The organism is Hymenobacter persicinus (genome assembly GCF_004167665.1).
Classification (GTDB): domain Bacteria; phylum Bacteroidota; class Bacteroidia; order Cytophagales; family Hymenobacteraceae; genus Hymenobacter; species Hymenobacter persicinus.
The window spans coordinates 1-44,428 of the sequence record NZ_SEWE01000041.1; the positions used below are offsets into that span (position 1 = coordinate 1).

Genomic DNA, 44,428 nt, shown 5'->3' on the forward strand with positions numbered 1-44,428 from the left:
GAGCTGGCCCGCGTGCTCCAGCTCAAGGGCTACGAGCACCTGCCCACCCTGGAAAAAGATGTGGCCGACCTCACCGCCCGCCTCGACGCCATGAGCCCCGCCGAGCGCAAGCAGGAGCACGCCTGGCTGGCCTACTCGGTCTACAACAAGATTATCAAGAAGCTGGAGCGCGAGGCCGTGGAAGACTTCCGCATCGACTTTGAGGATGGCTTCGGCAACCGCCCCAACGACGAAGAGGACGCCACCGCCGTGCAGGCCGCCGGCGAGCTGGCCAAGGGCATGCAGAACGGCACGATTTCGCCCTTCATCGGCATCCGCATCAAGCCCTTCACCGAGGATTTGAAAGCCCGCGGCGTGCGCACCCTCGACATTTTCCTGACGGCCCTGCTGGAGCAAACCGGCGGCAAGCTGCCCGACAACTTCGTGGTGATGCTGCCCAAAGTGACCATTCCTGAGCAGATGACTACCCTGGTGCGCCTGTTTGAGAAGCTGGAGCAGGCCAATGGCCTGGCCCCCGGCACGCTCAAGATGGAGACGATGGTGGAAGCCACCCAGATCATCATGGACGAGGAAGGCCGCAACCCGCTCATGCGCATCATCCGCGCCAGCGAGGGCCGCTGCGTGGCCGCCCACTTCGGCACCTACGACTACACGGCCTCCGCCGGCATCACGGCCAAGTACCAGACCATGGCCCACCCCGTCTGCGACTTTGCCCACCACATGACCAAGGTGGCGCTGGGCGGTACCGGCATCTTCCTCTCCGACGGGGCCACCAACGTGATGCCCATCGGCCCCCACCGCGGCGACAACCTCACGTATGAGCAGCTGCGCGAAAACCGGGAGTCGGTGCACAACGCCTGGCGCCAGGGCTTCCACCACACCACTCATTCGCTCATCAACGGCCTCTACCAGGGCTGGGACCTGAACCCGGCCCAGCTGCCGATGCGCTACGCGGCCACCTACAGCTTCTTTTTGAGCTCCTACGACGACGCGCTGTTCCGCCTCAAGACCTTCGTGGAGCGGGCCGCCATCAGCACCCTCACCGGCGACATCTTCGACGACGCGGCCACCGGCCAGGGCCTGCTTAACTTCTTCCTGAAGGCCCTGAACTGCGGCGCCATCACCGAGGAAGAAGTCTTGGCCACCGGTCTCACCCAGGAGGAAATCCAGAGCCGCTCGTTCTTCCGCATTCTGGAAGGCCGCCGCAAGCAGCAGGCGTAACGCGCGTCGGCTCCCTACCCCAAAGCGCCCCCGAATAGTCCGGCCCGGACTATTCGGGGGCGCTTTGGCGTGGTATGATTTCCCGCAATTCGGCGGTGAAACCCCGCCAAAGGGCCATATTGCGCCTGATTAGTTGCGTCAAATACTACCTTTAGGCCATGAACCGCAAACCGCATATCGCGCTTACTGCCTTGCAGCTTTTTGCTGAAAAAGGCTTTGAAAATACGTCTACTCAACTTATTGCCAAGGAAGCCGAGGTTTCCGAAGCCCTGATTTTCAAATACTTCGGCAGCAAGGAGCGCCTGCTCGACTACATCATCAAGAGCGGCTACAAGCGCGTCATCGAGCAGAACCGCGGCCGGCTGATGAACAACTCCCCGCTGGAGCTGGTCTACAAAATCATCGACCTGCCCTACGAGCTGGTGCGCGAGGAGCCCTACTTCTGGAAGCTCCAGTCGCGCCTGATCGATGTGGAGACGGCCCGCAAGCAGCACGAGCAGTTTCTGCAGCCCATGCCCGGCCTGCTCATCGACGCCTTCCGCAAGCTTGGCTACGCGCAGCCCGAACTCGAAACCCGCTTTCTGCTCGGCCTCGTGGACGCGCTCTGGAAAGGCCTGGCCAACCAGCGCCCCGAATACACGCCCGAGATGCGCGAGTTTATCAAAACCAAGTACGCTGCCCAGGCTTAGCGCAACTGCGGCTCACTGCCCCTGCCGAAAAGCCCAAAAGCCAGCCGAATCGAGCAAATCGATTTGGCTGGCTTTTGATTTCGAACGCCGCTCGGGGTTCTACTGACATTTCCTGGTGGGGGGGGAGACACCGGGAAACAGGGCGTGGGAATTGGGAGTCTGGCAGACCGGGGGGATTCTGCCGACAACGATACAAACGTAAGCAAAGAATAAATAGTCCTGGTAAGTGTTAGCTAACTTTTAGTGAGTATACACTCACCACCTATGGTTAAACCACAGCTTATCAAAATATTACCGCGCAAAAAGGCCGAATAACAAAATCTTGTCATTTGGCCGACGCAGGCCGATAAGGCCGTTTCACGCTGCTCAGAAGCGCGGTGGACCAGGAACACATAATGCCGAGAAGTATGCCTGGCTAAGCTCGGCTTCCCGGGTTACCGGCAAAAAATTAACAAACATTTGTTAGTTTATCGGCAAGCGGCTACCTTCCAGCAGGAATACCGGCTTTTTCTCAGCGTAAACGCGGAATCAGATGCTCTTTAACCCCGAAATAGAACGGATGCCCCTCCCCCAGCTGCGGGCGTTGCAGAATGCCCGGCTCCAGGAGCAGGTGGCTTACGTGTACGGCCGGGTGCCGTTTTACCAGCAGAAGTTTGATGCGCTGGGCGTGCATCCGTCCACGTTCCGGGGGCTGGAAGATTTGCCCAAGCTGGGCTTCACGAAAAAGACCGACTTCCGCGACAATTACCCCTTCGGCCTGTTTGCCGTGCCCCAAACCGAAGTAGCCCGTCTGCACTGCTCCAGCGGCACCACCGGCAAGGCCACCGTGGTGGGCTACACGGCCCACGACCTGGACATTTTTGCCGAAGTAGTGGCCCGCTCCTTAGCCGCGGCGGGCTGCCGGCCGGGCATGAAAATGCAGAATGCCTACGGCTACGGCCTGTTTACTGGCGGCCTGGGCATCCATTACGGGGCCGAGAAGCTGGGCATGACGGTGATTCCCGTGTCGGGCGGCGGCACCGACCGGCAGCTGCAGCTGCTCCAGGATTTTCAGCCCGAGGTACTCTGCGCCACGCCTTCCTACGCCCAGGTGCTGGCCGAGGAAATCCGGCGCCGCGGCATCAGCCACGACGCGCTCAACCTGCAGTACGCCGTGCTGGGCGCAGAGCCCTGGACGGAAGCCATCCGGGAGCAGGTGGAAAGCGGGCTGCGCGTACGGGCCTCAAACATCTACGGGCTGAGTGAAATCATGGGCCCGGGCGTGTCGCAGGAGGCCGTGGATGAGCGGGGCACGGGCAGCTACCTCTGGGAAGACCATTTCTACCCCGAAGTGGTGGACAAGGATACCGGCGAGCCGGTGGCCGAGGGCGAGTTGGGCGTGCTGGTACTGACCACGCTCACCAAAAAGGCCATGCCCATTCTGCGCTACTGGACCAACGACATCACCAACATCTACTACGACCACTCGGTAAGCCGCACCCACGTGAAGATGGGCCCGATTCGGGGCCGCTCCGACGACATGCTCATCATCCGCGGGGTCAACTTCTTTCACACCCAGGTCGAGGACATTCTGCAGGGCCTGGCCCACGTGAGCCCCTACTACCAGGTGGTGGCCTCGCGCCGGGGCGCCATGGATGAAGTAGAAGTGCGCGTGGAGCTGGCCGAGGAGCTGATGCGGGAGCTGGGCCTGGCCACGGTCACGGCCGACGCCATCCGCCAGCACGACTGCCTGCAGACCCTGCAGGGCACGTTTGCCAAGAAAATCAAGGACAACATCGGGCTCAGCATGAAGGTCACGCTGCTGGGCTTCGGGGAGCTGCCCCGCAGTGAGGGCGGCAAACTCAACCGGGTGCAGGACCTGCGCAAGCTGAAATAAGGACGCTCGTGACGGCAAGTGGTAACGATTCGCCCATATTGCGTAAAAACTAACGGCTGCTAGTCAACCAGCCGGCATTTATGGCGAAGAAAGTAAAGAACAACAAGCGGCAGCTTATCCTCGACGAAGCGGCCAAGCTCTTCAAGGCCAAGGGGTTCGGTGGCACTTCCATGCGCGACTTAGGCGCGCAGGTGGGCATGGAGGCGGCCAGCATGTACAACCACATCAACTCCAAGGACGAAATCCTGGAAATCATCTGCTTCCACGTCTCGGACACCTACATTTCCCAGCTGGCCCAGATTGAGCAGACCCAGGCCAGCTACGTCGACAAGATCAAGGCCCTGATTCATCTGCACATCCGCCTCATGATTGAGGACGGCGCGGCCGTGTCGGTGGCCAACAACGACTGGAAATACCTGACCGCCGACAAGCTCGAAGCCTTCAAGCAGGCCCGCAAAAATTACGAAAAGGGCTTCGCGGCCCTGATTGAGCAGGGCATAGCGGCCGGGGAGCTTCAGCCAGTAAACACCTCGGTGGCGTTGTTCACGATTCTGTCGGCCGTGCGCTGGGTGGAGCTCTGGTACCGGCCCGGCCGGGGCATCACGGCCGAGGAGCTCGAAGAAAACATTATGACCCTGCTGCTAAACGGGCTGGCAAAATGAGTTGCCGGTCGTGAGTTGCCAGTTCGTTCAACGAGCAGTAACTGGCAACTCACAACTGGCAACTGGCAACTGAAAAAACCAATGAGTCGATTTCACAAAGTTAAAATCAAGCGCATTCAGCGGGAGACGCCCGACGCGGTGGTAGTGTCCTTGGACGTGCCGGCGGAATTGCGCGACACGTTCCGCTTCACCCAGGGCCAGTACCTGACCTTCCGGCGCGAGCACAACGGCGAGGAGCTGCGCCGCTCCTACTCCATCTGCAGCAGTCCGCTGGAAAACGAGTGGCAGGTGGCCATCAAGAAGGTGCCCGAGGGTCGGTTTTCGTCCTTGGCGGTGGATTCGCTCCAGGTTGGTGAGGAGCTGGACGTGATGCCCCCGGCGGGCCACTTCCACACCCCGCTGCACCCCGAGCAGGCCAAGCACTACGTGCTGTTTGCGGCCGGCAGCGGCATCACGCCCGTGTTCAGCATCCTCAAAACGGTGCTGCTGACCGAGCCCAACAGCCGCGTGACGCTGATCTACGGCAACCGGGGGCGCAATTCCATCATCTTCAAGGAAGGCATTGAGGCGTTCAAGAACAAGTTTCTGAACCGCCTGAGCGTCTACCACATCCTGAGCCGGGAGCAGGGCGCCGCCGATCTGCTGTTCGGCCGCATCGACCAAGCCAAAACCGAGCGGTTCCTCGATAAGATCGTGCCTGCCGACCAGATTGACGAATGCTTTATCTGCGGGCCGGAGGAAATGATTCTGGGCGTGAAAGCGGCCCTGACCGCCGCGGGCGTGGCCCCCGAAAAGATTCACTTCGAGATGTTCGGCTCGGCCGGCGGCGCCAAGAAAGCCGCCGGCCCCACCCGCGCCCACGTGGCAGGCCAGGACGACAAGCACAGCCAGGTAACGGTGAAGCTCGACGGCACGACGCGCGTGCTGGACATGTCGTATTACGGCAACACGGTGCTGGACGCCCTGCTCGATACTGGCGTGGATGCGCCCTACTCCTGCAAAAACGGCATGTGCAGCACCTGCCGCTGCCGTGTGACGGAAGGAACGGTGGAAATGGACGTCAACTATTCCCTCTCCGAGACGGAAGTTGCCAAAGGCTACGTGCTTTCCTGCCAGGCCCGCCCCACCTCGGAAAAGGTGACGGTGGATTTTGACCAGTAGGCTGCTCCGGATTTGTCGACCGTCATGCAGAGCGTAGCGAAGCATCTCGCGTGCTGACGTAAAATTAGTACCCAGACGTCAGCAAGCGAGATGCTTCGGCTGCGCCTCTGCATGACGGTCAGGTAGAATTTTCCGTAAACGAACCAAAGCCCGATATTTTTCCTACTTTTAACTAACGAATGTTAGTTAAACTTTGTTGAAAGCGCATGGAAACGGTAGAAATCAACCTCGAAGATCAGTTTCAGGCCCGCATCGACGCGGACATCAGCATTGAGCCCAAGGACTGGATGCCCGATGCGTACCGCAAGACGCTGATCCGGCAGATTTCCCAGCACGCCCACTCCGAGTTGGTCGGGATGCTGCCCGAGGGCAACTGGATTACCCGCGCCCCCTCGCTGAAGCGCAAGTCCATCCTGCTTTCGAAGGTGCAGGACGAGGCCGGCCACGGCTTGTACCTGTACTCTGCCGCCGAAACCCTGGGTGCCTCCCGGGACCAGATGCTGGCCGACCTGCACTCGGGCAAGGCCAAGTACTCGAGCATTTTCAACTACCCGACCCTCTCGTGGGCCGATATGGGCTGCGTAGGCTGGCTCGTGGATGGCGCCGCCATTCTGAACCAGGTGCCGCTGTGCCGCACGTCGTACGGCCCCTACGCCCGGGCCATGGTGCGCGTGTGCAAGGAAGAAAGCTTCCACCAGCGCCAGGGCTTCGAGATTATGCAGACCCTGTGCGAGGGCGCGCCCGAGCAGAAAGCCATGGCCCAGGAAGCCCTGAACCGCTGGTGGTGGCCCACGCTGATGATGTTCGGCCCCAAGGACGCTGATTCGCCCAACACGGCCCAGAGCATGAACTGGCGCATCAAGCGCTTCACCAACGACGAGCTGCGCCAGAAATTTGTGGACATGATGGTGCCCCAGGCCGAGTTCCTGGGCCTCACCGTGCCCGACCCGGCCGTGAAGTGGAACGAGGCCCGCCAGGCCTACGACTTCGGCGAAGTAAACTGGGAGGAATTCTGGAACGTGGTGAAGGGCAACGGCATGTGCAACCAGGACCGCCTCGGCGCCCGCGTCAAGGCCCACGAGGAGGGCGCCTGGGTGCGCGAGGCCGCCCTGGCCCACGCCAAAAAGCGCGCCGAGCGGGCTGAAACGCAGGCCGCTTAAAGTTGAACGATGTAGAGACGCATATTTGCGTCTCCCGTTGAACAACTCGTCCTCATCGGCGTGAACAAACAACGATTGAGACGCAAATAGGCGTCGCTACAACGCAACCAAACATGACTCAATCCGAATGGCCGCTGTGGGAAGTTTTTATCCGCAGCAAGCAGGGCCTCGACCATAAGCACGTGGGCAGCCTGCACGCCGCCGACGCCACCATGGCCATCCAGAATGCCCGCGACGTGTACACCCGTCGCCTCGAAGGCGTCAGTATCTGGGTGGTGGAAAGCAAGCACGTGCACGCCTCGAACCCCGACGACGCGGCCGCCTTCTTCGACCCGGCCAACGACAAAGTGTACCGGCACCCGACCTTCTACGAAGTACCGGACTCCATCAAGCACATGTAATGCTGCGCCCTATGCAAGTTGCCCCGTCCGAAACCCCGGCCCTGAACAACTACTCGCCCGAAGTGCGGCAGCAGCTGTTTGCCTACGTGCTCCAGCTAGCCGACACGAGCCTGATTCTGGGCCACCGCCTGTCGGAATGGTGCGGGCACGGGCCGATTCTGGAGCAGGACCTGGCCATGGCCAACATTGCCCTGGACTTGCTCGGCGAAACCCGCAGCCTGTTTCAGTACGCCGCGGAGCTCGAAGGCCAGGGCCGCACCGAGGACGACTTGGCCTTTCTGCGCCTGGCCACCGAGTACCGCAACCCCTTGCTGGTGGAGCAGCCTAACGGCGACTTTGCGGCCACCATCGTCCGGCAGTTTCTCTTCGACACGTTCCACTACCACTGCTTGGTAGAACTGCACAAGAGCCCCGACGCCCAGCTGGCCGCCATTGCCGAAAAGGCCGTGAAGGAAGCCGCCTACCACCTGAAGTGGAGCTCGGAGTGGATGATTCGCCTCGGTGACGGCACCGCCGAAAGCCGGCAGCGCCTCGATAAGGCCCTGGCTACGCTCTGGCGCTACTCCGGGGAGCTGACCACACCCACGGCCACCGAACAGGCCCTGCAAGCCGCCGGCATTATCCCCGACTACGCCGCGCTGCGGCCCGCCATGGACGCCCACGTGGCCCACGTTTTCGGCGAGGCCACGGTACCGGTGCCCCAGGGTGTATTTATGATGACCGGCGGCAAGGAAGGCCGCCATTCGGAGCACCTGGGTTACATCTTGGCCGAGCTGCAGTACATGCAACGCACGTATCCGGGTCTGAAATGGTAGCCACGGCCCCCACCGAGGAACGCATCTGGCAGCTGCTGGAGGAGGTCACCGACCCCGAGGTGCCGGTGCTCAGCATCCTGGACCTGGGCATCGTGCGCAGCGTGCGGGTGGAGGGCGAGCAGGTTACAGTCAGCATTACCCCGACCTACTCGGGCTGCCCGGCCATGAACGTCATTGCCACCGAAATCCGCCTGCGCCTGCTGGCCGAGGGCATCACCAAGGTCACGATTCACAACCAGCTCAGCCCGGCCTGGACCACCGACTGGATGAGTGCCGCCGGCCGCCGCAAGCTCGAAGCCTACGGCATTGCGCCGCCCGTCGACGGCACGGCTACGGGCCACGTGCTCAACCTGTTCGGCAAGGACACGGCCGTGCGCTGCCCGCTCTGCAAATCCGAGCACACTCACTTGGTCAGCCAGTTCGGCTCCACGGCCTGCAAAGCCCACTACCAGTGCGACGACTGCCTCGAACCCTTCGACTACTTCAAATGCCACGCTTAGCGGTGAACTAGTGAGATGGTGAAACGGTGAGTTGTTCTGTTTGCGCCAGGGGCGCGGAACTGTACCGCCAAAACATCAAACTCACTAGTCCACCACCTCACCAGTTCACCAACTTATGACAATCGGAATTATCGGCAGCGGGGCTATGGGGGCGGGACTTGCGCAGGTGGTGGCTACGGCCGGCCATACCGTGCGTTTGCTCGACCAGAACGCCGAGGCCTTGCAGCGGGCCGGCGCCGGCATTCAAAGCAGTTTGAATAAGCTGGCCGAGAAGGGCAAAATCACGGCTGACGCAGCCGCCGAAACCTTTGGCCGCCTGCGGCTGACCCAGGATGTGGGCACCTTCAACGACTGTGAGTTGGTGCTCGAAGCCATTGTGGAAGACCTTTCAGTGAAGCAGCAGCTGTTTCGGGAAGTGGAAATGCTGGTGCCCGACACCTGCATTCTGGCCTCGAATACCTCGTCGTTGTCCATTGCCTCCATTGCTGCGGCGTGTAAGAAACCCGAGCGGTTTATCGGCATTCACTTCTTCAACCCCGCACCCGTCATGCAGCTGGTGGAAGTTATTCCGGCGGTGCAGACCCGGGCCGGACTGGCCGAAGAGGTGCGCGACTTGGTGCACAGCTGGGGCAAGCGGCCGGTGCTGGCCAAGGACACCCCGGGCTTTATCGTCAACCGCGTGGCCCGACCCTTCTACGGCGAGGCCATCCGCATCCTGGAAGAGGGCCTGGCCGACATGGCCACCATCGACTGGGCCCTGACTGAGCTGGGCGGCTTCCGCATGGGGCCGTTTGCCCTGATGGATTTTATCGGTCACGACGTAAACTACCGGGTCACCGAGTCAGTGTTTGCCTCCTTCTTCTACGACCCGCGCTTCAAGCCTTCCTTCACCCAAAAGCGCCTGTTTGAGGCCGGCTACTACGGGCGCAAATCGGGCCGGGGCTTCTACAGCTACGCTGCCGACGCCATCCAGCCCGAGCCGAACCGGGACGAGCAGCTGGGTCGCCTGATTCTGAACCGGGTGCTGGCCATGCTCATCAACGAAGCCGTGGACGCGCTGGCCCTGAACGTGGCTTCGCGCGAAGACCTGGAGCTGGCCATGACCAAGGGCGTGAATTACCCCAAGGGCCTGCTGGCCTGGGCCGACGAGCTGGGCCCTGCAACCGTGCTCAAAACCCTCGACGACCTCTACGACGAGTACCACGAGGACCGGTATCGCGCCAGTGCCCTGCTGCGCCGGGTGGTGCGGGCCAATCAGCATCTTTCGCAGCCCGAGCCGGCAGCCCACGCTTAATGCTGCGTTATGACCTTGCCTCTGCTACTGCTGCTGTTGTTTTATCAGGCCCCGCAAAAGCCCGTCTATGACCGCCAGGAATACGCGGCGAAGCTGACCAAAGAGTTCTTCCGGGGCGACTTCTGGGACTTTATCACGTATCCGGATCCGGTTAACGATAAGGTGTCCTGGGGATATTTCGCCACGAAAGGGGAAGCCCGCAAGACCGCCACGATTCTGCCCATTCCCGTGGTAGAATACGACGCTGCCAAAGCCGGCTACCGCCTGAAAAAAGACTTGATGAAGGCTTTTGTCCTGAAGAGCGGGCAGCTCATTGCCATTGCGAACTTCCACAAAGGCGAATCGGAATGGTACGGGGGCTACGACAACGACTTGCCGACGAGCCGCAAGCTGTATGCGGCCTACCTGCTCGGTCCCGACGAATTTTATCTGAGCTGCTCTACCTCGTCCGCCCTGTGCGGCTATATTCTCCTGAAGAACGACCGGGAGTACCGCTGGAACCATGGCACAAAGTCCTTCGAGTAACCACCCGGTACAGGCCGTCAAGGAACGAATGCTGCGCCACGACACGTTCAGCCGGCTGCTGGGCCTGGCAGTGGACGAGGTAGGGCCCGGCTACTGCCGCCTGCACTTCACCGTGCGCCCCGACATGCTCAACGGCTTCGGGGCCCTGCACGGGGGCGTAACGTTTTCTGCGGCCGATTCGGCCTTTGCCTTCGCCTGCAACAGCCACGGCCGCCAGAGCGTGGGCCTAAGCGTCACTGTCGACTACCTCGCGGCCGGTAAGCTCGGTGACGTCATCATGGTGGAAGCCCGGGAAGAAGACCTCAAGTACAAAATCGGCGTGTACCAGGTGCGCGCCACCACCCAGGACGGCACCGTGCTGGCTTTGTTTAAAGGCACCGCCTACCGCACCAGCAACGAGTTCCTGTCCGCCGACGGCCAGAGTTGACGCTCCGAAAGCGCAGTAGGCGCCGCCAGAACGACCAACTCACCATTTCACAACTTCACAATTTCACCACCTCCCCCCGTGAAACAAGCCTATATAGTTGACGGCATCCGCACCCCGATTGGCAACTTCGGCGGCACTCTGTCCGCCGTCCGGCCCGACGATATGGCCGCGCTGGTCATTCGGGAATTGCTGCGTCGCAACGCCTCCGCCGACCCCGCCGCCATTGCCGACGTGCTGCTCGGCTGCGCCAACCAGGCCGGCGAAGACAACCGCAACGTGGCCCGCATGGCGTTGCTACTGGCCGGCCTGCCCACCTCCGTGCCCGGCGAAACCGTGAACCGTCTCTGCGCCTCGGGCCTCTCGGCCAGCATTGCCGCCGCCCGCGCCATCCAGTGCGGCGACGGGGACCTGTTCGTGTCCGGGGGCGTGGAAAGCATGACCCGGGCGCCCTACGTGACCTCGAAGCCGACCAAAGCGTTTGGCACCGACGCCAAAATGTACGATTCCAGCTTCGGCTGGCGCTTCGTGAACCCGCGGATGGAGGAGCTTTACGGCACCGACGCCATGGGGGAAACTGCCGAGAACCTGGCCGAGCGCGACAACATCAGCCGGGAAGACCAAGACCAGTTCGCCTACGACTCCCACCAGCGCGCCGCCCGGGCCCGGGACTCCGGCCGTTTCGCCGAGGAAATCGTGGCCGTGCCCATTCCCCAGCGCAAGGGTGAGCCGGTGCTGTTCAGCCAGGACGAGTTCATCAAGGCCGACACGACCCTGGAGGTGCTGGCCCAGCTGCGCCCCGCCTTCCGCAAAACCGGCTCCGTCACGGCCGGCAACTCCTCGGGCCTCAACGACGGCGCGGCGGCTTTGCTGCTGGCTTCGGAAGACGGCCTGAAGCAGCACAACCTTATGCCCCGGGCCCGCCTCGTGAGCATGGGCGTGGCGGGCGTGGAGCCCCGCTACATGGGCATCGGTCCCGTGCCGGCCTCCCAGCTGGCTTTGAAAAAAGCCGGCCTGACCCTGGACCAGATGGACCTGATTGAGTTCAACGAAGCCTTTGCCGCCCAAACCCTGGCCTGCGCCCGCGGCCTGGGCCTGGAAGGCTCCGACCCGCGCATCAACCCCAACGGCGGCGCCATTGCCCTGGGTCACCCCCTGGGCATGTCCGGGGCCCGCATTCTGAACACGGCCGCCCTGGAGCTGCAGAAACAGCAGAAGCGCTACGCCCTGGTGACGATGTGCATCGGTGTTGGCCAGGGCTACGCGGCCATTATCGAACGGGTGTAACCTCGCCCCCTAGCCCCCTCTCCGGAAGGACAGGGGAAACTGGTTTTAGCCTTTCGTTTCCTTATTCCCACCAACCCGAAGCCACCATTCACGCCCGCAAATACTAGCTACTAGATTTTCTAGGACTAGTTCCCCTCCTCTCTCCCGGAGAGGGGGCTAGGGGGTGAGGCATCAACGCACATGACGACTCTCGAAAACTACACCCTCGGCCGCTGGACGCCCGGCGCCTCCGCCCCCCAGGAGCTGCTCGATGCCAGCACCGGCGAAGTCATTGCCCTGGCCAACACCGAGGGCTTCGACTACGAAGCCATTTTCCACTACGCCCGGACCGTGGGCAACCCGGCCCTGCGCAAGATGACTTTCCACGAGCGGGGCCGCATGCTCAAGGCCTTGGCCCTGCACCTGATGGAGAAAAAGGAGCAGTTCTATGCCCTGAGCGTGCGCACCGGCGCCACCCGCGCCGACTCCTGGGTGGACATCGAGGGCGGTATCGGCAACCTGTTTGCCAACGCCTCTTTGCGCCGCAAATTCCCCGACAAGCCGTTTTACGTGGAGGGCGAGCCGGTCGGGCTGAGCAAGGGCGGCACCTTCATGGCCCAGCACCTGATGGTGCCCCGTGAGGGCGTGGCCGTGCACATCAACGCCTACAACTTCCCGGTGTGGGGCATGCTGGAGAAAATTGCGGTGAACCTGCTGGCCGGCATGCCCGCAGTGGTCAAGCCCGCCGTCCCCTCGGCCTACCTCACCGAGGCCGTCGTGCGTGAAATCATTGCTTCGGGCATTCTGCCCGCCGGCGCCTTGCAACTGATTGTGGGCTCGGGTCAGGGAATTCTCGACCACGTCAACTACCAGGACGTGGTGACCTTTACCGGCTCGGCCGCCACCGGCCGCAAGCTGCGGGCCCACCCGCGCATCGTGGAGGAAGCCGTGCCCTTCACCATGGAAGCCGACTCCCTGAACGCCGCCGTGCTGGGTCTCGACGCCAAGCCCGGCACGCCCGAGTTTGATTTGTTCGTGAAGGAAGTGCGCAAGGAGATGACCGGCAAGTGCGGGCAGAAGTGCACCGCCATCCGCCGCATCCTGGTGCCCGAAAGCCTGATCGAAGACGTGCAGATTGCCCTGGGCAAGCTTCTGAGCCAGACCACCATCGGCCACCCGCTGGCCGAGGGCGTGCGCATGGGCGCCCTGGCCGGTCGCGAGCAGCGGCAGCGCCTGCGCGAGCAGGTGGAGCTTCTGGCCAAGAACACCCCCATCGTGTACGGCGACCTGGACGCGGGCCTCGACGTGCTGGGCCAGGACCGCGGCGCCCACTTCGAGAAGGGCGCGTTCTTCTCCCCCATCCTGCTGCGCAACGACCAGCCCTTCCGCAACCTCGACTCCCACGAGCTGGAAGCCTTCGGCCCCGTGGCCACGCTGATGCCTTACAAGGACACCGACGAGGCCATCAAGCTCGTGAACATGGGCAAAGGCTCCCTGGTCTGCTCCCTGGCCACCAACGACCCGCGCCTGGCCCAGGACTTCGTGCTCGGCGCGGCCACCCACCACGGCCGCATCCTGGTTCTGAACGAGGAAATGGCTAAGGAAAGCACCGGCCACGGTTCCCCGCTGCCCCTGCTGATCCACGGCGGACCCGGCCGGGCCGGCGGCGGCCAGGAAATGGGCGGCATGCGCGGCGTGGAGCACTTCATGCAGCGCGTGGCGCTCCAGGGCTCCCCCACCATGATTACGGCCATTACTGAGGTCTACCAGCCCAAAGCCAAGCAGATTGAGAAGGACAAGCACCCGTTCCAGCACTACTTCGAGGAGCTGGAAATCGGGCAGACCTACGTGACCCACCGGCACACCGTCACCGAGGCCGACATCAGCGCCTTTGCCCAGGTGTCGGGCGACAATTTCTACGCCCACGTCGATGAAACCTCTCTCGAAGGCACGCTCTTCACCGGCCGGGTGGCCCACGGCTACTACATCCTGAGCAAAGCCGCCGGCATGTTCGTGGACCCGCGCAAGGGCCCGGTGCTGCTCAACTACGGCCTCGACGAGTGCCGCTTCACCAAGCCCGTGTACCCCGGCACTACCATCGGCGTGACGCTGACGGTGAAGGAGAAAATCGGCCAGGAGAAGCGCGACGCCGAGGACGTGGCCAAGGGCATTGTGCGCTGGTACGTGGAAGTCACCGACCAAACCCAGGAAACCGTGGCCGTAGCGACGATTCTGACCATGGTCAAAAAGAAAAACCAGGACTAATTTCCCTTTCCGCTCCCTTCTTTCGCCATTCGAGCATCCTGCTGAGTGCAGTCGAAGCATCTGCGGGCTGCCGTTGCAGCGGCAGCCGACTCACGCTCTGCCCGCCCACTGCCTGGCTGCGCTCAGCAGGACGTTTACCTTTCTTCCTTTCTCTATGAGCACTACCTCTACCCTGAGCGCCGGCCAGGTCAGCCTGACGACCGACGCGCACGGCATCAGCACGGTTTCGTTTTTCCACCCCTCCCACAACTCCCTGCCCGGGGCCCTGCTCACCCAGCTGGCCGCTACCATCACCCAGGCCGGCCTGGACGAAGCTACCAAAGTCATCATCCTGCGCAGTGAGGGCGAAAAAACCTTCTGCGCCGGCGCCAGCTTCGATGAGCTCATTGCCATTCGGGACGAGGCCCAGGGCCTGGAGTTTTTCTCCGGCTTCGCCAAAGTTATCAACGCCTGCCGCACCTGCCCCAAGGTGATTATCGGGCGGGTGCAGGGCAAGGCCATCGGCGGCGGCGTGGGCGTGGCCGCGGCCACCGACTACTGCTTTGCCACGAACCAAGCCGCCGTGAAGCTCAGTGAGCTGGTCGTGGGCATCGGGCCGTTTGTGGTCGGGCCGGTGGTGGAGCTCAAAATCGGCAAGGCGGCCTACGCCCAGCTGGCCCTGGATGCCGCCGAGTTTCGCAGTGCGGCCTGGGCCCAGGAAAAAGGGCTGTACGCGGCCTTACTGCACAATCAGCAGGAACTGGACGCGGCCGTGCAGGCCTTTGCCGAAAAGCTGGCCACTTACAATCCGCAGGCGCTGACCGATTTGAAGCGCGTTATCTGGGCCGGCACCGAAAACTGGGACTCCCTGCTCACCGAGCGCGCCGCCATCAGCGGCCGGCTGGTGCTGTCGGACTTCACCCGCCAAGCCATTCAGCAGTTCAAGGCCAAATAGGCTAGCTACAACGCAAAACAAGCGCGCTTCCGGACGGAAGCGCGCTTGTTTTGCGTTCAGTTGCCACAGCTCTACTGTGCCGGCTGGCAGTGGCTGCACACGCCCGAAAGCAGATAGTCGCGGCTGACCGCCTGAAATTCCCGGGGCAGCGCGACGGCTGGAATGGCAATCTGGTTGAGGCAGTAGATGTGGGTGCAGGCCGTGCATTTGAAGTGCACGTGGTTGTCGAAGTGGGCGTGCTCGGAGCACTCCAGCGAGCAGGAGGCGTAGCGGGCCACGTCGGAGGCGTCGAGCACGCGGTGCACCAGGCCTTTTTCCTCGAAGGAGCGCAGGGTGCGGTAGAGCGTGATGCGGTCCAGGTCCTGGCCCAGCGTCTTCTCAATCTCGGCTCCCGACAAGGCAAATTCCGACTCGTGCAGCGTTTGCAGCACCTGCACGCGGGCCGCCGTCTGGCGCAAACCGTGCCGGTTCAGCATGAGGGCAATACGTTCGCGGGAATCAGCCATAGCGAGGGCAAAAGTAACCAGAAAACGCGACAAGAGCCGGCCCGCGGTGCCCACGACGGGTGGGCCGGCCCTGTCAAACAGCGGGCTGCTCCGGTTTGATTTTGCGCCGGCGCAAAAAATTGCGCCCCTACTTCACCGGCCGGGTAGTAACGGCGCCGGTTTGCTTATTCACTTCAAAGGCGGCCTTGTTGGGCATGCGCCGGGCCCAGTCGGTGCGCGGCACGAGCACCTGCCAGTGGGTATCCACATCGACGGCCCGGGCGGAGTCGGTCTGGTAGAGGGCCACGTTGGGCAGGGCCTGCACGTAGCGGCTCACTGCGGCGCGGGCTTCGGCTTCAGTGGCAGCCCCGGTGGACACGGCGGCGGGTGCCGACGCGCCGGCGCCGGGCGTTGCGGCCGCTTCAGTTGTGGCGGCCGGGTTTTGCTGGCAGCTGGCCAGGCTCAGCAGAGCGGGCAGCAGAAGAAACAGGGATTTTTTCATGAGTGCTAGGGCAGCAGGTAGTGGAAAGAGAAACAGCGTTAGCCGCAGGCCCAGCGGCGGGCTAAGTCGAGGTCAGCAAACTGGCGCAACTCGAAAGGCAGCGCCGCGGTGGCCTGCTGGTATTTGGTGCCAATAATAAACCGGTTCAGCGGCTCCTCGGCTTCGAGCTGGGCAAAACGCCGCACTCCCAGTTCGGCCAGGGGCGCGTGCAGGTAGCGGAAGCTCCAGTCGAGGTCTTTGGGGCGCAGGGCCCCCAGGCGCCGGTCGTCGGCCACCCAGCCCACCACGGCGTGCTTGCGGGCCAGCTCCAGCGCTTCGGCCAGGGCGGAGCGAAAGTCGGCGCTGCCCACGAAGCCCCGCCACTCGGTTTCCAGCGCGGGCTGAGGCCCACGGAGCAAATAGATATTCAGGTAGGGAAAAGCAGTCAGCAGCTCCGTACGCGGGGGTTGTTCTTGCATGCAACTCGGGTGGTGCGGGGCCGGGTTTAACTTAGCTCAGCAGCCGGTGGTTTGGCGCTCATACGTCCGCCGCGCCCGAAAGGTGCCGGGCTCTACTCAATTCGAAACCAGTCGACATCGGTGTTGCCCGAGTCGTTGAACTTGGTGGGGCGGGTGCTGAACAGGCCCACCTTGGCCCCGATCCACTTGCCCTCCACGGCCTGAAACTCCGCGCCCAGGAACTGAAACTGCTGGCCGTCGAGGCTGTAGCTGAACTGGCACTTGGCGCCGGGCCGCACGGCCACGCGCAGGTAGACGGGCTGGCCCGGCGCGGGGCCGGGCACGGGAGCCGTGGTAGTTTCGGGGCTGAGCTTGTCGGCCTGCCGGCACACGCTCTGGCTGAGCTGCAACTGCCCGTTGCGGTAGCTCAAGGCAAGGTAGGCGTAGTCGAGGCCCATCATCACCAAGCCCACTTTCTCGCCCTCCACCCGCGGGGCAAACGTGAGCTTGGTGGTGGCGGTGAAGGCTTCGGCCGGCAGCTTTTGCAGCAGCAGGTTGGGCACCTGCCACAGATTTTTGTAGTCTTCGGGCAGCAGCACCGAATACAACCGCAGGTAGCCCTGGGGACCGTTGAGGTAGGCCCAGTAGTCCTGGGGGTTGGCGTGCCACTGCCACTGTAGGCCCAGTTGGGTTGCGCTAAACTCGTCGGAAGTGGGCGGCGTGGCCAGGGGCTGGGCAGGGGCCTTCACGGCGGGCTTGCGGTAGGTCAGCACCGGCTGGCCCTTGCCGTCGCCGTCGGGGTCTTCGCCAATGACGGGCCAGTCATCTTTCCACTGCATGGGCTGCAAATGCACCACCCGGCCGTAGGGGCCCTGGTCCTGGAAGTGCAGAAACCAGTCTTCGCCCCGGTCAGTGTCGACCCAAGCACCCTGGTGGGGTCCATTGATGGGCGTCTTGCCCTGGTCCATAACGATGCGCTCCTCGTAGGGGCCGTACACGTGGCGGGAGCGCAGCACCAGCTGCCAGCCCGTGGGTACGCCGCCGGCCGGGGCAAAGATGTAGTAGTAGCCGTGGCGCTGGTAGAACTTGGGGCCTTCCAGCGTGGGATGGTGGGCGTGGCCGTCGAAGACAAGGGCATCCTCGCCCGTCAGGCTAAGGCCGTCGGCACTCATGGGGCTTACGGCCAGAATGGTTTTGATACCCGCCCGGGACCCGGCAAAGCCGTGCACGAGGTAGGCCCGGCCGTCGGCGTCCCAGAGCGGGCAGGGGTCAATCCAGCCTTTGGCTTCCTTCACGCACACCGGCGCCGACCACGGCCCGGCCGGATTCTTGGCTTTGGTCACGAAAATACCCAAGTCTGGGTCGGGATAGTAGATGTAGAACTCTTTGTTGTGGTAGCGGATGGCGGGCGCCCACACGCCGTTGCCGTGCTGGGGCAGCTGGTAGCGGGCCAGCGGGGGCTGCTGCCGAAACACGGCCCCGATAATGCTCCAGTTGACCAAATCCCGGGAGTGCAGGATCTGCAGGCCCGGCACGGCGTTGAAGCTCGACGAGACCAGGTAAAAGTCCTGCCCGACCCGGATGGCGTCGGGGTCGGAGTAGTCGGCGTAGAGCACCGGGTTTTTGTAGGTTCCGTTGCCCAGGTCGGGCACCCACACTTTCGAGAGGCTGCTCTGGGCCCGGCCGGACTGCGGCAGGCTAAGCAGCACGCCGAGTAAGACGGCCAAGAGCCGGCCCGGCCGGCAACCGACAAAGCGCAAGGGAACGGAACGTAAACGCGGAGGGAGCTTCAGGGGAGCAGGCATCAATGGCGTAAAAAGAAGACTGAGCGCGGCAAAATGGCCCGTAAAAGCGACTCCACCCTCCTGCCCCCACATGCCAGCCGCCAACGTTACCGAGCCGTGGAGCGGCGCGCAAACAGCTCCGACTTCAGCACCACGCTCTGGCTGGGCAGAATGGCTTTTTTCTTCTCAATGGCCCGCAGCAGAATGGTGGCGGCCTGCCGGCCGATATCGTAGGCGGGCTGGGTGATGGTGGTCAGGGCCGGGTCGAGCAGGGAAGCCACGCCCAGGTTGGAAAAGCCCACCACCTTGATCTGCTCGGGAATGGCGCGCCCCAGCTCCTTGCAGGCTTGGTAGCTGCTCAGGGCCAGCCGCTCGACGGACGCGAAAATACCGTCGACCTCGGGGCGGGTGCGCAGCAGGTCCATGATGCGCTCCTTGTTGCGTTCGTCGTCGGCGTCGCCAGTGAGCACCAGGGTTTCGTCGAACTCGAGGCCATGCTCGCGCAGGGCGGCCTGGTAGCCCTGCATGCGCATGCGCCCAATAGAGAGGTTGCCCGACACGAGCAGGTGGGCAATGTGGCGGCAGCCGGCCTCAATCAGGTGCGCGGTGGCCAGGTAGCCGCTTTCGTAGTCGTTGGTCGTGACCTTGGCCGTGGGCAGGGCCTCGCACACCCGGTCGAAAAACACGATGGCGGGCTTGCTGGCGTAGAGCTTCTGCAGGTGCTCAAACTCCCGGCTCTCGCTGGCCACCGACATCAGCAACCCGTCGACGCGGCCCCCGGTGAGGTACTGCGTGATGCCGACCTCCCGCTCGTAGTCGTCGTGGGTGAGGTAGATGAGCACGTGGTAGCCGCTCTGCCGGGCCACCTCCTCGATGCCGTTGATGGCCAGCGAAAAGAAGTGGTTGTTGACTTCCGGAATCACCACCCCGATGGTTTTGCTCACGTTGCGGCGCAGGCTGCTGGCGTAGGCGTTGGGCTGGTAGTTGAGCTCGGCCGCCAGGGCCCGCACCCGCTCCTTGGTGTGGGCTGATACTTCGTAGCTGTCCTGCAGGGCCCGCGACACGGTGGCAATCGACAGGTTGAGCTCCTGGGCAAGCCGTTTTAAATTCACTGGGGGCATCAGGGGTCCGAAGGGTACTTCAATAGCGGGAAACAACAACGCGGCAGGCAACGCCCAAGTGGGTAAAGCTACTATTATTTGGCGTATGCCGGAATCCGCAAAACGGCCCGGCCAGCGCCGCCCGGACCACGAGCCGGCGGCGGCCCGGTGACACCCCGGGTGAGCCGGCGCGCCCGAAACGCCCGCAAACGTTTGCGTAGATAAACCCGGATTGCAGGGGTACAATCCCGGCCGAATGTGCGGTACTTAGCACAACCAAGCCCCTAAAAAGCAAGGAATTCAGCCTCTGACGCCCTTTCGGGCCGCTGCTTTTCCTGCCCGCCCGGCCGGCCGCCGCTCCACTGAGCAGCCCGCCCGCCCCGGCTACGGCCAAGCTTTCGGCCTGCTGGTTTTCCTAGTGCCCATCACCAATTCCCACACCTTCCCTATGACACCTTTGCTACTCCCGTTTCCACTCCGGCAGGTTGTTCGGCCGCTGGTACTGCTCCCGCTGCTGGGGCTGAGTCCGGCCCTGCAGGCCGCGCCCCGGGCCGCCGCGGCCGCCTTTCTGCAAACGGCTCCGGCCGATATCACCGTGAAGGGCCGGGTAGTGGATGAAAAGGGCCAGGGGCTGCCGGGCGTAAACGTGGTGGTGCGCGGCACCAGCAACGGCACCCAGACCGACCCCGACGGCCGCTACACCATCAAGGCCGACGGGGGCGCCACGCTCGTGTTTTCCTTTATCGGCTACCTGGCCCAGGAAGTGCCGCTCAACGGCCGCGACGCGGTGAACGTGGCCCTGGCCCCCGACAACAAAACCCTGAGTGAAGTGGTGGTAGTGGGCTACGGGGTGCAGGAGAAAAAACTGCTGGCGACGTCCATTGCCTCGGTTTCGGCCAAGCAGGTGGAGCTGATTCCGGTTTCGTCGCCCTCCGAAGCGCTGGTGGGGCTGGTGGCTGGCGCCCAGATTACGGAGCCCTCCGGAGAGCCGGGCCAGGGCGCTGTGATTCGGGTGCGCGGCCTGGGCTCGATTTCGGCCGGCAACTCCCCGCTCTACGTCGTGGATGGCTACCCGCTCAACAACGCCGACAGCTACAACCAGATTCCGCCCGGCGACATCCAAAGCATCCAGATTCTGAAGGATGCGGCGGCCAGCGCCATCTACGGCTCCCGCGGGGGCAACGGCATCGTGATTGTGACCACCAAGCGCGGGCGCTCCGACGGCAAAACCCGCTTCAACTTCACGGCCAACAGCGGCGTGGTGCAGGTAGCCAAGAAAGTGGACCTGATGAACCGGGACCAGTACCTGGAATACCTGCGCGAGTCGTTCACCAACGGCAACCGCCCCATCCCGGCCACCCTCCAGCCCGGCGCCCCCGAGCTGCCCAACACCGACTGGCAGAACGAGATTTTCGGCACCGGCTCCCAGCAGCAGTACCAGCTCTCGGCCTCGGGCGGCACCGACGTGTCGCGCTTCTACATTTCGGGCAGCTACTTCAAGCAGAAGGGGGTGATTGACAACACCGGCTTCGACCGGTTTGCCCTGCGCGCCAACTACGACGCCCAGCTCAGCAAGAAGCTCAAGCTGGGCCTGAGCTTGGCGCCCAACTACTCCCGCACCGACGTGAAGCCGATTTCGGGCAGCTACAACGGCGGCAACATCTCCGGCGGTGGCCCCGGCGGCGAGACGGCCATCGTGACGGCGGCCCTGATTCTGCCGCCCATCATTCCGGTGCGCCTGGCCAACGGTGACTACGGCGCCATCCGCAACTCGGGCTCGGGCATCACCACACCCGGCGACCTGCTCAACCCCGTGGCCACCGTCGACCTGTATCAGGACCGGACCAACTCGGTACGGGCCCTGGGCTCCTCGTTTCTGGACTTTGAGCTGCTGAAGGGGCTGAACCTGCGCTCCAGCTTCGGGGCCGAGCTAGTCAATAACCGCCGCGCCATCTACGTGCCCGCCACCCTGGGCACCGTCAACAACGCTGGGGCCAACCTCTCGACGCCGATTCTCAACAACATCGACGCCCGCCAGGCCAACAGCACCAACCTGAACTGGGTCTGGGAAAACACGGCCACCTACAACCGCCAGCTCGGCCTCGACCACAACCTGACCCTGCTGGCCGGCTACTCGGCCCAGCGCAACACCAACGAGGGCAGCACCGTGCTGGGCCAGACCGGCACCTACACCACCCCCGACATCCAGTACGCCACCGCGGCCGGCCAGCTGTTCGGGCAGGCCTCGTACTCGGCCAACTCCCTGGTGTCGGTGTTTGGCCGTGCCGACTACGCCTTTAAGGAGCGCTACATCCTGACCGCGGCCCTGCGCACTGACGGCTCCTCCCGCTTCGGCCCCGACAACCGCTACGCCACCTTCCCCTCGGTGGCCCTGGCCTGGCGAGCCGGCGAGGAAACCTTCATCAAGGCCATTCCCACGATTTCGGAGCTGAAGCTGCGCGCTTCCTACGGCGTGACGGGCAACAACAACATCGGCGACTACAACTACCAGAGCTACCAGACGGCGTCCAACTACGTGTTTGGCACCGGCAACGGCACGCGCAACTACGGCTTTGCGCCCAACGGCCTGGCCCTGCGCAACCTGGGCTGGGAAACCAACACCCAATTCGACGCCGGCTTCGACCTGGGCTTGTTCCGGGACCGGATCTACCTGACCGTGGCCGCCTACCAGCGCAACACCACCGATTTGCTGCTCAACCGCAACATCCCGGCTATTCTGGGCTACTCGTCGCGGGCCTTGGCCAACGTGGGCGAGGTGCGCAACCGCGGCCTGGAATTTCAGCTCAACACGGCCAACATCGTGAAGGGCGCCTTTACCTGGAGCACGGCCGCTAACCTGTCGTTGAACCGCAACCAGGTGCTGGCCCTGGCCGGGGCCAACGAGCAAATCACCTTCGACGCCGTATTTGGCTACACCAGCTCGATTCGGGTGGTGCCGGGCCAGCCCCTGGGCGTATTCTACGGCTACCAGCAGGAAGGCATCTACCTCAACCAGGCCGACGTGGACAGCAGCCCCAAGTGGACCGGCAGCACCCTGGCCGTGAAGCCCGGCGACTTCAAGTTCAAGGACGTCAATGGCGACGGGCAGATCAACTCCCTCGACATCGGCGTCATCGGCAACCCCTTCCCCGACTTCACCTACGGCCTGCAAAACACGTTCGGCTACAAGGACCTGTCATTGGCCGTCACGCTGCAGGGCTCCCAGGGCAACGACGTGCTTTACGCCGGCGACCGGTACACCTTCAACTCCCCGGGCCAGACCAACGGCCGCGTCCAGCTCGTGGACCGGTGGCGCAGCCCCGAGAACCCCGGCGACGGCAAGACGCCCTTTGCTACCTCGGCCAGTTCGCTGCGCACCCAATTCAACTCCTACTTCATTCAGGACGGCTCATTTCTGCGCATCCGCAACGTGACCTTGCGCTACAACCTGCCCGTGGGCTGGGCCAAGAAGGGCGGCCTGCAGAGCGCGGCCGTGTACAGCTCGGTGCAGAACCTGTACACCTTCACCAAGTACGTGGGCTACAACCCCGAGGCCAACAACTACGGCAACACCACCAACCCGACTTACGGCGTGGACCAGGGCTCCTACCCCATGAACCGCACCCTCACCCTGGGTTTGCAGGTTGGCTTTTAATTCTGTTTCCAGCTGTCTGTTTCCAGTTGCCAGTCAGCAAGCTTCAACGTCTGGTTTCCCGCCCGAACAAGCAGGCAACCGGCAACTCGTAACTGGCAACTCACTACCCCCTCCCACCATGACGTTCGACTTTAAAAATATCGTTTCCGGCGCTGGTTTGGCCGCCATTCTGGGCCTGGGCGCCCTGGGCACCAGCTCTTGCCAAAAGGAGTTCATTGAGCTCAACGACCCCACCCGCATCCCGACGGCCGACAGCTACACCGACTCGCTGAGCATCTTCAACGGCGTGACGGCGGCCTACTCCTCCCTCCAGGACCTGTACGGCCGCGCGGGCGGGCCCCGGGGCATCTTCATCTTCGGCGAAATCCCGTCCGACAACAGCTACACCGTCACGTCGGGGGAGCGGCTCAACGAGTTCAACGACTTCTCCCTGTTCAGCGACAACCCCAACATCCAGAGCTACTGGCTCTCGACCTACCGCTGCATTGCCCGCTGCAACCTGATTCTGAGCCGGGCCGGGGGCGTCAAGCTCACCGACGCGACCCGCAACCGCTACTACGGCGAGGTGCGCTTTATCCGGGCCCTGGCTTACTTCAACGCCGTGCGCATCTGGGGCGACGTGCCGCTGGTCACCCAGGAGCTGCCAAGCATTCAGGACGCCTATCCGTTCGGCCGCCGGCCGGTGGCGGAAGTCTACAAGCAGATTGAGGACGACCTGGACTTTGCCGAAAAGAACCTGCCCGTAGCGCAGACCGGCACCAACCTGGGCCGCGCGACCAAGGGCGCCGCCACCACCCTGCTGGGCAAGGTGCTGCTGACTCAGAAGAAGTACCAGGCCGCCGCCGACAAGCTCCAGCCCCTGGCCACGGGCTCGACCTACGCCCTGCAGGCCACGTACGCCAACGTGTTTGCCACTAACAACGAGATGAACAGTGAAATCATCTTCGCGGCCCGCTACACCAAGGGTACCCTGGGCCTGGGCAGCGCCTTCACCACGTGGTTTATGCCCGCCTACACCACGGCCCAGTCGACGAGCCTGCTGGGGGCTTCTTTCACGGGTCAGCAGTTCAACACCGTGGACCCCGATCTGATTGCGGCCTTCACCGCCAGCGGCACCACCGATGTGCGCGCGGCCACTTCCTACGTGCTGCCCGCCGGCGCCGCCACCACCCTGGGCTACTACACCAAGAAGTACATCGACACGCCGACCAGCGCCACCGACGCCGAAAACGACTGGATTGTGCTGCGCCACGCCGACCTGCTGCTCATGTACGCCGAGGCCGTGAATGAAGCCACCGGCCCCAACAGCTTGGCCCTGACGGCCGTCAACCAGGTGATTCGCCGCTCCCGGGGGCTGCCCGTGGCCACGGCCAACGCCACCGTGGACCTGCCGGCCAGCACCACCGCCGAAACCCTGCGCACCCGCCTCGAGCTGGAGCGTCGCCTGGAGCTGAATTTCGAGGGCCACCGCTGGTTCGACCTTGTGCGCACCAACCGCGCCATCACGGTGATGAACGCCTTCTTCACCCGCACCGGCTCCAGCGTCCGCATCGACCAAAACGACCTGCTCTTCCCCATTCCGGTCCAGGAAATCCAGACCAACCCGATTCTGACCCAGAACCCGGGCTATAACTAACGGTGAGAAGGTGCAATGGCGAAATAGGGAGTTGTCGTTCGGGCGGCACTGCAATGCCCGAGCTGCGCCGCTGGCGCCAGCGAAACGACAACTCCCCCCTTCCCAGCTTCACCAGTTCACAAGTTCACCACCTCACTATTTCACCACTGATGCATACCCGAATTCTGCTGAAGCTGCTCACGGCGGCCCTGCTGCTCGTCGGCACGTTTGGCGTCCGCCCGGCCTGCGCCCAGTCGGCACTGCTGCAAAACGCGGCCGGCCGCCGGGTGCTGAGCCTCAACGGCAGCTGGAACTACATCATCGACCCCTACGAAAACGGCTTTTACGACTACCGCCGCGAGGCTTTCGACCAGTCCAAATCGGGCCGGGGCGGCTACTACGACAACCAGAAGCCCAGCTCCAGCCAGGAGCCCGAGCTGATTGAGTACGACTTCGACAAGTCGCCGGCCATGCAGATTCCCGGCGACTGGAACTCCCAGGACCCCAAGCTGCTCTACTACGAAGGCACCATCTGGTTTAAGAAAAGCTTCCGCCTGCTGCCCCGGCCCGGCCAGCGCTACTTTCTGTATTTCGGGGCTATCAACTACGAAAGCCACATCTACCTCAACGGCAAAAAGCTCGGCCGGCACCAGGGTGGCTTCACCCCGATTCAGTACGACATCACCGACCTGCTCAGCACCGGCGGCGACAACTTCGTGGTGGTGAAGGCCGACAACACCCGTCACCCCGACGCGGTGCCCACCATCAACACCGACTGGTGGAACTACGGCGGCATCACCCGGGACGTATTTATTGCCGAAACCCCGGCCACGTTTATCACCGACTACAAGGTGCAGCTCGCGCCCCACGACGCCGCCAAACTCACGGGCTACGTCCAGCTCAGCGGCGCAACCAAAGCCGGCCAATCGGTAATGCTCAGCATTCCGGAAGCGGGCCTGAAGCACACCCTCAAAACAGACGCCGAGGGCCGGGCCACGTTTACGCTGCCGGCTAAAAAGCTCCGACTCTGGTCGCCGCAAAGCCCCAAGCTCTACGCCGTCAGCCTGAGCAGCGGCGCCGACGCGGTGCAGGACCGCATCGGCTTCCGCACCATCCAGACCCGGGGGCAGGACATTCTGCTCAACGGCCGCAGCATCTACCTGCGCGGCATCAGCGTGCACGACGAGAACCCGCTGATTCCGGGCCGGGCCCGGGGCGAGGGTGATTTGCGCATGCTGCTGACCTGGGCCAAGGAGCTGGGCTGCAACTACGTGCGCCTAGCCCACTACCCCCACAATGAAACCATGCTCCGCCTGGCCGACGAAATGGGTTTGCTGGTCTGGGCCGAGGTGCCTGTGTATTGGACCATTGCCTGGGAAAATCCGGCCACCTACCAGAATGCCGAAACCCAGCTCTCGGACTTGATTGCGCTGGGGAAAAACCGGGCCAGCATCGTGGTGTGGAGCGTGGGCAACGAAACCCCGCCCGGCGAGGCCCGCCTGAAGTTCATGACCAGCCTCGTGCGCAAGGCCCGCGCCCTCGACGACACCCGCCTGCTGGCCGCCGCCCTGGAGCTGCACCGCGACGGGTTCAAGGTGACCGTGGACGACCCGCTGGGCGCCGAGCTGGATTTGACCAGCTTCAACGAGTACGCCGGCTGGTACTGGGGCGGCAGCCCGAGCGGCATCAGCCAGTACACGTTCGACATCAAGTACAATAAACCCGTGGTCATCAGCGAGTTTGGCGGCGACGCCCTGGCCGGCTACCACGGCGACGCCGAAACCCGCTGGAGCGAGGAATACCAGGAGTCGTTGTACCAGAACCAGCTCAAGATGCTCGGCGCCATTGAGGGCCTGCGCGGCATGACGCCCTGGATTCTGGCCGACTTCCGCGCCACCCGCCGCCAGCACCCGGTGTACCAGAACGGCTTCAACCGCAAAGGCCTGATTTCGAGCACCGGGGTGAAAAAGAAAGCCTACTACGTGCTCCAGGACTACTACCGCCGGATGGCCCAGCAATACGACGGAAAATAGACGATGCGCATGGAAACGATACAACAGAACGTCATGCTGAGCTTGCCGAAGCATCTCTACCGCTTCATTGCAACGGTAGCTCAACGAAGCGGTAGAGATGCTTCGGCTCCGCTCCGCTTCGCTCAGCATGACGCACTACGTGGAAGCAAAACCGCACTACTCGCCACCGCCATGCTCCTGCTGGCTCCCGCCGTCCAGGCCCAGCAGGATACCACCGAGTACACCCTGCGCGTGGAAGCCAAGAAGACCATCAACAACTCCACCATCGACGGCAAGGCGGGCTTTTCGGAGTACAAGGCCTACCCCACCCGCACCATCGCCCAGCTGCGGGGCTTCGTGCCGGGCCCGACTCCGCTGAGCAAGTACGGCGGCCGCCTCGACCAGCGCACCAAGGCCACGGGCTACTTCCACGTCGAGAAAATAGCCGGGCGCTGGTGGGCCGTGGACCCGGCGGGCTACTACTTCCTGCACAACGCCCCCAACGACGTGCAGCCCGGCAACTCGGCGCGCACCCAAAAGGCGGTAGCCGACAAGTACGGCGACCGGGCCGGCTGGATGGCCGCCACCCGCAAATTCCTGCTCGAAAACGGCTTCAACGGGACCGGGGCGTGGTCGGCGACCAAGGAAATCCGGGCCGAAAACGACAAGGCCGATAAGCCCCTGGCCTACACCATGAACCTGGACTTCATGAGCAAGTACGGCGACCAGCGCGGCGGCACCTTCGTGCAGCCCGGCCACAAGGGCTACCCCAATGACGTAATTTTCGTTTTCGACCCCGGTTTCGAGGAGTTTGCCGAAAAGCACGCTAAGCAACTCAGCCAGTACAAGAAGGACCCGAACCTGTTCGGCTACTTCTCCGACAACGAGATGCCCCTGCTGCGCAAAAACCTCGACGGCTACCTCAAGCTGCCCGTGACCGAGCCCGGCTACCGGGCGGCGAAGCAGTGGGCCGATGAGCGCGGCATCACCCTCGAAACCATCACCGACCAGCACCGCCAGGACTTTCTGGCCTACGCCGCCGACCGGTACTTTAGCATCGTGGCCCGGGCCATTAAAAAGTACGACCCCAACCACATGTACCTGGGCTGCCGCTTTCACGGGGCCCAGCGCTACTACCCCGAGCTGCTGCGCACGGCGGGCAAGTACCTGGACGCGGTGAGCATCAACTACTACAACAACTGGACGCCGGAGAAAAAGTGGGTGGCCGACTGGGCGGCGCTGGCCGGCAAGCCCTTTATCGTGACGGAGTGGTACGTGAAGGGCGAGGACGCGCCGGGGCTGGCCAACACCGCCGGCGCGGGCTGGGTGGTTCGCACCCAGGCCGACCGGGGGCTGTTCTACCAGAATTTCACCCTGGGCCTGCTCGAATCGAAGAATTGCGTGGGCTGGCACTGGTTTAAGTACCAAGACAACGACCCGACCCTGGTCGGGGCTGAACCGTCCAATACCAACGCCAACAAGGGTATCGTCGACAACACCCTGGAGCCCTACCAGCCCCTGCTCGAGAAGATGCGCGAGCTGAACCAGCAGATGTACCGCCTGGCCGACTACTTCGACCAGCGCCCGGCCAAACCCTGAGGCTATCCGCCGCCGCCGCCCGTTTTGTCCCACCCTTTGCCTTGTTTTTACCCGTGAAACCCCTTCTTTTTCTTGGCGCCCTGGGCTTGCTGCTGGGGCAGTGCGGCTCGAAGGAATCGGCGGCGGCCGGGCCCCAGTCCCAGGCGCCGGGCAGCCTGCGCGAGCTGGCCCCGTTTCCGGTGGGCGCGGCCGTGAGCGTGAGCCTGCTGCAAAACAACGCCGCTTACCGCCAGGTGATGACCACGGAGTACAGCAGCATCACGGCCGAAAACGCCATGAAGTTTGGGGCCCTGCACCCCGGCGCCACCACCTACAACTGGACCGACGCCGACTACCTGGTCAGCTTTGCCCGCCAGCACAACCTGCGCGTGCACGGCCACACCCTGCTCTGGTACAACTCGCTGCCCGGCTGGGTGACCAACTTTCAGGGCGACTCGGCCGCCTGGGAAAACCTGATGCGCACCCACATTCAGACCGTAGTGACGCATTTTAAGGGCCAGGTCCAGGGCTGGGACGTGGTCAATGAGGCCATCGACGACGCCGGCAACCTGCGCTCGGCCAACCTGTGGCGGCAGCACCTGGGCGACCGGTACATTGACCGCGCCTTTCAGTATGCTCACGCCGCCGACCCCGCCGCCCTGCTGTTTTACAACGATTACGGTCACGAGTACAGCGACGCCCGCCGCAACGGCATTCTCAAGCTGGTCAACGACCTCAAAGCCCGCGGCATTCCCATCGACGGCATCGGCCTGCAACTGCACACGAGCAGCAACATTTCCGACGCCCGGATTGCCAGCGCCATCAGCGCCGCCGCGGCCACCGGCCTGCGGGTGCACGTAGCCGAGCTCGACATTTCCATGAACCCCGGCCGGAGTGCCGGCGCCACCTTTACCCCGGCGCTGGCAGCAGCCCAGAAAGTGAAGTACAAAGCCCTGGTGCAGACCTACAAGGCCCTGCCGCCCGCCCAGCGTTACGGCCTCACCACCTGGAACGTGGCCGATGCCGACACCTGGAAGCGCGCCGACTGCGCCTGCCCCGAGTGGCCCCTGCCCTTCGACGACAGCTATGCCCGCAAGCCCGCCTACGACGGCATCGTGGAAGGGCTGCAATAGCGCCCCGTTTCCTTCCTTTCTCCCGAATAACTTTTTGCCCGTGCTGTATAGACGCCTTCTTGTTTCCGCTTTCCTGCTGAGTCCGCCCCTGCTGCTGGCCGCCCAGCAGCTGCCCGTCGAGCCGCGGGTGACGGCCCTGCTGCAGCAAATGACGCTGGAGGAGAAAGTCGGCCAGCTCAATCAGTACTCAGGGCGCGAGCTGACGGGCCCGGCCAGCAACCGCAAAACCAGCTTGCTCAGCAGCATCAGCAGCGGGCAGGTGGGCTCCGTGCTCAACGTAAAAGGCGTGGCCGACACCCGGGCCATCCAGGCCGAGGCACTGAAGTCGAGGCTCAAAATCCCGCTGCTCTTCAGCCTGGACGTGATTCACGGCTACCAGACCGTGTTCCCGATTCCGCTGGCCGAAGCCGCCTCCTGGGACCTGGACGCCATCCGGCTCGGGGCCCACGTGGCGGCCCGCGAAGCCGCGGCCTCGGGCATTCACTGGACTTTTGCGCCCATGGTCGACGTGGGCCGCGACCCGCGCTGGGGCCGGGTGATGGAAGGCGCCGGCGAAGACGCCTACCTCGGCGCCGAAATTGCCCGCGCCCGGGTGCTGGGCTTCCAGGGCGAGAAGCTCGGCGGCACCGACGCCATCATGGCCTGCGCCAAGCACTTTGCGGCCTACGGGGCCGCCACCGCCGGCCGCGACTACAACGCCGTGGACCTGAGCCCCCAGCAGCTCTGGCAAACCTACCTGCCGCCTTTCAAGGCGGCCGCTGACGCCGGCGTGGCCACGTTCATGAACTCGTTTAACACCCTCAACGGCATTCCGGCCACCGGCCACCGCTACCTGCAGCGCGACATCCTGAAAGGCCAGTGGAACTACCCGGGCTTCGTGGTGTCGGACTGGGGCTCGATTGGGGAGATGGTGCCCTGGGGCTACGCCCAAAACGCGGCCGACGCGGCGCAAATGGCCATCACGGCCGGCAGCGACATGGACATGGAAAGCGACGCCTACCGCCATCAGCTGGCCCAGCTCGTGAAAGACGGCAAGGTCAGCCCCGACCTGCTCGACGACGCGGTGCGCCGCATTCTGCGCAAGAAGTTCGAGCTCGGCCTCTTCGACGACCCCTACAAGTTCTCGGATGCCAAGCGGGAAAAGCGCGTTCTTAGCGACCCGCAAAACCGCGCCGCGGCCCGGCAGATGGCCCGCAAGTCGATGGTGCTGCTCAAAAACGACAACGCTACCCTGCCCCTGACCAAGCAGCTGCGCACGGTGGCCCTGATCGGGCCCCTGGCCAAGGCCAAGCGCGACCTGAACGGCAGCTGGACCGTGGACTCCCAGGACACTACCCGCATTACCTCGCTCTACGAGGGCTTGAGCCAGCGCGCCGGCAAAACCACCCGCCTGCTCTACGCCCGGGGCTGCGACATCAGCGGCACCTCCCGCGCCGGCTTCGAGCAGGCCGTGGCCGCGGCCAATAATGCGGACGTGGTGGTGCTGGCCGTGGGCGAATCCTGGGACATGAGCGGGGAAGCCAAGTCGCGCACCGACCTGCACCTGCCCGGCGTGCAGGAAGAGCTGTTTCGGGCCCTGCAGGCCACCGGCAAGCCCGTGGCCGTGGTCGTGTTTGGCGGCCGCCCCCTGATTTTCAACGACATTGCCGACCAGGCCCCGGCCATTCTCTACGCCTGGTGGCCGGGTTCGGAAGGCGGCGCGGCCCTGGCCGACGTGCTCTACGGCGACTACAACCCCGCCGGCAAGCTGCCCATCACGTTTCCGCGCAGCGTGGGCCAGATTCCGCTCAGCTACCAAGTGTACAACACCGGCCGGCCCGTCACCAAGCCCGGCGACATCCGCTACAAGTCGGCCTATATCGACGCGCCCAACACCCCGCGCTACGCCTTCGGCTACGGCCTGAGCTACACCAGCTTCCGTTACTCTGACCTCCGCATCAGTCGCGCCCAGCTGCAAGCCGGCGAGTCGACCCAGGTGCAGTTTACGCTCACCAACACCGGCAAAGTGGCCGGCGAGGAAGTGGCCCAGCTCTACCTGCGCGACCCGGTGGCGTCGGTGGTGCGGCCCCTGAAAGAGCTCAAGGCCTTTCGCAAGGTGTACCTCAAGCCCGGCGAAAGCCAGACCGTGACCTTCACCGTGGGCCCCGACCAGCTGGCCTTCTACAACCAGCAGCTGCAGTGGGTGGCCGAGCCCGGCGCCTTTACCCTAATGGTGGGCAGCGCCTCCGACGACATCCGCCTCGAGGGTACCGTGGAGCTGCGCCCCTAGCCTTTTCTGCGCGCCCGCTTTTTCCGTTTTCCGCCCCGCCCGGGCTTAGCTTCGTAAGCAGCCGCCCCGGGCCTTTCGTTTCGTTACCCTTCTTCCTATGCCTTCTCTGCGTCAGTTTTCGTTGGAAAATAAAGTTGTCGTCATCACCGGAGCCACCGGCGTGCTGGGCGCGGCCCTCTCGCTGGCCGTGGCCGAAGCGGGCGCCAAGGTGGCCATTCTGGGCCGCAACGCCGAACGGGCCGAAGCCCGGGCCGCCGCCATCCGGGCCGCGGGTGGCGAGGCCCTGGTAATCTTGGCCGACGTGCTCGACCAGGCCCAGATGGAAGCCGCCCGCGACACGATTCTGGCCGCCTGGGGCACCATCGACGGGCTGGTGAATGCCGCCGGCGGCAACATGCCCCGGGCCACCGTGGGCCCCGACCAGGACTTGTTCGACGTCGGCATCGAGGACACCCGCCGGGCCGTGGATTTGAACCTGTTTGGCACCGTGATTCCGACCACCGTGTTTGGCCGCGTGATGGCCGCCCAGGGCCGGGGCTCCATTGTCAACATCTCCTCCATCACGGCCCAGCGGCCCCTGACCCGGGTGATGGGTTACACGCTGGCCAAGAAAGCCATTGAGGCCTACACCCAGTGGATGGCCGTGGAGCTTGGGCTGCGCTACGGCGGCGGGCTGCGCATCAATGCCATGGCCCCCGGCGTGTTCCTGACCGAGCAAAACCACGACCTGCTCATTGCCGCCGACGGCACCCACACCGACCGGGCCCGCAAGTTCATTGCCCATACCCCCTTCCAGCGCTTCGGCGAGCCCGAGGAGCTGACCGGCACCCTGATTTACCTGCTCAGCAACGCCTCCCGCTTCGTCAACGGCGAAACGGTGATGGTCGACGGCGGCTTCAACGCCTACAGCGGCGTGTAGAGGCCCTTTCCTGCGCCGACTGTTTCTCTGAACGCACAACTCCTGTTTCCTATGTCCCTGATTCAAAGCTGGCGCTGGTATGGTCCTACCGACCCGGTGAGCCTGGCCGACATCCGCCAGGCCGGCGCCACCGATGTGGTATCGGCCCTGCACCACGTTCCCAACGGCCAGATCTGGTCCCAGGCCGAAATCCGGCGGCGGCAGGCCGAGGTGGCGGCCGCGGGCCTGCGCTGGAGCGTGGTGGAAAGTGTGCCCGTGTCGGAAAGCATCAAAACCCGCACCGGCGAGTTCCAGCGCCACATCACCAACTACCAGGAGTCGTTGCGCAACCTGGCCGCCTGCGGCATCTACACGGTCACCTACAACTTCATGCCGGTGCTCGACTGGACCCGCACCGACCTGGCCTACGAAGTGGAAGACGGTTCCCGGGCTCTGCGCTTCGAAAAGGCGGCCTTCGTGGCCTTCGACGCCCTGCTGCTCCAGCGCCCCGGCGCCGCCGCGGAGTACACCGAGGCCGAGCTGACCCAGGCCCGGCAGCGCCTGGAGGGCATGAGCGAAGCCGAGCGGGCGTTGCTGCAGCGCAACATCATTGCCGGCCTGCCCGGCTCGGAGGAAAGCTTCACGCTAACCCAGTTTCAGCGGGCCCTAGACGCTTACCGGCACATCGACGCGGCCCGGCTGCGGGAAAACCTGATTTTGTTTCTGCGCGAGATGGTGCCCGTGGCCGAGCGGGTGGGCATCGACCTGGCCCTGCACCCCGACGACCCGCCTTACCCGATTCTGGGGTTGCCGCGGGTGGTGAGCACGGCCGAAGACGTGCAGGCGCTGTTTGACGCCGTGCCCTCGCCCAGCAACGGCCTCTGCTTCTGCACCGGCTCGTTCGGCGTGCGCCCCGACAACGACCTGCCGGAAATGGTGCGCCGGTTTGCCGACCGGATCCACTTCGTACACCTGCGCAGCACCCAACGCGACGCGGCGGGCAACTTCTACGAGGCCAACCACCTGGAGGGCGACGTGGATATGTACGCCGTGATGCGCGAGCTGGTGCTGGCCATGCGGCGGCGGCACGTGCGGCTGCCCATGCGCCCCGACCACGGCCACCAGATGCTCGACGACCTGCGCAAGCACACCAACCCCGGCTACTCCGCCATCGGGCGCCTGCGGGGTCTGGCCGAGCTGCGCGGCCTGGAAATGGGCATCAGCCGCGGCCTGGAAGCCTAAACGAGCCCAGTTCCTGCCTAGCCCGACGGCCTAAGACGCGGCTAGTTGCGGTTGGGGCCAGCCAGCTTTTCCAGGGCCGCTTTGAACTCGGGCGTGTCGTATTCGGCCATGCCGTCGTGGCGGGCGGCTACCTGCCCGTCGGGCCCCAGAATGACGGTGGAGGGAATCGAGTTGGAGTCGAATGGCGCAGGCAGCGGACCAGCCGGGAAGTACACCGGAAACGTGTAGCCGCGCCGCTTGAGCAGGGCCCGGGCCTTGGCTGGATTCTGGTCGAGCGAAATCATGACGAAGGCCACCTTGGCCGGGTCCAGCTTCTGGTAGAGGGCGTAAATCCCCGGCATCTCGGCCACGCAGGGCGGGCACCAGCTGGCCCACAGGTTCACGAACACCACCTTGCCCTTCAGCGCGCTCAGGTTTACTGGCCGGCCCTCCAGCGTGAGCAGCGGCAGGCTGTGCGGGTAGGCGGCCCCACCGGTGGGCACGATGGGCGCCCGCGGGCTCACCGGCACCTCCGCCTTCCACAGGCCCGTGGCCAGCAGGCCGCGCTGCATGGTACCCAGCACCAGCGGCCGCAGGTCGGTCAGCATCACGAGGGCGAACAACGCCAGGGGCAGCCATTGCAGCAGATTTTTGCGGGTCATGGTAGGCAGAGTTGAAAGCGAAGAAAACAGCGGCGTGAGCTGGGGCGCAAACCTACGCGCCAGCAGATTTCGCTAGGTGTTGGGCAAAGATACGGCCGGCGGTCCGCACTGCCCTGCCGTCACCCGGCATCTTCCCGCTTGCTTCCGGATGGCAAAAGGGCTGCCTATCCCGGCGTGGGCCGAGCAAACTTTGCGGCGCTTGCCAGCCGGGAAAGCCGTAATTTGCGGTTTCAAACCGTTCACAATCAGCTCCTGGCTTTGCCCTTTTTTGTGGAAAAACTTCTACCCGCCGCTTCCAAAAAGTACATTCCGTCGCTTACCGGCATGCGGGCCATTGCCGCCTTCATGGTCTTTGTCTGCCACAACCCGATCAACTACGCGCAGCCGCTGACCCCGCTGCAGCGCGCTGGCAACGGGCTGCTCGTTGCCTTCGACATCGGGGTAGCCATCTTCTTCGTACTCAGCGGCTTTCTGATTACGCTTCGCTACGCGGAGAACATCACCCTGTCGTGGCAGTGGATTGTGCGCTACACCCGCAACCGCATGGCCCGCATCTACCCGATGTACTTTCTGGTGACGGTCGTCACCATCGTGGCCAGTCAGCTCAGCACGGCCTACGACCCGTCGCGGGTGTGGCAGTACTTCTCGCCCACCGACAAGGCCATTGCCATTTTTGCGAACCTGACCTTTATCCGGGGCTTTTTCAGCAACCTGACCTGGACCCTGGCCGGGCAGGGCTGGTCGCTGACGGTGGAAGAATGCTTTTACCTGGCCGCGCCGTTTATGCTGCTGAGCGTGATGCGCCAGCCCAAGCTGCTCCCACTCTGGGCGCTGGGGCTGCTGGCCACGGGCTTCGCGCTGGTGGGCGTCGGGTCCCTGGCCCCGGAGCACCTCTACGGCTTTTTCAAGACCGTGCGCTTCATGTTGAACTGGACCTTTTTTGGCCGTTGCATTGAGTTTGTGCTCGGCATGGGCCTGGGGCTGTACGTTATCAAGCGGCCGAAGCCGCAGGTAGCTACCGGCTGGGCCACCTACCTGGGCAGCGCCTGGATGGGGCTGTGCATGCTGGCCTTCACGGCCTTTGAATTCAGCCACGACCCCGGCCCCATTCCGGGCCTGACCACCTACTCCGCCATTTTCGTGCACAACGTGCTGCTGCCCCTGGGTATCGTTGCGCTGTTCTGGGGCCTGATTCACGAGCAGACCGTGGTGCGCCGCCTGCTCGAAACCGACCTGTTTTCGCTGCTGGGCAAAAGCTCCTACGTGTTTTACCTGACCCACGTGGGCGTGCTCAACTTTTTGATTGAGTACCACCTGACCACCAACGTGCTGGTGAAGTTTGTGCTGATGAACCTGGTTTCCATTGGCCTCTACAAACTCGTGGAGCACCCGATTCACCGCTGGCTTACCCAGCGGGCCAAGCCCCGGCCCGTGGCGGTAGCGGCTTAGACGAAGCTGGCTTCTGCGAAAATCAGGAACAGGGCGGCTGGGGCTGGAGTGAGCCGTCCGGCGTGCTACAAGCCGGCGCCGTACCTTACTTACTTCTCCAGAATCAACCTTTCCAGCCCGTGCAGCCTTCCCTGATCCAGCAGCCCCCGCCGCGGGTGGCCCTCTCCCGCACCTCCCTCGCGGTGGCCGCGTGCTCTACCATCATCGAGTGGTACGACTTCACGCTCTGCCTGTACTTCGCTACCGTCCTCTCGCGGGTGTTTTTCGGGCCGGGCGCCGCCTCGCTGCTCACGGCCCTGGGCGGGTTTGCGGTATCGTACCTGATGCGGCCCCTGGGCGCGCTGTTTTTCGGGCACATCGGCGACCGGTACGGCCGACGACGGATGATGCTGCTGTCGATGGCGCTGATGACGGGCGCCATGCTGGCCACGGCCCTGCTGCCCACCCACGCCCAGCTTGGGGCCCTGGCCGGGTGGCTGCTGCTGGTGCTGCGCTGCCTGATGGCCTTCTCGGTGGGTGGTGAGTATACCGGCGTGGTGGCCTACCTGCTGGAAGGAGCCCAGCCCGGGCGCCGCGGCCTGGTTACTTCCCTGGCCGCGGCGGCCAGTGAGGTCGGGGCACTGCTGGCCGTGGGCGTGTGCGCCCTGCTCGTCTACAGCCTGCCGACGGCCAGCGTGGACACCTGGGGCTGGCGCCTGCCCTTCCTGCTGGGCGCGGGGCTGGCCGGCGGCGTCTGGCTGGCCCGCTCCACCATGCAGGAGTCGCCGGACTTCGAGCGGCAGCAGGCAGCGGGTACCGTGCCGACGGCGCCGCTGCGGCACACGCTGCGCCACCACCGGCCGGCCATTGTGCGCACGTTTTCCATTTCTGCCCTGGGCTCCATCACCTACTACGTCGGCATCACCTACGTGCCCACCTTTTTAGCTACCACGGGGCAGCGCGGGGAAGGCGAGGCCCTGGGGCTGTCGACCATTGCCGCGGTGGTGGTTATTCTGGTCACGCCCTTCGTCGGGCTGCTTTCCGACCGGTTGGGGCGCAAGCCCGTGCTGGCTGCGCTGGCCGGGGCCAGCACCCTGCTGCCCATCACCTTGTTTTCGCTGATGCGGGGCGGCAGCGTCCTGCAGGCCGTTGTGGGTGCCGTCGTGCTGGCGGCGGTGGCCGGGGGCGTGAGTGCCGTGGGGGCCGCGGCCACTGCCGAGCAGTTTCCCGGCGAGGGCCGCCTAAGCGGTCTGGCCCTGGGGGCCACGGCGGCCACGGCCGTATTCGGGGGCCTGACGCCCTTCGTGGCCGAGCTGCTCATCGCCCGCACGGGCTGGCCGCTCGTGCCCGGCGCCATGATTGCGCTGGTCGGCCTGCTGGTGCTGCCGGTGCTGCTCACCATGCCCGAAACGGCTTTCACCGCCGACCAGCAGCCCCCCGCCGCGCAGTAACGAACCGGGCAGCTTTCCTATAGTTCCGACGACCTTTTCCTACTGCAGCCCCTTCAGCTTCCGGTAAAAGCCCTCGGCGTAGGTGTCGCTGATGGGAATGAGCTGGTCGGCCAGCTGAATCCGGTTTTTCTCGATGTGGTCAATCTTGTCGATGGCGACCAGAAACGAGCGGTGCACGCGGGCAAACTCGCGGGCGGGCAGCAGCTCTTCCAGCTTGGCAAAGCTCAGCAGCGTCATAATCTTTTCCTGAGCGGTATGAATCCGGAGATAGTCTTTCATACCCTCCACGAACAGAATGTCGCGGGTGGCAATCTTCTGGATGCGGTGGCCCACCTTCAGAAAAATATACTCCTGCTCGGGCTCCGTTCGGACCGCCGCGGCCGGGTTTTCCGCCGGCGTGGCGAGGGGGCGCGACTCCAGGTAGAGGCGCAGCACCGCCTTGTAGAACCGCTCAAATGGGAAGGGCTTGAGCAGATAGTCGCGCACCTCCAGCTCGTAGGCCTTCAGCGCGTACTGGTCGTAGGCGGTGGTGAGGATAATCAGGGGCCGGGGGTTGAGCATCGGAATAAAGCTCAGCCCATCCAGGTCCGGCATGTTGATATCGAGAAACAGCAGGTCGGGCCGGGCGGTCTGCAGCGGGCCGGCGGCCTCGAGCGGACTGGCGTAGATGCCCTTCAATTCCAGAAACGGCACTTTGCGGATGTACTCTTCCAGGATTTCCTGGGCCAGGTACTCATCCTCAATGATGGCGCAGGTGAGGGGTGGTTGCATGCGGCGGGGGCTGAACTCCGTGGACGGTAAGCGTGGCCGTAAAGGTGGCGGCGGTAGGATGAATCGTGAGCGTGTGCTGCCCCGGGTACAGCAAGGCCAGCCGTTTGCGGACATTGGGCAGGCCGATGCCCCCGGGCTCGTCCAACGGAGTTGCCGGCTTGTTCCCAATGGGGTTCTGCACGCTGAACGTCAACACGTTGCCTTGAAGGTCCACGCGGACTTTCAGGTCGCCGGCCGCCAACCGGGCGGGGCTGTGCTTGTAGGCATTTTCCAGCAGGTGAACGAACAGCAGGGGAGCAATATAGCCGGCGGCGGGGTCTCCCGTTATCCGCAGGTCCACTACCGGGCTGCTTTTGTAGCGCAGCTGCTGCAGGTTCACGTAGTCCTGTAGGTAGTCCAGCTCCCGGGTCAGGGGCACCGTGGCCGCATTCGACTCATAAATCATGTAGCGCATCAGCGAGGCCAGCTGCAGCACCGCCGCCGGGGCGGCCGGGGCCTGCTTATACACCAGCGTGTGGATGTTGTTGAGCGTGTTGAAAAGAAAGTGCGGGTTGATCTGGGCCTTGAGATACGTCAGCTCCGCCTCGGCCGCCTGCTTTTCCAGTTGCTCTTTCCGCAGGGTGTTGAGCACCAGATTTTCGGTAACCCGGGCCAGCCAGCTCAGCCCCAGGAAAATAGCCGTCGAAATCAGGTGCATGCAGTAGTAGGACCGCCACTGCCCAAACGTGTCCAGCGGTTTGTGGTAGAGCAGCAGAAAAGGCCCGGGGCCGGTCAGCACAATGGCCAGCAGCCCAAGCAGGTAACGCCGGCGCTTGCCGGGCCCGGCGGTGTGGGTCAGCAGGTAAAAATGGCAGTAGAAAACGTAGAGGCCGGTGGCTATAAATCCCGCCCCGGTGCTGAGCCAGTGGATGTCGCCCTCACTGCTCAGCTGCAGGGCAACCAGCAGGCCGAACAGGATCCACACGACGAGGTGAATCAGCCGGAAGATGTTTTTGATGCGCTCCATGGCGCAAAGGTGGGGGCTGCAGCCCGACTCTGCCCCGCGTCTTCGACCAGCGTCTAATTCTGCTCTACGAAAGGCGGCCGGCAGCCCGCCGGGGCGGTGGCGGCCGCAACGCGGTGCTTGGTCGACTGCTTCCCGGCTTCAGCATATCGGTTTTCGCCGGCCCGGCCAGGCGGCCTTGCTTTGGGTTACCGGCGGAAAGTCCCGTCCCGGCGCGGCCCCGGCCGCCAAAGCATGCCTCCAAGCAACGCTAATTCAATGGAAAATCATCCGGCTGGGCTGACCATCCGCAACGTCTCGAAAAGGTATGCCAATGGCGTGCAGGCCCTGCACCAGGTGTCGCTCCGGGTGCCGCCGGGCCTGTACGGGCTGCTGGGCCCCAACGGCGCGGGCAAGTCAACGCTGATGCGCACCCTGGCCACGCTTCAGGAGCCGGACGAGGGGCACATCCAACTCGGCGACATCGACGTGATTCATCAGAAGGAAGCCCTGCGCCAGACCCTGGGCTACCTGCCCCAGGAGTTTGGGCTCTACCCCAAGGCCAGCGCCGCGGAGCTGCTCGACTACTTCGCGGTGCTCAAGGGCCTTACCAGCCGAACCGAGCGCCAGGCCGTAACCGAGGCCCTGCTCCGGCAAACCAACCTCTGGGACAAGCGCCACCAGAAGCTAGGCGGCTACTCCGGCGGCATGCGGCAGCGCTTCGGCGTGGCGGTGGCGTTGCTGGGCAATCCCCGGCTGCTCATCGTCGATGAGCCCACGGCGGGCCTGGACCCGGCCGAGCGGGTGCGCTTTCTCAACCTGCTCAGCGAGCTGAGCGACACCAGCGTGGTGCTGCTCTCCACCCACATCGTGGCGGACGTGGCAGAGCTGTGCACCAACATGGCCATCATCGACCAGGGGCAAATTCGGCTGGAAGCCGAGCCGCTGGCGGCAGTGACCTCCCTGCGCGGCCGCATCTGGCGCCAGCTGACCGCCACCGCCGCCCTGCCCCCGCTGGCGCCGGAGCACCGGATTATTTCGGCCAAGCGGCTCAGCGGCCGCCTCCTGGTGCACGTGCACAGCCCGGTCAGCCCCGGCCCCGGCTTCGAGCCGGTGGCGCCGGACCTGGAGGACGTGTACTTCAGCGCGCTGGCGGGCTGCTTCGGCCCGACTGGTGACCTAGCTCAAACGCAGAAGGCTGCCCGATGAAGCTCCGACGGATTTTCGCGCTCGAATTCGGCTACCAGCTCCGCCAGGTGACGACCGGGCTGTATTTCGTGGTTCTGCTGGCGCTGGCTTTTCTTATCGTCGTCGGCAACTACCTCCCCGACGCCCGCGACGGGTATTTTCTGCTCAACGCGCCCATTGTGCTGGCAGCCGTCACGGCCATCTGCAGCGTGAAGTGGCTGCTGATCGGGGCCTCCGTGGCGGGCGAGGCGGGCACCCGGGACGTGCAGACCCGTATGCACCTGCTCACCTACCCCGCGCCGGTCAGCAAGGCGCAGTACCTGGGCGGACGGTTTCTGGCCGCCTTTGCCCTGAGCGCGCTCGTGCTGCTGGCCATTCCGGCGGGGCTGCTGCTGGCCGTGTACGGAACCGGGGTTGAGGCTGAGCTGCTGGGCCCGTTCCGGGGCGCGGCCTACCTGACCACCTTTGGCTTTATCGCGCTGCCCAACGCCTTTTTCGCCTCGGCCCTGCAGTTCTCGGTGGTAACGCTCAGTCGCCGGGCCCTGGGCAGCTACCTGGCCGGGGCGGCCCTGTTTGCGGTAGCCTACCTGATCTGGCCGGTGCTGCCGCAGACCGGGAACTGGGGCCGCCTGGCCGACCCAATGAGCTTTGGGCTGGTTCTGGACCATGTGTCCACCGACTGGAGCCCTGTGGAAAAGAACACGCGCCTACTCTCGTTGGACGGTCCATTTCTCGCCAACCGCCTGCTGTGGCTAGGTTTCTCGCTGGCTTTGCTGGCCTTCACGTATTGGCGTTTTCAATTCAACATCCCCGAATCAGCCCGCAAGGTCCAGCCCGCCGCCCAGCTGGATGCCCCCGGCCTGTCCCGGCCGGGATGGTCCCCGGAAGCTGTGGGTGCGCGGCCGACAGGCCGGGGCACATACGGCCGCACTACCCACTGGCGGCAGCTGCGGCGGCTTACCTGGACGGCCTTTCGGCAGCTGGCCACCAGCCGGGCCGGGCTGCCCCTGCTGACCTTATTGGCGTTGCTGGTGGGCCTCACTATCCGCGGCAACCTGAAGGGCCGGGGCGTGCCCCTGCTGCCCCGCACCGACTTTGTACTGGACTACCTGACCGCGCCGCTCACGGAGCCCGCCTCATTTTGGGTGCTCCTTGCGTTGCTGACCGTTTTCTACGCCGGGGAACTGGTGTGGCGGGAACGGGAAGCCGGCCTGGGCGACCTGGTGCACGCGGCGCCGGTACCGGAATGGGTGCTGCTGCTGAGTCGGTTCCTGGCCCTGGCCCTCCTGCTGGTGGGGTGGCTGGCTCTGCTCCTGACGGCCGGGCTGGTGGCGCAGGCCTCCTTGGGCGGAGCCCGGGCCGAAATCGGGCTGTACGTACCGGTGCTGTTTGGGCTGCAGCTCGTGGACTGCCTGCTCTTCGCCCTGCTGGCGCTCAGCGTGCACGTGCTGGTCAATCAGAAGTTTGCGGGGCATCTGGTGGCCCTGCTGGTTTACGGCGCCCTCACCTTTGCGCCGACTCTGGGCCTTGAGCACAAGCTGCTCATCTACGGCGCCAGCCCGGGCTGGACCTACACCGAAATGGCGGGCTTCGGGCCGACGCTCACCCCCTGGCTGTGGTTTAAGGCCTACTGGGCGGCGTGGGCCCTGCTGCTGGCCGGGGTGGCGGGGTTGTTTTGGGTGCGGAGCCGAGAAACGGGGCTTGGTGCCCGGCTCCGACTGGCCCGCCAGCGCTTGACGGGCGCGGTGCGCTGGGTAGCGGCGGGAGCGGCCACCGGCGTTGTGCTGCTCGGCGGCTTTATTTTCTACAACACCAACGTGCTCAACCCCTACGTCAGCGGGGCTGCTGCCGCGGCGCAGCGGGCAAGCTATGAGCAACGCTACCACCGCTACCGGAATGCGCCCCAGCCTCTGCTGACTGGCGTCAGGCTGGGGGTGGAAATCTACCCCCGGCAGCGCACGGTGGTCATCCGGGGCACTTACCAGCTGAAAAACCCCGGCCGGGCGCCCATCGACTCAGTCCATCTGGCTACGGGCGCCGGCGTGGCTACCTCCGCCGTGCACCTCGACCAGCCTTTCCGGGAGCTCCTCGCTGACGAAGCGCTGGGCCACCGTATCTACGCCCTGCGCCGGCCGTTGCAGCCCGGCGATTCACTGCGCCTGCGCTTTGCCGTCACCTACCACGCCCGGGGCTTTACCAACGGCGGCGCCGACGCGCTGGTCCTGGACAACGGCACCAGCTTCCGGAATATGGAGTGGCTGCCCGCCATTGGCTACCAGCCCTACCGGGAGCTGGACGAGGCCGGCGCCCGCAAAGCGCACGGCCTGCCGGCCCGACCCGCCACTCCCTCGCTCTACGACGAGGCGGCCCGGCGCTACGCCCCATTTGCCGAGCAGATCCGCTTTGAGGCCGTCGTGGGCACGGATGCCGACCAGCAGGTGGTGGCCCCGGGTACCCTGCGCCGGACCTGGCTCAACGCCGGCCGCCACTACTTCCACTACGCCACGGACGCGCCCATTCGCAATGAATACGCCATTTTCTCGGCCCGCTACGCCGTGCAGGAAGGCCGCTGGCGAAACCCGGCGGGCGGCCCGGCAGTAGCCGTCCAGGTGTTTTATCCGCCGGGCCTTACGCTGAACCCGGCGCGCATGGTTCGTAGCGCCCAGGCGTCGCTGGACTATTATTCCCGGCAGTTTGGGCCTTACCCCCACCGTCAGCTTCGCTTTGTGGCCCACCCCGGCTACGGCTTCGGCCACCACGCCGCCCCCATCGACATTACGGTCGAGGAAGGCTTTTTCCTACTGAATCCGGAGGCCGATGCGCGGGGCTTTGACCTGGTAACGGCCGTGGTGGCGCACGAGGTGGCCCACCAGTGGTGGGGCAATCAGCTCAAGCAGGCTTACGTGGAGGGCGCCGGCCTGATTACTGAAAGCCTGGCCTGGTACTCGGCCCTGGGCATGGTGGAAGACAAGTACGGCCCGGAGCACCTCGAGCGGCTGCTACGTTTTTTGCGGGAAGAAAACGAGACCCCGCGCACCCGCGCCGCCTTGCCGCTGCTGCAGGCCAATGACTGGTACCAACACTACCGCAAAGGTCCGCTGGCTCTGTACGCCCTGAGCCAGTATATGGGCCGGGACCGGGTAAACGGGGCGCTTCGCAACCTGCTGGCCCACCACCGTCCCGGTACCGTTCCCCATCCTACTTCCCTCGACCTCTATCGGGAGCTCCAGACGGCCACCCCGGACTCACTCCGCCCCTTGCTGCACGACCTGTTTGCGGCCAATATGTTCTGGGACCTGGCCACGGAAACTGCTACGGCCAGACAAGGTCAGCGGGGCCGCTGGCAGGTGACGCTCACGCTGCGGGCCCGGAAGCTGGTGGTGGATAGCCTCGGCGCCGAAACGCAGCTGCCGCTCCAGGACTGGGTGGAAGTTGGCGTCTTTGGTCCCGCCGCGGCCGGGCAGGAGTTCGGCAAGTTGCTTTACCGGCAAAAGCACCTGCTCAAATCCGGTCCGCAAACGATAGTAGTAACGGTACCTGGCCCGCCCGCCCGAGCCGCCCTCGACCCGCGCCATCTGCTGGTTGACTGGCAGTCAGAGGATAACTACCAAGCGGTACAGCTTATAAAGTAGCATTGTGACTTTTGGCGACAAGCTTTCGCGGTAATAGCGGCCTTGAGCCGCTGGCGGCCAACTATGCAGCGGGGCAGGGGTTAGGATTGGCGGGGCAGGCCGTGCGTTAACATCAACAGCGCCCGTTGGCTACCTATGCGCAGGTAGCCAACGGGCGCTGTACATACCGTGCGGGTCTAGCCGCAGCTCCACAGGGTGCCCGTGTAGTCGAGCCCAAACACATACGCATCATCACTGCCTGCATTGAGCGTGCCCATCGACACAGACAAGCCTCCGCTGCCCGGCTGGCCTACACTGGCCCAACGCCAGCTGGTACTGGGCTTGCAAAACCACAAGGTGCCTTTGCTGTCTTGCAGAAAGACGTACAAATCCCCCAGAAAATCCAATGGCCCCAGCGACAGGGTCAGCATCGTGCCCGCGGGCTGGCCCAGG

36 protein-coding genes are annotated in these 44,428 nt (G+C 64.3%); 27 read left to right on the forward strand and 9 right to left on the reverse strand.

The features are described from left to right. The 15 genes from EWM57_RS16385 to EWM57_RS16455 all read left to right on the forward strand — a co-directional run. Window positions 1-1,221: DUF6986 family protein (locus tag EWM57_RS16385; protein ID WP_129922241.1), on the forward strand; the 1,221-nt coding region annotated here is incomplete at its 5' end. A 158-nt stretch (window positions 1,222-1,379) separates the two neighbouring features. Next, on the forward strand, window positions 1,380-1,910 hold the full coding sequence (locus EWM57_RS16390) for a TetR/AcrR family transcriptional regulator (RefSeq protein WP_129922242.1): 531 nt from the start codon (window positions 1,380-1,382) through the stop codon (window positions 1,908-1,910). 559 nt (window positions 1,911-2,469) lie between these two features. After that, on the forward strand, window positions 2,470-3,786 hold the full coding sequence (locus tag EWM57_RS16395) for a phenylacetate--CoA ligase family protein (protein WP_207218335.1): 1,317 nt from the start codon (window positions 2,470-2,472) through the stop codon (window positions 3,784-3,786). Between the two features lie 80 nt (window positions 3,787-3,866). Further along, window positions 3,867-4,448 (forward strand): TetR/AcrR family transcriptional regulator, encoded by a 582-nt coding sequence (locus EWM57_RS16400; protein ID WP_129922244.1) that lies wholly within the window; start codon window positions 3,867-3,869, stop codon window positions 4,446-4,448. An 81-nt stretch (window positions 4,449-4,529) separates the two neighbouring features. After that, window positions 4,530-5,609 (forward strand): 1,2-phenylacetyl-CoA epoxidase subunit PaaE, encoded by a 1,080-nt coding sequence (paaE, locus tag EWM57_RS16405; protein ID WP_129922245.1) that lies wholly within the window; start codon window positions 4,530-4,532, stop codon window positions 5,607-5,609. Window positions 5,610-5,815: 206 nt separating this feature from the next. Next, the gene (paaA, locus tag EWM57_RS16410; RefSeq protein ID WP_129922246.1) at window positions 5,816-6,769 is read left to right on the forward strand and encodes a 1,2-phenylacetyl-CoA epoxidase subunit PaaA; all 954 of its coding nucleotides are present in this window, start codon (window positions 5,816-5,818) and stop codon (window positions 6,767-6,769) included. Between the two features lie 113 nt (window positions 6,770-6,882). Continuing rightward, on the forward strand, window positions 6,883-7,170 hold the full coding sequence (gene paaB, locus EWM57_RS16415) for a 1,2-phenylacetyl-CoA epoxidase subunit PaaB (protein WP_129922247.1): 288 nt from the start codon (window positions 6,883-6,885) through the stop codon (window positions 7,168-7,170). A gap of 11 nt (window positions 7,171-7,181) precedes the next feature. Continuing rightward, window positions 7,182-7,985: a 1,2-phenylacetyl-CoA epoxidase subunit PaaC gene (gene paaC / locus EWM57_RS16420; protein WP_129922248.1), complete on the forward strand. Its 804-nt coding sequence runs from the start codon at window positions 7,182-7,184 to the stop codon at window positions 7,983-7,985. Then, window positions 7,979-8,485: a 1,2-phenylacetyl-CoA epoxidase subunit PaaD gene (gene paaD, locus EWM57_RS16425; RefSeq protein ID WP_129922249.1), complete on the forward strand. Its 507-nt coding sequence runs from the start codon at window positions 7,979-7,981 to the stop codon at window positions 8,483-8,485. The genes paaC and paaD overlap by 7 nt, the downstream gene beginning before the upstream one ends. A 115-nt stretch (window positions 8,486-8,600) precedes the next feature. Beyond that, entirely contained in the window at window positions 8,601-9,779 is a 1,179-nt protein-coding gene (locus EWM57_RS16430; RefSeq protein WP_129922250.1) for a 3-hydroxyacyl-CoA dehydrogenase NAD-binding domain-containing protein, read from the forward strand. Window positions 9,780-9,788: 9 nt separating this feature from the next. Continuing rightward, complete coding sequence (locus EWM57_RS16435) at window positions 9,789-10,304, forward strand: hypothetical protein (RefSeq protein WP_129922251.1); 516 nt, start codon at window positions 9,789-9,791, stop codon at window positions 10,302-10,304. Then, complete coding sequence (paaI, locus tag EWM57_RS16440; RefSeq protein ID WP_129922252.1) at window positions 10,282-10,731, forward strand: hydroxyphenylacetyl-CoA thioesterase PaaI; 450 nt, start codon at window positions 10,282-10,284, stop codon at window positions 10,729-10,731. The genes EWM57_RS16435 and paaI overlap by 23 nt, the downstream gene beginning before the upstream one ends. 78 nt (window positions 10,732-10,809) lie before the next feature. Next, complete coding sequence (gene pcaF / locus EWM57_RS16445; protein WP_129922253.1) at window positions 10,810-12,015, forward strand: 3-oxoadipyl-CoA thiolase; 1,206 nt, start codon at window positions 10,810-10,812, stop codon at window positions 12,013-12,015. 180 nt (window positions 12,016-12,195) lie between these two features. Continuing rightward, window positions 12,196-14,259, forward strand: coding sequence for a phenylacetic acid degradation bifunctional protein PaaZ (gene paaZ, locus EWM57_RS16450; RefSeq protein ID WP_129922254.1), 2,064 nt, complete (start codon window positions 12,196-12,198; stop codon window positions 14,257-14,259). Between the two features lie 154 nt (window positions 14,260-14,413). Beyond that, a complete protein-coding gene (locus tag EWM57_RS16455; protein WP_129922255.1) occupies window positions 14,414-15,193 on the forward strand; it encodes an enoyl-CoA hydratase/isomerase family protein in 780 nt (259 codons plus the stop codon). 71 nt (window positions 15,194-15,264) lie between these two features. Here EWM57_RS16455 and EWM57_RS16460 read toward each other — a convergent pair whose 3' ends face one another. The 5 genes from EWM57_RS16460 to EWM57_RS16480 form a co-directional block, all read right to left on the reverse strand. Beyond that, window positions 15,265-15,699: a Fur family transcriptional regulator gene (locus tag EWM57_RS16460; protein ID WP_129922256.1), complete on the reverse strand. Its 435-nt coding sequence runs from the start codon at window positions 15,697-15,699 to the stop codon at window positions 15,265-15,267. 127 nt (window positions 15,700-15,826) lie between these two features. Continuing rightward, window positions 15,827-16,180: a hypothetical protein gene (locus EWM57_RS16465; RefSeq protein ID WP_129922257.1), complete on the reverse strand. Its 354-nt coding sequence runs from the start codon at window positions 16,178-16,180 to the stop codon at window positions 15,827-15,829. A gap of 38 nt (window positions 16,181-16,218) precedes the next feature. After that, entirely contained in the window at window positions 16,219-16,638 is a 420-nt protein-coding gene (locus EWM57_RS16470; protein ID WP_129922258.1) for a hypothetical protein, read from the reverse strand. A gap of 92 nt (window positions 16,639-16,730) precedes the next feature. Next, window positions 16,731-18,344 carry a glycoside hydrolase family 43 protein gene (locus EWM57_RS16475; RefSeq protein WP_242510109.1) on the reverse strand — a complete coding sequence of 538 codons (1,614 nt, stop codon included), beginning with the start codon at window positions 18,342-18,344 and terminating at the stop codon, window positions 16,731-16,733. Window positions 18,345-18,508: 164 nt separating this feature from the next. Further along, entirely contained in the window at window positions 18,509-19,513 is a 1,005-nt protein-coding gene (locus tag EWM57_RS16480; RefSeq protein WP_207218336.1) for a LacI family DNA-binding transcriptional regulator, read from the reverse strand. 436 nt (window positions 19,514-19,949) lie between these two features. Between EWM57_RS16480 and EWM57_RS16485 the strand changes: the two genes are divergently transcribed. The 8 genes from EWM57_RS16485 (at window position 19,950) to uxuA (ending at window position 33,903) form a co-directional block, all read left to right on the forward strand. After that, a complete protein-coding gene (locus EWM57_RS16485) occupies window positions 19,950-23,156 on the forward strand; it encodes a SusC/RagA family TonB-linked outer membrane protein (protein WP_129922261.1) in 3,207 nt (1,068 codons plus the stop codon). A 118-nt stretch (window positions 23,157-23,274) separates the two neighbouring features. After that, complete coding sequence (locus EWM57_RS16490; RefSeq protein ID WP_129922262.1) at window positions 23,275-24,792, forward strand: RagB/SusD family nutrient uptake outer membrane protein; 1,518 nt, start codon at window positions 23,275-23,277, stop codon at window positions 24,790-24,792. A 149-nt stretch (window positions 24,793-24,941) separates the two neighbouring features. Continuing rightward, complete coding sequence (locus EWM57_RS16495; protein WP_129922263.1) at window positions 24,942-26,804, forward strand: glycoside hydrolase family 2 protein; 1,863 nt, start codon at window positions 24,942-24,944, stop codon at window positions 26,802-26,804. 171 nt (window positions 26,805-26,975) lie between these two features. Further along, a complete protein-coding gene (locus EWM57_RS16500; protein WP_129922264.1) occupies window positions 26,976-28,382 on the forward strand; it encodes an agarase in 1,407 nt (468 codons plus the stop codon). A 53-nt stretch (window positions 28,383-28,435) separates the two neighbouring features. Then, entirely contained in the window at window positions 28,436-29,494 is a 1,059-nt protein-coding gene (locus tag EWM57_RS16505) for an endo-1,4-beta-xylanase (RefSeq protein WP_165370548.1), read from the forward strand. A gap of 40 nt (window positions 29,495-29,534) precedes the next feature. After that, on the forward strand, window positions 29,535-31,763 hold the full coding sequence (gene bglX / locus EWM57_RS16510) for a beta-glucosidase BglX (protein ID WP_207218337.1): 2,229 nt from the start codon (window positions 29,535-29,537) through the stop codon (window positions 31,761-31,763). A gap of 97 nt (window positions 31,764-31,860) precedes the next feature. Beyond that, entirely contained in the window at window positions 31,861-32,682 is an 822-nt protein-coding gene (locus EWM57_RS16515; protein WP_129922267.1) for an SDR family oxidoreductase, read from the forward strand. A gap of 51 nt (window positions 32,683-32,733) precedes the next feature. Next, entirely contained in the window at window positions 32,734-33,903 is a 1,170-nt protein-coding gene (gene uxuA / locus EWM57_RS16520; protein ID WP_129922268.1) for a mannonate dehydratase, read from the forward strand. Between the two features lie 41 nt (window positions 33,904-33,944). Here uxuA and EWM57_RS16525 read toward each other — a convergent pair whose 3' ends face one another. Then, window positions 33,945-34,544 carry a TlpA family protein disulfide reductase gene (locus EWM57_RS16525; protein WP_242510110.1) on the reverse strand — a complete coding sequence of 200 codons (600 nt, stop codon included), beginning with the start codon at window positions 34,542-34,544 and terminating at the stop codon, window positions 33,945-33,947. Between the two features lie 270 nt (window positions 34,545-34,814). Here EWM57_RS16525 and EWM57_RS16530 point away from each other — a divergent pair, with 270 nt between their 5' ends. Further along, the gene (locus EWM57_RS16530) at window positions 34,815-35,993 is read left to right on the forward strand and encodes an acyltransferase family protein (RefSeq protein WP_129922269.1); all 1,179 of its coding nucleotides are present in this window, start codon (window positions 34,815-34,817) and stop codon (window positions 35,991-35,993) included. A gap of 119 nt (window positions 35,994-36,112) precedes the next feature. Next, complete coding sequence (locus EWM57_RS16535; RefSeq protein ID WP_207218338.1) at window positions 36,113-37,423, forward strand: MFS transporter; 1,311 nt, start codon at window positions 36,113-36,115, stop codon at window positions 37,421-37,423. 39 nt (window positions 37,424-37,462) lie between these two features. On the opposite strand, the gene EWM57_RS16540 is transcribed toward EWM57_RS16535, so the two are convergent. Together EWM57_RS16540 and EWM57_RS16545 are read right to left on the reverse strand one after the other, a co-directional pair. After that, window positions 37,463-38,194, reverse strand: coding sequence for a LytR/AlgR family response regulator transcription factor (locus EWM57_RS16540; protein WP_129922270.1), 732 nt, complete (start codon window positions 38,192-38,194; stop codon window positions 37,463-37,465). Beyond that, window positions 38,163-39,200: a sensor histidine kinase gene (locus tag EWM57_RS16545; RefSeq protein WP_129922271.1), complete on the reverse strand. Its 1,038-nt coding sequence runs from the start codon at window positions 39,198-39,200 to the stop codon at window positions 38,163-38,165. Before EWM57_RS16545 ends, EWM57_RS16540 begins: the two co-directional genes overlap by 32 nt. A 255-nt stretch (window positions 39,201-39,455) precedes the next feature. Here EWM57_RS16545 and EWM57_RS16550 point away from each other — a divergent pair, with 255 nt between their 5' ends. Beyond that, the gene (locus EWM57_RS16550; protein WP_129922272.1) at window positions 39,456-40,385 is read left to right on the forward strand and encodes an ABC transporter ATP-binding protein; all 930 of its coding nucleotides are present in this window, start codon (window positions 39,456-39,458) and stop codon (window positions 40,383-40,385) included. Further along, complete coding sequence (locus EWM57_RS16555; protein WP_129922273.1) at window positions 40,382-43,996, forward strand: ABC transporter permease/M1 family aminopeptidase; 3,615 nt, start codon at window positions 40,382-40,384, stop codon at window positions 43,994-43,996. The genes EWM57_RS16550 and EWM57_RS16555 overlap by 4 nt, the downstream gene beginning before the upstream one ends. A 176-nt stretch (window positions 43,997-44,172) precedes the next feature. Here the strand turns inward: EWM57_RS16555 and EWM57_RS16560 are convergent. Then, a partial coding sequence (locus EWM57_RS16560) for a hypothetical protein (RefSeq protein ID WP_207218339.1) occupies window positions 44,173-44,428 on the reverse strand: 256 nt, incomplete at its 5' end.

Excerpts from the sequence above, each read along its gene's own strand:
- EWM57_RS16470 (WP_129922258.1), bottom strand. The coding sequence starts at position 16,638 with ATGCAAGAACAACCCCCGCGTACGGAGCTGCTGACTGCTTTTCCCTAC.
- EWM57_RS16465 (WP_129922257.1), bottom strand. The coding sequence starts at position 16,180 with ATGAAAAAATCCCTGTTTCTTCTGCTGCCCGCTCTGCTGAGCCTGGCC.
- EWM57_RS16540 (WP_129922270.1), bottom strand. The coding sequence starts at position 38,194 with ATGCAACCACCCCTCACCTGCGCCATCATTGAGGATGAGTACCTGGCC.
- EWM57_RS16390 (WP_129922242.1), top strand. The coding sequence starts at position 1,380 with ATGAACCGCAAACCGCATATCGCGCTTACTGCCTTGCAGCTTTTTGCT.
- EWM57_RS16430 (WP_129922250.1), top strand. The coding sequence starts at position 8,601 with ATGACAATCGGAATTATCGGCAGCGGGGCTATGGGGGCGGGACTTGCG.
- EWM57_RS16395 (WP_207218335.1), top strand. The coding sequence starts at position 2,470 with ATGCCCCTCCCCCAGCTGCGGGCGTTGCAGAATGCCCGGCTCCAGGAG.
- paaD (WP_129922249.1), top strand. The coding sequence starts at position 7,979 with ATGGTAGCCACGGCCCCCACCGAGGAACGCATCTGGCAGCTGCTGGAG.
- EWM57_RS16435 (WP_129922251.1), top strand. The coding sequence starts at position 9,789 with ATGACCTTGCCTCTGCTACTGCTGCTGTTGTTTTATCAGGCCCCGCAA.
- EWM57_RS16500 (WP_129922264.1), top strand. The coding sequence starts at position 26,976 with ATGCTCCTGCTGGCTCCCGCCGTCCAGGCCCAGCAGGATACCACCGAG.
- EWM57_RS16490 (WP_129922262.1), top strand. The coding sequence starts at position 23,275 with ATGACGTTCGACTTTAAAAATATCGTTTCCGGCGCTGGTTTGGCCGCC.
- paaA (WP_129922246.1), top strand. The coding sequence starts at position 5,816 with ATGGAAACGGTAGAAATCAACCTCGAAGATCAGTTTCAGGCCCGCATC.
- EWM57_RS16515 (WP_129922267.1), top strand. The coding sequence starts at position 31,861 with ATGCCTTCTCTGCGTCAGTTTTCGTTGGAAAATAAAGTTGTCGTCATC.
- EWM57_RS16400 (WP_129922244.1), top strand. The coding sequence starts at position 3,867 with ATGGCGAAGAAAGTAAAGAACAACAAGCGGCAGCTTATCCTCGACGAA.
- EWM57_RS16455 (WP_129922255.1), top strand. The coding sequence starts at position 14,414 with ATGAGCACTACCTCTACCCTGAGCGCCGGCCAGGTCAGCCTGACGACC.
- paaB (WP_129922247.1), top strand. The coding sequence starts at position 6,883 with ATGACTCAATCCGAATGGCCGCTGTGGGAAGTTTTTATCCGCAGCAAG.
- EWM57_RS16555 (WP_129922273.1), top strand. The coding sequence starts at position 40,382 with ATGAAGCTCCGACGGATTTTCGCGCTCGAATTCGGCTACCAGCTCCGC.
- paaE (WP_129922245.1), top strand. The coding sequence starts at position 4,530 with ATGAGTCGATTTCACAAAGTTAAAATCAAGCGCATTCAGCGGGAGACG.
- paaZ (WP_129922254.1), top strand. The coding sequence starts at position 12,196 with ATGACGACTCTCGAAAACTACACCCTCGGCCGCTGGACGCCCGGCGCC.
- EWM57_RS16550 (WP_129922272.1), top strand. The coding sequence starts at position 39,456 with ATGGAAAATCATCCGGCTGGGCTGACCATCCGCAACGTCTCGAAAAGG.
- EWM57_RS16485 (WP_129922261.1), top strand. The coding sequence starts at position 19,950 with ATGACACCTTTGCTACTCCCGTTTCCACTCCGGCAGGTTGTTCGGCCG.
- EWM57_RS16525 (WP_242510110.1), bottom strand. The coding sequence starts at position 34,544 with ATGACCCGCAAAAATCTGCTGCAATGGCTGCCCCTGGCGTTGTTCGCC.
- EWM57_RS16495 (WP_129922263.1), top strand. The coding sequence starts at position 24,942 with ATGCATACCCGAATTCTGCTGAAGCTGCTCACGGCGGCCCTGCTGCTC.
- paaC (WP_129922248.1), top strand. The coding sequence starts at position 7,182 with ATGCAAGTTGCCCCGTCCGAAACCCCGGCCCTGAACAACTACTCGCCC.
- EWM57_RS16460 (WP_129922256.1), bottom strand. The coding sequence starts at position 15,699 with ATGGCTGATTCCCGCGAACGTATTGCCCTCATGCTGAACCGGCACGGT.
- paaI (WP_129922252.1), top strand. The coding sequence starts at position 10,282 with ATGGCACAAAGTCCTTCGAGTAACCACCCGGTACAGGCCGTCAAGGAA.
- EWM57_RS16545 (WP_129922271.1), bottom strand. The coding sequence starts at position 39,200 with ATGGAGCGCATCAAAAACATCTTCCGGCTGATTCACCTCGTCGTGTGG.
- uxuA (WP_129922268.1), top strand. The coding sequence starts at position 32,734 with ATGTCCCTGATTCAAAGCTGGCGCTGGTATGGTCCTACCGACCCGGTG.